Annotated in this window: 52 protein-coding genes and 1 pseudogene (1 of these 53 cut by a window edge); 41 read left to right on the forward strand and 12 right to left on the reverse strand. The window is 63.7% G+C overall.

Annotated elements, in window-relative coordinates:
• Positions 1-94 precede the first annotated feature (94 nt).
• Positions 95-640 carry a retropepsin-like aspartic peptidase RloA3 gene (gene rloA3, locus KG088_RS13775; RefSeq protein ID WP_213826259.1) on the forward strand — a complete coding sequence of 182 codons (546 nt, stop codon included), beginning with the start codon at positions 95-97 and terminating at the stop codon, positions 638-640.
• Positions 641-726: 86 nt separating this feature from the next.
• On the opposite strand, the gene KG088_RS13780 is transcribed toward rloA3, so the two are convergent.
• Positions 727-1,440: a 16S rRNA (uracil(1498)-N(3))-methyltransferase gene (locus KG088_RS13780; protein ID WP_213826261.1), complete on the reverse strand. Its 714-nt coding sequence runs from the start codon at positions 1,438-1,440 to the stop codon at positions 727-729.
• A gap of 100 nt (positions 1,441-1,540) precedes the next feature.
• On the opposite strand from KG088_RS13780, the gene phaR reads away from it, so the two are divergent.
• From phaR to coq7, 6 genes are all read left to right on the forward strand, one after another.
• Complete coding sequence (gene phaR, locus KG088_RS13785; protein WP_213826263.1) at positions 1,541-2,056, forward strand: polyhydroxyalkanoate synthesis repressor PhaR; 516 nt, start codon at positions 1,541-1,543, stop codon at positions 2,054-2,056.
• Between the two features lie 97 nt (positions 2,057-2,153).
• Positions 2,154-3,440, forward strand: a complete 1,287-nt coding sequence (purD, locus tag KG088_RS13790) for a phosphoribosylamine--glycine ligase (protein WP_213826265.1) — start codon at positions 2,154-2,156, stop codon at positions 3,438-3,440.
• Positions 3,441-3,450: 10 nt separating this feature from the next.
• Positions 3,451-3,891, forward strand: a complete 441-nt coding sequence (locus tag KG088_RS13795; protein WP_213826267.1) for an acyl-CoA thioesterase — start codon at positions 3,451-3,453, stop codon at positions 3,889-3,891.
• Positions 3,891-4,763: a phosphoribulokinase gene (locus tag KG088_RS13800; RefSeq protein WP_213826269.1), complete on the forward strand. Its 873-nt coding sequence runs from the start codon at positions 3,891-3,893 to the stop codon at positions 4,761-4,763. The genes KG088_RS13795 and KG088_RS13800 overlap by 1 nt, the downstream gene beginning before the upstream one ends.
• A 36-nt stretch (positions 4,764-4,799) precedes the next feature.
• A complete protein-coding gene (locus KG088_RS13805) occupies positions 4,800-5,141 on the forward strand; it encodes a histidine triad nucleotide-binding protein (RefSeq protein ID WP_213826271.1) in 342 nt (113 codons plus the stop codon).
• A gap of 20 nt (positions 5,142-5,161) precedes the next feature.
• Complete coding sequence (gene coq7, locus KG088_RS13810; RefSeq protein ID WP_213826273.1) at positions 5,162-5,809, forward strand: 2-polyprenyl-3-methyl-6-methoxy-1,4-benzoquinone monooxygenase; 648 nt, start codon at positions 5,162-5,164, stop codon at positions 5,807-5,809.
• A 25-nt stretch (positions 5,810-5,834) separates the two neighbouring features.
• On the opposite strand, the gene KG088_RS13815 is transcribed toward coq7, so the two are convergent.
• The 3 genes from KG088_RS13815 to KG088_RS13825 all read right to left on the reverse strand — a co-directional run bounded on the left by KG088_RS13815 (position 5,835) and on the right by KG088_RS13825 (position 8,050).
• The gene (locus KG088_RS13815; protein WP_213826275.1) at positions 5,835-6,272 is read right to left on the reverse strand and encodes an OsmC family protein; all 438 of its coding nucleotides are present in this window, start codon (positions 6,270-6,272) and stop codon (positions 5,835-5,837) included.
• Positions 6,273-6,341: 69 nt separating this feature from the next.
• Positions 6,342-7,013 carry an N-acetylmuramate alpha-1-phosphate uridylyltransferase MurU gene (murU, locus tag KG088_RS13820; RefSeq protein ID WP_213826276.1) on the reverse strand — a complete coding sequence of 224 codons (672 nt, stop codon included), beginning with the start codon at positions 7,011-7,013 and terminating at the stop codon, positions 6,342-6,344.
• Complete coding sequence (locus KG088_RS13825; protein ID WP_406565609.1) at positions 7,010-8,050, reverse strand: aminoglycoside phosphotransferase family protein; 1,041 nt, start codon at positions 8,048-8,050, stop codon at positions 7,010-7,012. The genes murU and KG088_RS13825 overlap by 4 nt, the downstream gene beginning before the upstream one ends.
• 165 nt (positions 8,051-8,215) lie before the next feature.
• Between KG088_RS13825 and KG088_RS13830 the strand changes: the two genes are divergently transcribed.
• The 8 genes from KG088_RS13830 to KG088_RS13865 all read left to right on the forward strand — a co-directional run bounded on the left by KG088_RS13830 (position 8,216) and on the right by KG088_RS13865 (position 16,155).
• Positions 8,216-10,660 carry an LPS-assembly protein LptD gene (locus tag KG088_RS13830; protein WP_213826280.1) on the forward strand — a complete coding sequence of 815 codons (2,445 nt, stop codon included), beginning with the start codon at positions 8,216-8,218 and terminating at the stop codon, positions 10,658-10,660.
• A gap of 76 nt (positions 10,661-10,736) precedes the next feature.
• Positions 10,737-11,414, forward strand: a complete 678-nt coding sequence (locus KG088_RS13835; protein ID WP_213826282.1) for a SurA N-terminal domain-containing protein — start codon at positions 10,737-10,739, stop codon at positions 11,412-11,414.
• Entirely contained in the window at positions 11,414-12,463 is a 1,050-nt protein-coding gene (pdxA, locus tag KG088_RS13840; RefSeq protein WP_213826283.1) for a 4-hydroxythreonine-4-phosphate dehydrogenase PdxA, read from the forward strand. The genes KG088_RS13835 and pdxA overlap by 1 nt, the downstream gene beginning before the upstream one ends.
• 97 nt (positions 12,464-12,560) lie before the next feature.
• Entirely contained in the window at positions 12,561-13,379 is an 819-nt protein-coding gene (gene rsmA, locus KG088_RS13845; RefSeq protein ID WP_213826285.1) for a 16S rRNA (adenine(1518)-N(6)/adenine(1519)-N(6))-dimethyltransferase RsmA, read from the forward strand.
• Positions 13,376-13,774, forward strand: a complete 399-nt coding sequence (gene apaG, locus KG088_RS13850; protein ID WP_213826287.1) for a Co2+/Mg2+ efflux protein ApaG — start codon at positions 13,376-13,378, stop codon at positions 13,772-13,774. The genes rsmA and apaG overlap by 4 nt, the downstream gene beginning before the upstream one ends.
• A 31-nt stretch (positions 13,775-13,805) precedes the next feature.
• Positions 13,806-14,636, forward strand: coding sequence for a symmetrical bis(5'-nucleosyl)-tetraphosphatase (locus KG088_RS13855; RefSeq protein ID WP_213826289.1), 831 nt, complete (start codon positions 13,806-13,808; stop codon positions 14,634-14,636).
• 34 nt (positions 14,637-14,670) lie between these two features.
• On the forward strand, positions 14,671-15,000 hold the full coding sequence (gene glpE, locus KG088_RS13860) for a thiosulfate sulfurtransferase GlpE (protein ID WP_213826291.1): 330 nt from the start codon (positions 14,671-14,673) through the stop codon (positions 14,998-15,000).
• A 3-nt stretch (positions 15,001-15,003) separates the two neighbouring features.
• Positions 15,004-16,155 carry a polynucleotide adenylyltransferase gene (locus KG088_RS13865; RefSeq protein WP_213826293.1) on the forward strand — a complete coding sequence of 384 codons (1,152 nt, stop codon included), beginning with the start codon at positions 15,004-15,006 and terminating at the stop codon, positions 16,153-16,155.
• A 3-nt stretch (positions 16,156-16,158) separates the two neighbouring features.
• Here KG088_RS13865 and folK read toward each other — a convergent pair whose 3' ends face one another.
• Together folK and folB are read right to left on the reverse strand one after the other, a co-directional pair.
• The gene (folK, locus tag KG088_RS13870; protein WP_213826295.1) at positions 16,159-16,677 is read right to left on the reverse strand and encodes a 2-amino-4-hydroxy-6-hydroxymethyldihydropteridine diphosphokinase; all 519 of its coding nucleotides are present in this window, start codon (positions 16,675-16,677) and stop codon (positions 16,159-16,161) included.
• On the reverse strand, positions 16,677-17,042 hold the full coding sequence (gene folB / locus KG088_RS13875; RefSeq protein ID WP_213826297.1) for a dihydroneopterin aldolase: 366 nt from the start codon (positions 17,040-17,042) through the stop codon (positions 16,677-16,679). Before folB ends, folK begins: the two co-directional genes overlap by 1 nt.
• Before the next feature lie 510 nt (positions 17,043-17,552).
• On the opposite strand from folB, the gene KG088_RS13880 reads away from it, so the two are divergent.
• Both KG088_RS13880 and plsY read left to right on the forward strand, forming a co-directional pair.
• Complete coding sequence (locus KG088_RS13880; RefSeq protein ID WP_213826299.1) at positions 17,553-17,987, forward strand: phasin family protein; 435 nt, start codon at positions 17,553-17,555, stop codon at positions 17,985-17,987.
• A gap of 233 nt (positions 17,988-18,220) precedes the next feature.
• Positions 18,221-18,820 carry a glycerol-3-phosphate 1-O-acyltransferase PlsY gene (gene plsY, locus KG088_RS13885; protein WP_250148267.1) on the forward strand — a complete coding sequence of 200 codons (600 nt, stop codon included), beginning with the start codon at positions 18,221-18,223 and terminating at the stop codon, positions 18,818-18,820.
• A 51-nt stretch (positions 18,821-18,871) separates the two neighbouring features.
• Here the strand turns inward: plsY and tsaD are convergent, their stop codons facing one another.
• The gene (gene tsaD, locus KG088_RS13890; protein WP_213826301.1) at positions 18,872-19,909 is read right to left on the reverse strand and encodes a tRNA (adenosine(37)-N6)-threonylcarbamoyltransferase complex transferase subunit TsaD; all 1,038 of its coding nucleotides are present in this window, start codon (positions 19,907-19,909) and stop codon (positions 18,872-18,874) included.
• A gap of 290 nt (positions 19,910-20,199) precedes the next feature.
• Here tsaD and rpsU point away from each other — a divergent pair, with 290 nt between their 5' ends.
• The 3 genes from rpsU (at position 20,200) to rpoD (ending at position 24,447) form a co-directional block, all read left to right on the forward strand.
• Complete coding sequence (gene rpsU, locus KG088_RS13895; protein WP_013333229.1) at positions 20,200-20,415, forward strand: 30S ribosomal protein S21; 216 nt, start codon at positions 20,200-20,202, stop codon at positions 20,413-20,415.
• 128 nt (positions 20,416-20,543) lie between these two features.
• Complete coding sequence (dnaG, locus tag KG088_RS13900) at positions 20,544-22,358, forward strand: DNA primase (RefSeq protein WP_213826303.1); 1,815 nt, start codon at positions 20,544-20,546, stop codon at positions 22,356-22,358.
• 256 nt (positions 22,359-22,614) lie between these two features.
• Entirely contained in the window at positions 22,615-24,447 is a 1,833-nt protein-coding gene (rpoD, locus tag KG088_RS13905; protein ID WP_213826306.1) for an RNA polymerase sigma factor RpoD, read from the forward strand.
• Positions 24,448-24,549: 102 nt separating this feature from the next.
• Here rpoD and KG088_RS13910 read toward each other — a convergent pair whose 3' ends face one another.
• Entirely contained in the window at positions 24,550-25,215 is a 666-nt protein-coding gene (locus KG088_RS13910) for a hypothetical protein (RefSeq protein WP_213826308.1), read from the reverse strand.
• 77 nt (positions 25,216-25,292) lie between these two features.
• On the reverse strand, positions 25,293-26,216 hold the full coding sequence (locus tag KG088_RS13915) for a LysR substrate-binding domain-containing protein (RefSeq protein ID WP_213826310.1): 924 nt from the start codon (positions 26,214-26,216) through the stop codon (positions 25,293-25,295).
• A gap of 180 nt (positions 26,217-26,396) precedes the next feature.
• On the opposite strand from KG088_RS13915, the gene KG088_RS13920 reads away from it, so the two are divergent.
• From KG088_RS13920 to mtgA, 4 genes are all read left to right on the forward strand, one after another.
• A complete protein-coding gene (locus KG088_RS13920; RefSeq protein ID WP_213826312.1) occupies positions 26,397-27,776 on the forward strand; it encodes an L-serine ammonia-lyase in 1,380 nt (459 codons plus the stop codon).
• Between the two features lie 108 nt (positions 27,777-27,884).
• Positions 27,885-28,994, forward strand: a complete 1,110-nt coding sequence (locus KG088_RS13925; RefSeq protein ID WP_213826314.1) for an S-(hydroxymethyl)glutathione dehydrogenase/class III alcohol dehydrogenase — start codon at positions 27,885-27,887, stop codon at positions 28,992-28,994.
• A gap of 169 nt (positions 28,995-29,163) precedes the next feature.
• A complete protein-coding gene (gene fghA, locus KG088_RS13930; protein WP_213826316.1) occupies positions 29,164-30,018 on the forward strand; it encodes an S-formylglutathione hydrolase in 855 nt (284 codons plus the stop codon).
• 280 nt (positions 30,019-30,298) lie between these two features.
• Positions 30,299-31,015, forward strand: coding sequence for a monofunctional biosynthetic peptidoglycan transglycosylase (mtgA, locus tag KG088_RS13935; RefSeq protein WP_213826318.1), 717 nt, complete (start codon positions 30,299-30,301; stop codon positions 31,013-31,015).
• A gap of 340 nt (positions 31,016-31,355) precedes the next feature.
• Here mtgA and KG088_RS13940 read toward each other — a convergent pair whose 3' ends face one another.
• Positions 31,356-31,841 carry an invasion associated locus B family protein gene (locus KG088_RS13940; RefSeq protein ID WP_250148268.1) on the reverse strand — a complete coding sequence of 162 codons (486 nt, stop codon included), beginning with the start codon at positions 31,839-31,841 and terminating at the stop codon, positions 31,356-31,358.
• Positions 31,842-32,058: 217 nt separating this feature from the next.
• A complete protein-coding gene (locus tag KG088_RS13945) occupies positions 32,059-32,946 on the reverse strand; it encodes a LysR family transcriptional regulator (protein ID WP_213826322.1) in 888 nt (295 codons plus the stop codon).
• 94 nt (positions 32,947-33,040) lie between these two features.
• On the opposite strand from KG088_RS13945, the gene KG088_RS13950 reads away from it, so the two are divergent.
• From KG088_RS13950 to etfB, 14 genes and pseudogenes are all read left to right on the forward strand, one after another.
• Positions 33,041-34,483 carry an aldehyde dehydrogenase family protein gene (locus KG088_RS13950; RefSeq protein ID WP_213826324.1) on the forward strand — a complete coding sequence of 481 codons (1,443 nt, stop codon included), beginning with the start codon at positions 33,041-33,043 and terminating at the stop codon, positions 34,481-34,483.
• Between the two features lie 22 nt (positions 34,484-34,505).
• Entirely contained in the window at positions 34,506-35,498 is a 993-nt protein-coding gene (locus tag KG088_RS13955) for a dipeptidase (RefSeq protein WP_213826326.1), read from the forward strand.
• Between the two features lie 42 nt (positions 35,499-35,540).
• Positions 35,541-37,129, forward strand: a pseudogene (locus KG088_RS13960) (BCCT family transporter).
• The gene (locus KG088_RS13965) at positions 37,122-38,645 is read left to right on the forward strand and encodes a hypothetical protein (RefSeq protein ID WP_250148270.1); all 1,524 of its coding nucleotides are present in this window, start codon (positions 37,122-37,124) and stop codon (positions 38,643-38,645) included. The pseudogene KG088_RS13960 and the gene KG088_RS13965 overlap by 8 nt, the downstream one beginning before the upstream one ends.
• Positions 38,578-38,874 (forward strand): hypothetical protein, encoded by a 297-nt coding sequence (locus KG088_RS19630; RefSeq protein WP_250148271.1) that lies wholly within the window; start codon positions 38,578-38,580, stop codon positions 38,872-38,874. Before KG088_RS13965 ends, KG088_RS19630 begins: the two co-directional genes overlap by 68 nt.
• 4 nt (positions 38,875-38,878) lie before the next feature.
• A complete protein-coding gene (locus KG088_RS13970; RefSeq protein WP_213826328.1) occupies positions 38,879-39,646 on the forward strand; it encodes an Ldh family oxidoreductase in 768 nt (255 codons plus the stop codon).
• A gap of 26 nt (positions 39,647-39,672) precedes the next feature.
• Positions 39,673-40,062, forward strand: coding sequence for a RidA family protein (locus KG088_RS13975; protein ID WP_213826330.1), 390 nt, complete (start codon positions 39,673-39,675; stop codon positions 40,060-40,062).
• 295 nt (positions 40,063-40,357) lie between these two features.
• The gene (gene gbdR / locus KG088_RS13980; protein ID WP_213826332.1) at positions 40,358-41,485 is read left to right on the forward strand and encodes a choline metabolism transcriptional regulator GbdR; all 1,128 of its coding nucleotides are present in this window, start codon (positions 40,358-40,360) and stop codon (positions 41,483-41,485) included.
• 242 nt (positions 41,486-41,727) lie between these two features.
• A complete protein-coding gene (locus KG088_RS13985) occupies positions 41,728-42,705 on the forward strand; it encodes a dipeptidase (RefSeq protein ID WP_213826334.1) in 978 nt (325 codons plus the stop codon).
• A 181-nt stretch (positions 42,706-42,886) separates the two neighbouring features.
• A complete protein-coding gene (locus KG088_RS13990) occupies positions 42,887-43,438 on the forward strand; it encodes a DUF5943 domain-containing protein (RefSeq protein ID WP_213826336.1) in 552 nt (183 codons plus the stop codon).
• Positions 43,439-43,451: 13 nt separating this feature from the next.
• Entirely contained in the window at positions 43,452-45,524 is a 2,073-nt protein-coding gene (dgcA, locus tag KG088_RS13995; RefSeq protein WP_213826338.1) for a dimethylglycine demethylation protein DgcA, read from the forward strand.
• 96 nt (positions 45,525-45,620) lie between these two features.
• Entirely contained in the window at positions 45,621-47,600 is a 1,980-nt protein-coding gene (locus KG088_RS14000; protein WP_213826339.1) for a (Fe-S)-binding protein, read from the forward strand.
• An 11-nt stretch (positions 47,601-47,611) separates the two neighbouring features.
• Entirely contained in the window at positions 47,612-48,925 is a 1,314-nt protein-coding gene (gene etfA, locus KG088_RS14005; protein ID WP_213826431.1) for an electron transfer flavoprotein subunit alpha, read from the forward strand.
• The gene (gene etfB, locus KG088_RS14010) at positions 48,915-49,721 is read left to right on the forward strand and encodes an electron transfer flavoprotein subunit beta (protein WP_213826341.1); all 807 of its coding nucleotides are present in this window, start codon (positions 48,915-48,917) and stop codon (positions 49,719-49,721) included. Before etfA ends, etfB begins: the two co-directional genes overlap by 11 nt.
• A gap of 68 nt (positions 49,722-49,789) precedes the next feature.
• Here the strand turns inward: etfB and KG088_RS14015 are convergent, their stop codons facing one another.
• Positions 49,790-51,370: a BCCT family transporter gene (locus KG088_RS14015; RefSeq protein WP_213826342.1), complete on the reverse strand. Its 1,581-nt coding sequence runs from the start codon at positions 51,368-51,370 to the stop codon at positions 49,790-49,792.
• Positions 51,371-51,634: 264 nt separating this feature from the next.
• Here KG088_RS14015 and fdhA point away from each other — a divergent pair, with 264 nt between their 5' ends.
• The 3 genes from fdhA to fdhF all read left to right on the forward strand — a co-directional run.
• Positions 51,635-52,828, forward strand: a complete 1,194-nt coding sequence (gene fdhA / locus KG088_RS14020) for a formaldehyde dehydrogenase, glutathione-independent (RefSeq protein WP_213826343.1) — start codon at positions 51,635-51,637, stop codon at positions 52,826-52,828.
• A 179-nt stretch (positions 52,829-53,007) separates the two neighbouring features.
• Positions 53,008-54,726 (forward strand): NADH-ubiquinone oxidoreductase-F iron-sulfur binding region domain-containing protein, encoded by a 1,719-nt coding sequence (locus KG088_RS14025; RefSeq protein WP_213826344.1) that lies wholly within the window; start codon positions 53,008-53,010, stop codon positions 54,724-54,726.
• 5 nt (positions 54,727-54,731) lie between these two features.
• Positions 54,732-57,052, forward strand: the 5' portion of a protein-coding gene (gene fdhF / locus KG088_RS14030) for a formate dehydrogenase subunit alpha (RefSeq protein WP_213826345.1). It continues 511 nt past the right edge of the window; the window shows 2,321 of its 2,832 coding nt (coding positions 1-2,321); it begins with the start codon at positions 54,732-54,734; its stop codon lies off the right edge, out of view.

Below are 57,052 nucleotides of genomic sequence, written 5' to 3' on the forward strand. Positions count from 1 at the left end.
GCTGACGGTGGCGGCGAAAACACCGCCGATGCCTTACCGGCTCCTGAAGCTGGCTGAGCCATATACGTAATCAGGAAAAGATTTGGAGAACGACATGACCGGTATACGACGCTTCATGACCGCCGCCCTGCTGCTGGTCGCTGCCTTTCCGGTCTCGGCCGAACAGGACGAAAACGTCTTCGGCTGGGTGGAGAAGGCGACCCTGGAACCCTGGGGCGTAGAAGTGAAGGCCAAGCTCGACAGTGGTGCCCTGACCTCATCACTGGATGCCCGCGACATCGAGCGCTACGAGAAGGAGGGTGAAGAGTGGGTGCGCTTTCGCTTGAAGCTCGAAGATACGGGAAGTGGCGAGGAGTTCACCGAGCGCATGGAGCTGCCGATCTATCGCAGCATCCGCCTGCGTGGCGCCGGTGGCACCGACCGGCGTCCGGTGGTGCTGATGAATGTCTGCCTGGGCGACACCGTCTACGAGGAGCAGTTCAGCCTGCGTGATCGCGAGGAAATGTTCTATCCGCTGCTGCTCGGACGCCGCTCCATCGGCCATCTCGGCATGCTGGATGTACGCGAGACGTTTCTCAACGAGCCCGTCTGCGACGACGATTCGCGTTTTGTGCCTCACGAGCCGTCGGAAGAGGACTGAGCGTTGTCTGTTCCTTCAGGCCAATTTCTCCAGGATCAGTGCTTTAGCGTTAGTCTCTTGAGCGTTAGTCTCTTGAGTCAGTGATTTCAGAAAATGCGCGCCAGTAACGCCGTCACGGCAGTTTCCACGCGCAGGATCCGCGGTCCCAGATGAATGCCTTCACAGCCCGCGGCCAGCAGCTTTTCTATCTCCCAGTCAATGAAGCCACCTTCCGGGCCGACCAGCAGCAGGGTCGGCGCCGTCAGGTCGCGTGGGCAGGCGTGGGGCATGCCGGGGTGCGCCACCAGGCCTCGATGCTTTTCCAGCAAGGCGGGCAGGATATCCTCGACGAAGGGACGAAAGCCCTTGGCCAGGCGGACGTCGGGCAGGTGAGTATCGCGTGCCTGTTCCAGGCCAAGCACCAGATGGTGTCGGATCTTGTCGGCGGTGAGCTCGGGCGACTGCCAGTAGCTCTTTTCAACGCGGCGGCAGTGCAGCAGGGTGATATGCTTCACGCCGAGTGCCGTGACGTGCTCAAGGCTGCGCGCCAGCATGCGCGGGCGTGGCAGGGCGAGGACCAGGTGCACGGGCAAGGCCGGCGGTGGTGCCTGGTCAAAGTCGTCGAGGGCAAAGCATGCCTCCCGGGCGTCCAGTGACAGCAGTTCGCCGTGGCCGATGCGCCCACCTTCGGTGCCTAGCACGAGCCGGTCGCCGCAGCGGGCGCGGTGTACCCGGCGGAGATGGTCGAGACGACGCGGGTCGCGTACCCGGGCGAAGCCCTCCGCGTCGAGGTCGTCTGGCGAAAGCAGGATCAGGTTCATTGTGCCTCGTGATGCCGGTTTGCCTTGCATGGTGCGTGTCGCAGTGCACAATACCCGTTAAGGGGGCAATCGCCCACTTGCCATAATAAGGAGCAGCGCCGTGCGCGTGATTCGCAAGTATGCCAACCGCAGGCTCTATGATACCGAACAGAGCCGCTACGTGACCCTGGAGGATCTGCGTGGCCTGATTCTCGAACAAGTCCCGTTTCGGGTCGAGGATGCCAAGAGCGGCGAGGATCTGACCCGCACCATCCTGCTGTCGATCATCATCGAGCAGGAGCAGGCCGACGGCGATTCCGAGGTGTTCTCCAACGACCTGTTGGCGCAGTTCATCCGTGTCTACGACATGGCGCAACCGTTGCCGCTGGCTCGCTACCTGGAGCAGGGCACACGGCTGATGATGGAGCAGCAGCAGCGCATGCAGGACCGGTGGCAGCAGGCGATGCGCCATTCGCCGATGGAATTGATGCGTGAGCTGGCGGAGGAGAACATGCGCTTCTGGCAGAACACCATCACCCAGGCCGGCAAGGATGAAGCCGACAAGAATGAAGCCGACAAGAATGAAGCCGGAGAGGAAGATGAGCAAAAAGAGGCGTCGGACGACAAGAAGCGCTAGTGGCGGAAGGGACACCCAAGACGGTACGCGCAAGGACGGTCGTGACGACTTTCTGACATAATGGCGCGATGTTACGAGAGGCCAAAGGGTTGAAGGGATGAAGGTGCTGATCATCGGCGGCGGTGGCCGCGAACACGCGTTGGCCTGGAAGGTCGCGCAGTCAATCGAGGTGGAGACTGTCTACGTGGCACCGGGCAATGCCGGTACCGCCGGCGAGCCGAACGTGGAAAACGTGGCGGTCGGTATCGACGACCTCGAGGGCCTGTTGGCGTTCGCCCACGATCGTGAGGTAGCGCTGACCATCGTCGGCCCCGAGGCACCGCTGGTCGAGGGTGTCGTCGATCGCTTCCGTGCCGCTGGACTCGCCATCTTCGGCCCGACGCAGGCGGCTGCACAACTCGAGGGTTCCAAGGCCTTCACCAAGGATTTTCTCGCCCGCCACGCCATCCCCAGCGCCGACTATCGTACCTTCACCGCCGTGGAGGCGGCCCTCGCCTACCTGGCCGAGCAGGGCGCTCCCATCGTCATAAAGGCCGACGGCCTGGCTGCCGGTAAGGGCGTGATTGTGGCCATGACCGACGAGGAGGCTACGGCGGCGGTTCGTGACATGCTCGAGGCCAATGCCTTCGGCAATGCCGGCGCGCGGGTGGTGATCGAGGACTTCCTCGAGGGCGAAGAGGCGAGCTTCATCGTCATGGTCGACGGCGAAAACGTCTTGCCGATGGTCACCAGTCAGGATCACAAGCGGGTCGGTGATGGCGATACCGGGCCCAACACAGGCGGCATGGGTGCCTACTCGCCGGCGCCGGTGGTGACCGATGAAGTCCATGCGCGCATCATGGAACGAGTCATTCTGCCTACCGTGCGGGGTATGGCCGAAGAGGGTCATCCCTACACCGGTTTTCTGTACGCCGGCCTGATGATCGACGCTGCCGGCAACCCCAGGGTGATCGAGTACAACTGCCGCTTTGGCGACCCCGAAACCCAGCCGATCATGCTGCGCCTTCACTCGGATCTCGCCGAACTGTGCCTGGCCGGCACACGGGGGGAACTCGCCGGCAAGGTGTGTGAGTGGGACCCGCGTGCTGCTGTGGGTGTAGTGATGGCGGCCGGGGGCTATCCCGGTCGCTATCGTAAGGCCGACGCCATCGAAGGGCTCGACGCCGCAGACGCGACTGGCTGCAAGGTCTTTCACGCCGGCACCGCCGGGCAAGCAGGGCGGGTCGTTACCGCCGGGGGTCGAGTGCTCTGTGTGACTGCCCTGGGTGAGACGGTCGGCGAGGCGCGTGATCTGGCCTACCGGGGAGTGGCGAAGATTCACTGGCCACAAGCCCTCTTTCGTCACGATATCGCTCACCGTGCCATCGCCCGCGAGCGGGGCTGAAGGAGCGAGCATGGAACGTGTCAGACTGCAATTCCCCGAGGCTGATCTGGTGCACCGCCATCCGCTGACGGTCCGCATTACCGACATGAACTACGGTCGTCATCTCGGGCATGATGCCCTGGTATCGTTGCTTCACGAGGCCCGTACTCATGCCCTGAGGTCGTTGGACCTCAGCGAGGCGGACCTGGGTGGCCATGCCAGCGTGGTGGCTGATCTGGCCGTGCAGTTCCAGGCCGAGGCTCGCTGGCCCGATGCGCTAGTGGTGGAAACCGCCCTTCCGGCGCCCCGCGGAAAGGCGATCGCTGCCTACCATCGTGTGCTGCGCGAGGATGACGGCCGCATCGTGGCCACGGCCCGGCTCAACCTCTTGCTGCTGGACTCCGTCAGCGGTCGTCCGGCAGTGGTGCCCGACGCCTTGAGCCAGGCGATCACTCGGGCGGGAGGCGTCTGATGTCGAGAGAATATCCGATCATTGCTGTAACCGGCTCGTCGGGTGCCGGCACCACGACGGTCAAGCGTACCTTCGAGCGGATGTTCGCCCGCGAGGACGTCCATGCCGCCTTCGTCGATGGCGATGCCTTCCATCGCTACAACCGAGAAGAGCTGGCGCGGATATTTCGCGAGGAGCCCGAGCGCAAGGATGAGCTATCGCACTTCGCCGTGGAGGCTAATCTGCTCGAGGAGTTAGAGGCGATGTTTCTCGAGTATGGCGAGCACGGCAGCGGCACCTATCGCCACTATATCCATGCCGAAGACAAGCAGATGATCGAGGCCGGCTACCGGGTGGGGACCTTCACCGAGTGGCAAGCGCTGCCGTACGGCACCGATCTGCTGTTCTACGAAGGGTTGCACGGTGGCCTGGTGACCGCTGAGCACGATATTGCCCGTCATGTGGACCTGCTGGTCGGCGTTGCGCCGACCATGAATCTGGAATGGATCCAGAAGATCGACCGCGACATCAAGATGCGGGGTTACTCCCAGGAGGCGGTGATCGATACAATCCTGGGGCGCATGGACGACTACGTGCACTACATCCAGCCTCAGTTCTCGCGTACCCACATCAACTTTCAAAGGGTGCCCACGGTCGATACATCCAACCCCTTCGAGGTCCAGGATATTCCTACCGATGCCGAGTCCTTCGTGGTGATTCGCTTTCGTGATCCTGCCACGGTGGACTTTCCCTACCTGCTGGCGATGATCCAGGATGCCTTCATGAGCCGGCCGCACACCTTGGTCGTACCGGGGTCGCGGCTGTCCCTGGCCATGGAATTGATTCTGGGCCCGCTGGTGCGTCATCTCTTGAGCCAGCGACGCTTTCGCTGACATGCCATTGCCTGGATATTCCGAGGAGACTCGACCATGGATTGCTTGTTCTGCAAGATCATCAACCGCGAGATACCCGCCGACATCGTCTTTGAAGACGACGAGGTGCTGGCGTTCAACGATATCAATTCGCAGGCGCCGACCCATCAGCTGATCGTGCCCAAACAGCATATCGCTACCCTCAACGACATCGAGGAAAACGATCTGGCGCTGGTCGGCCGGCTAACCGCTACCGCCGCCAAGCTGGCCAAGCAGCAGGGCTTTGCCGATGATGGCTATCGGGTGGTCATGAACTGCAACGATGACGGTGGTCAGACGGTCTATCATATCCACATGCATCTGATGGGCGGTCGGCGCTTCACCTGGCCGGCCGGATAACGGGCATTCGTGAGGTCTCTATGACGCGCAAGTTCTCCCGTGCCGACAGCCTGGTCCACCGGTTCGATGCCGCCCTGCGCACCCTGGTGCCCGGCGCAGCGCCAGCTTCACGTGCTTCGCCCGCCTCTCGTGAGGTTCGGGACAGCCCGATGGATGCCGAGGAACGTCGTCACGCGGCAGGTCTGGTGCGAATCCATCATGCCGGCGCACTGGGCGCCCAGGCGCTTTATCAGGGACAGGGACTCACCGCAGGGCTGTCAGAGCGGCGTGGGCGTGAGGAAGAGGCCGCCCGGGATGAGGCAGGCCAACATTTGGCCTGGTGTGATGCTCGCCTGGACGAACTGAATGACCGCACGAGCCGTCTGACCCCGTTTATCTACATCGCCTCCTTCGGCCTCGGCGCCGCGGCGGGTGTGGCAGGTCATCGCGTCAGTCTGGGTATGGCCGCGGCCACCGAGGAACAGCTGGGCAAACTGTTGGATCAACATCTGGAGAGGCTGCCGCGTGGCGATCAGCGTTCTCGCGCCGTGCTGTGCCAGATGCGAATCGATGAGGCACATCACGTCCAGTTGGCTCTGGAGGCCGGCGCCGTGCGCTTCCCGGGAGCGGTGAAGGCCGGCATGTCGCTGATGACCAACGCCATGGCCTGTAGCGTCTATCGGCTTTGAGCCGCGACTTCGCGCGTCCTGCGTCTTAGCCCTCGACGTTTCCTTGGCCCTCGTCGATAGAGAAGGAGTGGCTGATCTCGACCCCCCCCTTGCCGAGCATGATCGAGGCACTGCAGTACTTGTCGGCGGAGAGCTCCACTGCCCGCGCCACCTGCTTTTCCTTCAAGCCGTTGCCGCTGACGGTGAAATGCACGTGAATCCGCGTGAAGACGCTCGGTACGCTGTCGGCGCGTTCGGCCTCGACCTCGGCCACACAATCGCTGACCGGGGCGCGGGACTTCTCGAGAATTTCCAGAACATCGAATGACGTGCAGGCGCCGAGTCCCATCAGCAGCATTTCCATGGGCCGCGGGCCGGTATCACGGCCGCCATGATCGGGGGGGCCGTCGATCACCACGCTATGCCCGCTTCCGGATTCGGCGACGAACTGACGACCATCGGTCCATTTGACGCTGGCTTTCATGGGATCGGCTTCCTTCGGTTGAATTCGATGACGATAGGCCAGTCAGCATATCAGCTAGCGCGGCGGTGCTCAGCCCCGCAGGCGGCGGTCGAGGTCGTCGAGGCGCTCCGGGGTGCCCACATCGACCCAGTCGCCGCGGTAGTGGCGACCGGCGACGCGTCCCGCGGCCATTGCCTGGCGCAGCAGTGGTGCCAGCGCGAAGGCGCCCGGCGCTTGGTCGGCCACCAGCGTTGGGTCGATGACGCTGAGGCCGGCGAAGGTGAGCCGCGGCTCGCCCGTGGCGTGCACCCGGCCGCTGGCGTCGAGGCGAAAGTCGCCGGCCGGGTGATGGGGCGGATTGTCGACCAGCACCAGCTGGGCCAGGTCGTCCCCCAGGCCGATCGGGCCGTCAAGCGCGCTGAGCGCCATGTCACACCAGATGTCGCCGTTGACCAGCAGGAAAGGCGCCTCGCCGAGTAGCGGCAACGCGTTGAGGATGCCGCCGCCGGTTTCCAGCGGTATCGCCTCGTGGCTCCAGGCGATGGCGACCCCGAAATCGCTGCCATCGCCGAGGACGGTGATGATCTGCTCGGCGCGGTAGCTGACGTTGATCACTACCTCCGTGATACCGGCCGCGGCCAGGCGCTCCAGATGGTGGACGATCAACGGCTTGCCCGCCACCAGCAGCAGCGGTTTGGGGCAGCGGTCGGTGAGCGGGCGCATGCGCGTGCCGAGGCCTGCGGCCAGGATCATGGCCTTCATGAAGCTTCCCCCCGCGACTGGGCGGTCAGTCGCCTGGTCAGGACGGGGCGGAAATCGACGGCAAGCCAGTGGTGAAAGGCGTGGTGCTCGGGCAGGTCCGCCAGGCTGTCGTCGAGGTGGTCGAGAAAGTGCGGTAGACGCTCGAGATAACCCTCGCGCCTGTCACGTAGCGTAAGCCGGCAGAAGATACCCAGCACCTTCAGAGCGCGCTGGGCGGCCATGGCCTGCACCTGGTGATGGAAGGTCTCGGTCGTCACGCTGCCCGGCAGGCGCTGGTCGGCTACTGCTCGCTGGCGAAAGGATTCGACCCAGCCGGCGTAGCGGCTGGGGGCGAAACGGCAATAGCGTCCCCGTAGTAATGAGATCAGGTCGTAGCTGACAGGCCCGGCCACAGCGTCCTGAAAATCGATCAGGGTGAGCCGCTCGTCGTCCACCATCAGGTTCATGGCGTCGTAATCACGGTGGACGGTGACCACCGGTTGCGCGAGTGCCGAGGCGATCAACGCCTCGCGCAACGCACTCCAGCCCGGCGGCGTGTCGAGGCCCAGCCAGGCGCCGAGACACCATTGCGGAAAAAGGTCGAGCTCGCGGCCGAGCAACGCCTCGTCATAGCGCGGCAGCGCTTCGGCGGTGGCGCGGTTCTGCAGGGCATGAAGCAGCTCGATGGCGCGCTCGTGCCAGCCCAGGGTGACCGGATGCGCCGCCTCGCGCAGGCAGTGCTGAAGCGGTGTGTCACCCAGATCATCGAGCTCGAGGAAGCCGGCTTCCAGGTCCACGGCATGCAGGCTAGGTACCGGCAAGCCGGCGGCCTGCCAGTGCCTGGCGATCGCCACGAACGGGCGGCTATCCTCATGCTCGGGTGGCGCGTCCATGAGCATGCGCGTTTGGCCATCGGGCAATGTCAGGCGGAAATAGCGGCGAAAGCTGGCGTCGCCGGCGGCCAGCTCAAGCGCAATGGCTCCAGGGGCGAGCCCGTGACGTTTGGCGGCCCAGTCACGCAGTTGCTTCAGGCGCAAGGGGGCAGTGGCGTCTTGCATCGTCATCAGGCTCCAGGGTCGTGACGCAGGGGCGGTTGACGGTTCCGTGGCGTCCCCGCATGCTGATTTCCCGATCTCGCCGGCGGTGACAGGGCCGATGCCAGCGGGACAGGTCGGGCGCGGCCTGTATAATACCGATTCATCTCGCCAAGGACATCGTGAAACATGGGCAAGCGACTCTCGTGGACGGCCTTGGCAGGCCTCGCCACTTCCGGACTGGTGAGCCTGCCGCTGTCGGCAGCGCCACCCGAGCCGTTGCCGGCCGATCAGCTCGATTGGCAACCGTGGGGAGGCGACCGTCCCGAGGGCGCGCTTTGCCGTGGCCGCTATGTGACACCGGGGTATCGCCTGCCGGCCCCGGCGGACGAAAGGGTCGCCAGCGAGGCCGACAGCGCCGATTACGGCGAGGATGGCGAAACCCTGCTGGCCGGCGAGGTGGTACTGCGTCGCGGTGACGCCCAGCTCGAGGCGCCGCGGATCCGCGTGCCCGGGACCCGCGAGACGGTCTTCGCCGAGGGTCCCCTGGCACTGCGCGACCGCGGCATTCTGGTGCGCGGGCAGTCCGCCGAGCTGTCCCTGAACAGCGATGCCGCGAGTATCGACAGCGCCCACTATGTTGCCCACGAGCAGCGCCTGCGTGGCGACGCCCAGCGCCTGGCGCGGCTCGAGGATGGCCGCTATCGCCTCACCGAGGCGAGCTTCACCACCTGCGATCCTGGCAATAACACCTGGCGTCTGGTGGGCAACGATATCCTGCTCGATCGTGAGACGGGGGTCGGCACCGCCAGGCATGCCCGGCTTGAGGTGGCCAAGGTGCCGGTATTCTACTGGCCCTGGTTGCGCTTTCCCATTGACGAACGTCGCCAGAGCGGGTTTCTCTGGCCGGTGTTGGGCATCTCGCTTGACTCTGTGGATTATACACAGCCGTTCTACTGGAACATTGCCCCGAATCGGGACGCCACCATCACCCCACGCTGGATATCGGAACGCGGTCTGCTATTGGGCGGTGAATATCGTTACCTGTACGAGGAAGATGCCGGTCAGATTGAGGGGGCCTATCTCGCCAGTGACGACGGCGGCCCTGACGATAACCGCTACGATGAGCCGCAGCGGTTCGAGGGCGAGGACCGTTGGTATGTGGATTACCGCCATGCCGGGCGTTTCGATGCCCGTACCCGATACCGGTTGCGTTACGGGGCGGCCAGCGACGGGCGCTATTTCGACGACTTCGGCACCACTTTCGGCGAGCAAGAGACCTCCAATCTGCCGCGACTGGCCCAGATCGACCATCGCGGCGATGTCTGGCAGCTTCAGGCGCGGGCTCAGGGCTTCCAGCGTCTCGAGGATCCGCTGCTGGATCGCGAGAAACCCTTCTATCGCCTGCCCAGCCTGACGGCTAACGCCCGTTGGTCCCAGGACAGTGGCTTCTACCAGCAGTGGCGTTCCAACCTGACGTATTTCTGGCGTGATGTAGATGAAGCAGCGTTACCCAATAACGAGCGTTTCGATCGCGAGTCCGCCGTGGGCACTCGGCTGCATCTCTCGCCGGCCACGGGCTGGCGTTTCGATGAGACCTGGGGCCATCTGGAACCGCGGGTCGAGTGGCTGGCGACCGCCTACGACCTGGATTACGGCAATCGCGATACCGACCGCGATACTACCCTGAATCGCAGCGTGCCGGTGAGCTCCATCGATGCCGGCCTGGCCTTCGAGCGCGAACTCGATCTTGGGGAGCGGAGCTATCGCCAGACGCTGGAACCCCGCGTGAACTATGCCTACGTGCCGGCGCGCGACCAGAGCGAGTTCCCCGTTTTCGATACCGCCGAACAGCCCTTTTCCTGGAACCAGCTGTGGTCGCCGTATCGCTTTTCGGGGTCGGATCGTGTGGGCGATCTCAACCGGTTATCCCTGGGGGTCGATTCGCGCCTTCTGGAAGACGCCAGTGGACGCCAGCGCCTCGCCCTGGGTATCGGGCAGGCAATCTACTTCGAGGATCGCAATATCGACATGGCGGGCGACCCCGACACCTTGCCGCCCGAGAATCGCGATGAGGACTTCTACCGCGCCACCCGCGACCGATCACCGATCGTGACACGCCTTGACTGGCAGGTGACCGATCACTGGCGTTCGCGCTGGCAGTGGCTCTATGACGATGACCGTGAGCGGACCGAGAGCACGTCACTGGCCGTGCAGTATCGCGCCGATGCCGGCCACGTACTGAACTTAGGCTACCGCTGGCAACTCGAAGGCTTCGACCCCGGCCTGCAAGATGAGGACGTGCTCACCTATAACCGCGAAGAGTACGACCTGTCGTTCGCCTGGAAGGCCAGCCGGCAGGTAGACCTGATCGGTCGCGTGCTCTACGACAACACCAACGACCGCGCCCTGGAGCAGTTGGCGGGTGTTCAGTGGAACGACTGCTGCTATGGTCTGCAGGTGGTGTGGCGCGAATGGGTCGATGACCGTGATACCGCGAATACCATCGAGGACGATTTTGTCGACCGTGGTGTCTTCCTGCGCTTCGTGTTCAAGGGCCTGGGCGGGGTCGGCGGCGAAGCCGACAGTTACTTCGAGCAGGCCATTCCTGGCTATCGCGCCACGGCCTTGTGACGTGAGACGACGGTGGCCGATTCAATGACAGATCGATGCAATTGACTAGCACGATTCAATGAGAGGAACCAACGCTATGCATAGTCGACGTACCCTGCGCAGTCGACGCGTCGCGACACTGGGCGCCAGCCTGGCCTTGGTGTTGTGCCTGACCGCCTTGCCGCTTGCCAGCCTGGCACAAAGCAACTTCGAGTCGCTGGAACGCCAGTCACTGGATCGCATCGTGGCGGTGGTCAACGACGGTGCCATCATGGCGAGTGATCTCGAGGAGCGCGTCGCTCAGACGCGCAGCCAACTGGAGGCTCGCGACGAATCGTTGCCACCGGAGCGTGTGCTTCGCGAACAGATGCTCGATCGCATGATCGTCGAGGAGATCCAGTTACAGATGGCGCGTGAATCCGGGTTGTCGGTGGACGATACCGATCTCAACCGCCAGATGAGAAGCATTGCCGAGGGCAATGGCATGAGCCTCGAGCAATTTGCCGATGCCGTGGAAGCCGACGGCCTGACCTTCGCCGACGTGCGCGAGCAGATCCGCCGCGAGATGTTGTTGAGCCAGGTCCAGAGGCGTGAGATCGGCGGCCGGGTCAATATCTCCGATAGTGAAGTGGAGCGGTTCATGGAGGAACAGGGCGCCACCCGGGAGCAGGCGCGTCAGGCCCTGTTCCAGCGTCAGGCCAACGAAGAACTGGATGTCTGGATGCAGGAAATCCGCTCCCGCGCCTTCATTGACAATCGGCTCGCCGAACGCTGATGGCGGACATCGACGCCCCGGTTCTCGCGCTTACCACCGGCGAGCCGGCGGGCATCGGGCCCGAGTTGGCCGTGATGCTGGCCGCTGGCACTTTGCTGCCCGTGCGGGTGGTGGCCGTCGGCGACCCGGATTTGCTGGCCGAGCGCGCCGCCATGCTGGGTCGCAAGCTCGAGCTTGTCGCGCTTGCGCCCGGTGATCCGGTCCCGGCCCCTTGCCAAGGTGTGCTGCCCGTCTGGCCGGTGGCGCTGCGGGCGCCTTCGCACCCCGGGCTGCTGGATGTTGCCAATGCCGGCTATGTGCTCGAGACTCTCGATGTGGCGGTCACCGCCTGCGGTAATGGCCACGCCGTGGGCATGGTCACCGCCCCGCTGCACAAGGGGGTGATTCTGGATGCCGGGCATGTCGGCTTCAGCGGCCATACCGAGTACCTGCGTGACCGCTGTAGCGTCGACGAGGTGGTGATGCTGCTGGCAACCGATAGCGCCCTGCATGCCCGTGAGCCGGGATGGACAAGCGGCGGTGCGCTGCGCGTGGCGCTTGCCACCACGCATCTTGCGCTACGCGAGGTAAGCGATGCCATCACTGGGCCGCGCCTCGAGCGCATCCTGCGCATCCTGCATGCCGACCTGACGCGTTGGTTTGGCCTGAATAAGCCGCGTATTGCTGTCTGCGGCCTCAATCCCCATGCCGGCGAGGGCGGTCACCTGGGGCGCGAGGAGTTGGACGTTATCATTCCCGTACTGGAGGCCTTGCGGGGCGAGGGCATGGCGCTCGACGGGCCGCTGCCCGCCGATACGCTGTTCACCCCGCGCTACCTCGACGGCGTCGACGCGGTCTTGGCCATGTACCATGACCAGGGGCTGCCGGTGCTCAAGTATGCCGGCTTTGGTCGCGCGGCCAATATCACGCTGGGCCTGCCGCTGGTGCGGACCTCGGTCGACCACGGCACCGCGCTGGACCTGGCCGGACAAGGCCTGGCCGATTCCGGCAGTCTGGAGGTGGCGGTTCGTCTCGCCGCCGACATGGCGCGTCGTGGCGGCCTGCTCTGAACGGCCCGGACGCCAGCCTCGCCCCTCACACTCCAGCCCACCCATCGATTGCACGATCACCGTATACTTGTTCACCGTAAATTAAGGATCAGCCTGCATGGCCTCTCGCCCCCCGGTTCATCGGGCCCGTAAACGCTTCGGCCAGAATTTTCTGCGCGACCCGGGCGTCATCGCACATATCGTGCGTGCCATTGGCCCGCGCGAGGGCGACCGGCTGGTCGAGATCGGCCCCGGCCAGGGGGCGTTGACCGAGCCGCTGGTCGATGCCGCGGGCGGACGGCTGGAGGTGATCGAGCTTGACCGCGATCTGATTCCTGGCTTGCGCGTGCAGTTCTTCGCTTATCCGGACGTCGTGATCCATGAGGGCGACGCCCTCAAGGTCGATTTCCAGTTACTGCGTGGCGAGGGGCCGGAGCTTCGGGTGGTTGGCAACCTCCCCTACAACATCTCCACGCCGCTGCTCGTGCATCTGCTGGAGGCGGGTGACGCCGTCGCCGATATGCACTTCATGCTGCAAAAGGAACTCGTCGACCGGCTCGCCGCGTCGCCGGGCGGCACCGACTGGGGCCGGCTTTCGGTCTTGGCGCAGTATCACTGCAGGGTGGAGTCCTTGTTCAACGTGCCGCCAGCTGCCTTCGTACCGCGTCCCAAGGTCGACTCCGCCATCGTGCGCCTGACGCCGCACGATGTCCTTCCGCACCCGGCGCACGACGAGGGGCTACTCTTTGATATGGTGCGTCAGGCCTTCGGACAGCGACGCAAGACGCTGCGCAACAATCTCAAGGGTCGCATCGACGCTGCGGCGCTCGAGGCGCTCGGCATCGCGCCGGGGCGCCGTCCCCAGACACTCACGGTCGAGGAGTTTGTGCGCATCGCCAATCATCTGGTGGAAACCGCCACAGGAGAAACGTCATGACGCCGACGCCTTCCGAGCAGCTTGACCACGCCGTCCGTGTCGACGTCGAGCCATCGTATCGCACTGACGAGTCCGCCCCCGATGATCAGCGCTACGTGTTCAGCTACACGGTCACGGTCCACAATCATTCCAGGCATAGCGTCCAGCTGCTCGCCCGCTACTGGAAGATCACCCAAGGTAGCGGAAAGGTGCAGGAAGTGCGCGGCAAGGGCGTGGTTGGCCAGCAGCCGATGATCGGCCCGGGCCAGACCTTTCGTTATACCAGCCGGGCGATTCTTGATGGCCCGGTGGGTGTGATGGAGGGTGCCTATACCTGCGTGGAAACCGCCAGCCAGCGCCCCTTCGACGTGGCCATTGCGCCTTTCCGGCTGGCCGGCCCCAATCAGGTGCACTGACCCTATATCGTCGACCGACACGAGGATGCTCATGCCGACCTATGCCATTGGCGACCTCCACGGATGCCATGCCGAATTCGTCGAGCTTCTCGACTATCTCGACTTCGATCCGCGTCGCGACCGCTTGTGGTTGGCCGGTGATCTCGTCAACCGTGGCCCTGAGTCGCTGGCTTGCCTGCGCGAGGTCATGGCGCTGGGGGACGCTGCTGTTACGGTGCTCGGCAATCACGACATGCATCTGCTGGCCGTCGCCCGTGGGGGTGGCTCGTTGCGTCGCAAGGATACGCTTGAGGCTATCCTGGCGGCACGCGATCGCGAAGCATTGCTTGATTGGTTGCAGACGCGACCCTTCATGGTCCAGGACGACGCCCCGAGCGAACACCGGACCGTCATGACGCATGCGGGACTGCCGCCTTGCTGGTCGCTTCACGCCGCCGCCGAGCGTGCCGATGAGTTGCAGACCCAGCTGAGCGGTGAGCGCGCCGGCGAATTCCTCGAAGGGATGTACGGAAATGAGCCGGCCTGCTGGCGCGACGATCTCGAGGGGATCGACCGGCTGAGACACCTCGTCAATGTCTTTACTCGCATGCGCTTCATCGATGCCCAGGGATGCCTGGAGTTCGACGCCAAGGAAGGACTGGACAGCGCACCGGCGGGCTTTGCGCCATGGTTTCAGTACCCTCGTGGCGACGACCCCTGGCTGCTGTTTGGCCACTGGGCGGCCTTGCAGGGTGAGACACCCGAGCGCCGGGTGCGCGTCGAGGCGCTGGATACCGGCTGTGTCTGGGGCGGCACGCTCACCGCCATGAACCTCGCCAGCGGGGAGCGCCTCAACGTCCCCAGCCGGCAGCGCCGCAACTGACGTTTGACCACGCCTCGACGAGGAGTATCGCACCATGACCCGGCCAGCCTTTCAGCATCTCGACATTCCCACCCTGGGCGACTGGCTCGGTGGCGGCCAGCCACTCACCCTGGTGGATATCCGCGATCCCGTCAGCTTTGCACAAGGACACATTCCCGGCAGCCGGCATCTGGATAACGACACTGTGTCGGCCTTGCTGGCGCAGGCCCCACGAGAGCAGCCACTGGTAGTGGTCTGCTACCACGGCCATTCCAGCCAGCAGGCTGCTGCCTGGCTGGCGGGGCAAGGCTTCGCCGAGGTGTACAGCCTGGATGGTGGCTTTACCGACTGGGCATACCGGCATCCCGAACGCGTGGAGTCCTGAGCCATGAGCACGGTCGAGGATCCGCACTTGCAGGGGCTTGAGGTCTACCGGGTTGGTGGAGCGGTGCGCGATGCTCGTCTCGGCTGGCCGGTCAAGGACACCGACTGGGTCGTGGTAGGGGCCACGCCCGACACCATGCGGCGTCGCGGCTTCAAGCCGGTGGGGCGCGATTTTCCGGTATTCCTGCACCCCGTGAACCACGAGGAATTCGCCCTGGCGCGCACCGAGCGCAAGTCGGGCCACGGCTATACCGGCTTCGAGGTTCACGCCAGCCCCGAGGTGACCCTGGAGGACGATCTCGCGCGTCGCGATTTGACTATCAACGCCATGGCCGAGACGCCCGATGGCAAACTGGTCGACCCCTACGGTGGCCAGGCGGATCTTCAGGCCCGGTTGCTGCGCCATGTCTCCCCGGCCTTCGTCGAGGATCCGCTGCGGGTGCTGCGCACCGCACGCCTCCTGGCCCGCTATGCCGGTCTGGGGTTCGTGGTGGCAGACGAGACCCGGGCGCTGATGGAGAGGCTGGCACGCAGCGGAGAGCTCTCCCACCTGGTCGCCGAGCGGGTATGGACGGAAACTGAAAAGGCGCTCGGCGAACCCTGGCCGGAGGTCTACTTCCAGACCCTTGCCGATTGCGGTGCCCTGGCGGTGCTGCTGCCTGAGCTTGCCGGCGACGGCGCCGCCCTGGACGAGGCACTGGGACGGCTGCACCAGTTGCCGGAAGACACTGACGCCGAACCTGTCGAGTGCTGGCGATGGGCGAGACTGGTGGAGCATCTCGACGAGTCGGCCCGCCAGAGATTGGCCGAACGCCTGCGGCTGCCCAAGGCCCATACGAGCCTAGCGCGCCAGGCCGCGATAACGCGCACGCTGTGCCAGGAAATCACCGCCGGCCATCCGCTCGATGGACGGCGGGTGATGGGCTGGCTGGATGCCATCGATGCCTGGCGACGCAGCGAGCGGGTATCACCTCTGATCAGCCTGGTGAGCCTGGATGACGCCGAACTCGCCCATGACCTGTCGCTTGCCTGGCGACTGGCCGCCCAGATTCTGCCCAAGGCACTGGTGGCGGAGGGGTACAAGGGGCGGGCGTTGGGCAAGGAGCTTGCCGCTCGGCGCCGGGACGCCATCGACGGGGCACTTGGTAACGGGTAAAGGTCAGTCCGCGCACGAGATGAGACGCCCGTTCCAGACAAAATCGACCGGCCACAGTCGCTGATCCTGTGCGGCAAAGGCGGCCCAGTGGGCACGGTAGGGCTTGCCGGTGAGCGGGTGGTAGTCATCTGGCAGCAACTCGGCCAATGGCTGCAGCACGAAAGCATGATGGAGAATTTCATCGCGGGGCAGCTCGACGCCATCATGCCTGCCGGTCAAGGTGCCGATGGTCAGGATGTCGATATCCAAGGTGCGGGGACTGTACTTGGGCCCGTTCTTGACGCGTCCATTGGCGGCCTCCAAGCGTTTGCACCAGGCTTGCAACTCGCCCACCGACCAGCGGCTCTCGAAGGCGACCACCAGATTGTAGAAATTACGTCCGTCTTCGAAGCCTACCGGTTCGCTCTCGAAAACCCTTGAGACACCGAGTGTGCCGAAGGTTTCCGCCAAGGCGTCCAGGCAGGCCCGCACATGGTGCTCCCTTTCGATGTTGCTGCCGATACTTACGCTGACACAGGCCATCAATCATTCTCCGGCCGGTGGCCTCGCTGGATGCTCACGCCCACGGCCGCCGCTGCTGGCACTGCGCCGGGCTTGCGTATGGTCAGGCGTAGCCAGGCAATACCAAACGCCTTGCGAAGACTATCGGCAAGGCGTTCGGCGAAGGTTTCCACCAGCGCGACGTCGTGCTTGGCGGCGAAATCGGCGATGTGTGCACTGATCGCTGCATAGTCGAGCGTCAGGGCGATGTCATCACTCGCGGCGGCCGGGCGGATATCCGTGGCGAGTTCCAGGTCGAGAAGCAGCCGCTGGGTGATGGTGCGTTCCCACTCATATACCCCGATCACGGTATCGACGCCAAGTGACTCTATCAGCACAAGATCCATGGGGTTGGGTCCCGTAGCGACGGCAATAAAAATATACTGACGGCGATTGTACGTTACCCGGCGGCCGGGTGACAGCCGGGGTGTCATGGCACAGTCGCTGAGATGTTCAGCGTTTTCTGCTTAACAATCCGGCGAGAGGCAGCATACGCAACATGCACGCATGCTGTGCACGAATCAGCGCGGGCGTGTCGTGCCCAGTGCCCACCTCGATGAGGTACGCTTTTAGTATTAATAAGCTTCCGCAGAATTTTTAATATTATGAAATAATTGATTTTATATCTTCGTTAAAGTGTTTTTTGCCATTCTGGTCCGTCGTGATTTTAATATAAACTACGAGGCATGTATCTGATATCGGCTCGATCCATAATGTCGTTTATTTAATGTATCCATGAGTTTTCCTGAGGGCTGAAAAAAAGTGGTAATACGCGTCTGATAGATAATGAGAAGCCTGCTACAGTGCAGGTGTTCGAAGAGGTTCTTGTGACGTTGGCTTCACAGTGGAGGTGTTGTATGAGCAAAAAAACCATGGAAAAGGTTGTCGGGGAGATTGAAAGCGCTATCGTCGAGCCGATGCGCGCTTATGGGTCGCTCACAACAGAGTACTTCGCCAGACTCCTCGACTCGCAGTTCGATGCCGCGCGTACCGTCACCAAGATAAGTTTGGGCCAGTCCCGGCGGTGGGCGGGCATGAAAGACCCCATCAGCCCCCTGACGTTGTGTGAAGATCAGCAGCGGGCCATTCAAGCCATCAGTGAGTGCTTGCAGGATGACGCCGAGACGCTTGTCGACCTGAATCAGGAATACCTGGGCAAATTTTATAAGCTCAATGAAGAAAGCATGCAGAACGGACAGAAGCTGGCCCGGGATAATACGCAGCTGATAACTGAAAATCTCAAGGATAGCCAGCACTTCTTCGATGATACGCTGCCTGCGGGTGAGCCCTAATTCTCGGGCAATCCCACGACGACAAAACGTTAACCACTGCGAGTGGAGTAAGCCGATACCTCTGTGCCCTGACTTCTTCCTGTCAGTAGCGTACCCCTATGTGACGGCTGCACATGATCAGGAGTGGGCGCGAGCAACGAGACGAAAGGGTGGCCACAGAGGATACCTTCTCCCAAAACTGGCAGAATCGTACTCTCTGACAACTGGTCACGATGGCGTGTGGGAGAAGGGCCATGGAAGCGCGACTCGACATGATGCTGTTGCTGATGGCGGTCGGATATTTAAGCGGTACCTGGCTCGGTGCACTGAGCGTATGTCGCTTGGCCGGTGAGGATGATCCGCGATTGATGGGTTCCGGCAACCCGGGATTTTCCAATGTGTTGCGCCTTTATGGTCGGCGTCTTGCCCTGGCCACCTTGGTCGTGGATGTGGTCAAGGGTATGCCGGTGCTCTGGTTGGCGATGGCACTCGGCTTGCCGCCTTGGGCGCAGGGATTGGTCGGCCTGGGAGTGCTGTTGGGGCATAGCTATCCAGCCTGGCACCGTTTTCAGGGAGGAAAGGGTGTGGCCAGTGCGTTCGGCGTGATGTTGATGCTCACCCCGGGGGTGGCGCTCGTCTGTGCGGCGATCTGGGTGCTGCTGGCCTGGCGAGTCAACACGGCCGCCATCGCGTCACTGACCAGTGCAACGGCGGCACCGCTGGCGAGTGTCTGGTTGGCGCCGGAATACACTGGGGTAATAATCGCCTTCACGTCGCTGGTTCTGTTGCGCCATTTGCTCAATATCCATCGCCTGAGGCATGGCGATGAGCCGGGGCTGGGTCGCCATCGATAGTCGTGGCTGCATGGACTAGATGAATGCAGACCACTCGGCGAGGGTGACTTGTCAGGTATCGGTTGGGGGCGCAAGCGATGCCAGGGGCCAGCGCGGAACAGCCTTCATGATGCCGATCTCGTCATGTTCGCCGGCGAGCAGGCGCTGGGTTCCTGCATAGGCGATCATGGCGCCGTTGTCGGTGCAGAAACGCCCGCGCGGATAATAGGCGCGGGCGCTGCGCTTGTCAGTCTCGTGGGCGAGTCGCTCACGCAGCCGCGCGTTGGCGCTGACCCCACCGGCGACGACCAGACGCTTGAGCCCGGTCTGGTCGAGCGCGCGGCGGCACTTGATCACCAGGGTGTCCGCCACGGCCTCCTCGAAGGCGCGAGCGACATCGGCGCGGGCCTGCTCGTCCAACTCGCCGGCCGCCTCGAACTGGCGGATGGCGGTCAGGGTGTGGGTCTTGAGGCCCGAGAAGCTGAAATCGAGTCCGGGTCGGTCGGTCATCGGTCGCGGAAAGCGCAGGCGCTTCGGGTCGCCTTGCTCGGCGAGTCGTGCGACCAGGGGGCCGCCCGGGTAGTCGAGGCCAAGCATCTTGGCGACCTTGTCGAAGGCCTCGCCGGCGGCATCGTCGACCGATTCGCCCAGCAACCGGTAGCGGCCGATGCCTTGCACGTCAACCAGTTGGGTGTGGCCACCCGAGACCAGCAGTGCCACGAAGGGAAAGTCAGGCGGTTCGTCCTCCAGCATTGGCGCCAGTAGATGGCCTTCCATGTGATGCACGCCGAGCACGGATATGCCCAGCGCTCTGGCCATGCCGTGGGCCGTGCTGGCGCCGACCATGAGCGCGCCCACCAGGCCGGGGCCGGCGGTATAGGCGATGGCGTCGAGGTCGGTGCGCGCCAGACCTGCCTCGGCGAGCACTTGCTGAATCAGCGGCAGCAAGCGACGAGTGTGGTCGCGTGAAGCCAGTTCGGGCACCACACCTCCATAGTCGGCGTGCATGGCGACCTGGCTATAGAGGGCATCGGCCACCAGACCGCGTTCGCTGTCGAAGAGGGCGACGCCGGTCTCGTCGCAGGAGGTTTCGATGCCCAGTACGCGCATGATGAGTGGCTCGTCGGTGCTTGAAAGGTCTCTAGTCTACGTGTTTCGCGCGTCCGGCGGCAGGGTTTGCATCCACTAGCTCGGTAATTCGGTTTGCAAAGCGCCGTGGTCGGGTCTAAACTACTCTGCGCTGCAAGACTGGGTCGTGCGCTCAGGAGTGTATCCTCGCTAGCTTACGCATCGTCTCGGTTCGCCTGGCGACTCGAGAAATTTATGCGCGCTGGTGATCAAGCTCCGACAAGGCGTGCGTACAAACCGAACTCAAGTTTCCTAAGGTAGGTGAGTGCTTAATGCCTTCTGTTAAAGTACGTGATAATGAGCCGTTTGACGTCGCGCTGCGTCGCTTCAAGCGTTCCTGCGAAAAGGCCGGGGTGCTTTCCGAAGTCCGCCGTCGTGAGCAGTACGAGAAGCCGACTGCGGAGCGCAAGCGCAAGGCGGCAGCCGCCGTCAAGCGTCACGCCAAGAAGCTCCAGCGTGAGCGCAAGCGTTTCGAACGGCTCTATTGATCCGTACTGGGGTCGGCTTTCGCGACTGGTGTGAGCCGATTCAAGAGGGATGCCAAGCGGCCACCAATCGGTGGTCGCTTGTTTTTGCGTCTCGGTGCATTCGCTAATCACTGCGAAGGGTCGCCTGTATGGCCGGACAGATCCCGCAACGCTTTATCGATGACCTGCTGGGCCGCGTCGACGTGGTCGAGGTGGTCGGCGAGCGCGTGACGCTCAAGAAGACCGGACGCAACCACTCCGGGCTCTGCCCGTTCCATCAAGAGAAGTCGCCTTCATTCACCGTTAGTGCTGACAAGCAGTTCTATCACTGCTTCGGCTGTGGTGCCCACGGCAATGCCCTGAGATTTCTGATGGAATACGACAGCTTGGGCTTTCCCGAAGCGGTGGAACGACTGGCCGGCCGGCTGGGCATGGAGGTGCCCCGTGAGGGGGCCGACGATCCGCATGCTCAGGCTCGGGAGCGCAAACGCAAGGAAGGGGTCAACCTGCTGGAGCTGTCGGCATCATTCTTCCGCGAGCGGATGAAGATGCACGAGGCGGTTGGCGCCCGGGATTACCTGTCGGGCCGCGGCCTTTCTGCCGAGATCGTCGGCGATTTCGGCATCGGCTACGCTCCTGACGACTGGGAGGGGCTCAAGCGTCACCTGACCGAGCGTGGAATCAGCGAAGCCGTGCAGATCGAGTACGGGCTGCTGGTGCATCGCGAGGACACGGGGCGCACCTATGATCGTTTCCGCGATCGGGTGATGTTCCCGATTCGTGACATCAAGGGACGTACTATCGCCTTCGGTGGTCGAGTGCTGGGCGATGCCAAGCCCAAATACCTGAATTCTCCCGAGACGCCGGTCTTCCACAAGGGGCGCGAGCTCTACGGCCTCTACGAGGCACGCCAGGCAAGCAACCGTCTCGAAAGGCTGGTGATCGTCGAAGGTTATATGGACGTGGTGGCGCTGGCGCAGTTCGGTATCCGCAACGTGGTCGCCACACTCGGCACCTCGACCAGCGAAGATCACCTCAGTCGCCTGTTCAGGCTAGTCGGCGAGGTGGTGTTCTGCTTCGATGGCGACCGTGCCGGTCGTCAGGCGGCCACTCGAGCGCTGGAAACCGTGCTGCCGCTGATGATCGATGGCCGACAGGCGCGTTTCCTGTTTCTGCCCGAGGGCGAGGACCCGGATACGCTGGTGCGTCGTGAAGGCACGGCGGCCTTCGAGGATCGCATCACTTGCGCAAGTCCACTGTCGGAATTTCTCTTCGATCAGGCGGCGAATGGTCGCGATTTGTCGCGAGTCGAGGAGTGCGAGCGTTACGCTAGCCAGGTGCTGGCGGCGCTCGGCAAGCTGCCCGACGGCATGTTGAAGTCGCTGATGCTGGGTGAGCTTTCCCGACGCACCGGCGTCGACCAGTCGCGCTTCGAGCTTCTGATGGTTCGAAATGGACCGGCGGCCGGCGAGTCAGGGGACGCGCCACCGCCAGTAGAAGGAGGGCCACCGCCTCGGGGCGAGGCGCGCACGGTGCGTAGCGAGTCGTTTAGCCTGGTGGCGCGTGCCTTGCAGTTGCTGGTTCACGAGCCGGGGCTAGTCGAGCGCCTGCCCGACGATGACGACTGGTGTCCCGCGGATGACGAAGACGGCAGGCTCTGTCGAGAGGTGATAAAGCTCTTGCGGGCGGGCCGTTATCGCAGCGCGCAGGTACTGTTGGCGCATTTTCATGGCACTTCCGAAGGGGAGCGCCTTGCGGTGCTGGCGCGCCGGGAACTGCTGATACCCAAGGCGGCACGTGGTGCTGAATTGGATGGCTTGATCGAGCACTTTCAGCGTTATCAGCGGCGCCGTTCGCCTCGCGAAGAGTTCGATGCGCTGCTGGGCAAGGAAAAGACGGGAGAACGGCTGACCCGTGAGGAAAAGCAGCGTTTGATGACGTTGCTAAGCGAACTACGAGAGTGATGGAGGCGTCAAAGAGGTGACCGAAAATTGGCGAGGGGGTTGAAAAATCTCCTACCATCACCATTTAGAAGACATTGTTACTACCGGCGCAATCGTTACTAACGGCGCAACCAATCAACTTAACACACCTGAATGTCCGCGCAAACGGATCAAACTGGCAGCATGTGGCTTATTGCCGCTATACTGATCGGCTTATCGAGTTTCAACGCCTCAGTACTTCAGGTGCTTCATTCTTCTTCGTCGAGATAGGGTTTCTATGGCTGGAAATGCGCAGCAACAGTCACGTCTGAAGGAGTTGATCGCGCGCGGCAAGGAACAGGGCTACCTGACCTATGCCGAGGTCAACGACCACCTTCCCGAGGATATCGCCGATCCCGATCAGGTGGAAGATATCATTGGCATGATCAATGACATGGGTATCAGCGTCGTCGAGGTGGCTCCCGACGAAGACACGCTTATGATGTCCGATCACTCCACGGACGAGTCTGCTGCCGAGGAGGCCGTGGCGGCCCTGGCGGCGGTGGAAAGCGACGCGGGCCGCACTACCGATCCAGTGCGCATGTACATGCGTGAAATGGGTACGGTTGAACTGCTCACCCGTGAAGGCGAAATCGAGATCGCCAAGCGAATCGAGGAGGGGACCCGTGAGGTCATGTCGGCACTGGCCTATCTGCCCGGTGCGGTTGAATCGATCCTCGATGCCTACGACAAAACCCAGGATGAAGAAGTCCCGGGTCGGCTGTCTGACCTATTTTCCGGCTTCATCGACCCCGATGAGGGCATTCCCGGTGTCGCCGAGGCCGAAGTGCCTGAGCCCGAGCCGGTAAGCGAACCCGACGACGAAGATGAGGACGCCGAAGCCGAGGAGACCGTTGGCGGCCCGGACCCCGAGGAAGCCAAGGCTCGCTTCGAGCAGATCCGCCAGCAGAACGAGGCGGTTCAGTTGGCCATCGAGGCGCACGGGCGAGGCGCCAAGGAGGCCAAGGCCCAGCAGGCGCGTCTCGCCGAGCTATTCTCGCCGATCAAACTGGTGCCCAAGCACTTCGAGCGTCTGGTCAATCAGGTTCGCATCAGCGTCGAGCAGGTGCGCGCCCAGGAAAAGGCCATCATGCAGTTGTGCGTCAAGAAGGCGCGGGTGCCTCGCAAGACCTTCATCAAGGCCTTTCCGGGCAACGAGTCGCGTCAGGACTGGCTGGATGACTTCCAGAAGGCGAGCCCCCGTTACGCCGATCGTCTTGAACCGCTGCGGGGTGATATCACGCGTGCCCAGCGTAAGATCGCCTTCGAGGAGGTGGTCGTTCAGCTGCCGGTGACCGAGATCAAGGAGATCAATCGTCGCCTCTCCATCGGTGAGGCCAAGGCGCGCCGGGCCAAGAAGGAGATGGTCGAGGCCAACCTGCGCCTGGTGATCTCGATTGCCAAGAAATATACCAATCGCGGCCTGCAGTTCCTGGACCTGATCCAGGAGGGCAATATCGGTTTGATGAAGGCGGTCGATAAGTTCGAATACCGCCGCGGCTACAAGTTCTCGACCTACGCCACCTGGTGGATTCGCCAGGCAATCACTCGCTCGATTGCCGACCAGGCGCGCACCATTCGTATCCCGGTGCACATGATCGAGACGATCAACAAGCTGAATCGCGTGTCACGCCAGATGCTACAGGAAATGGGCCGTGAGCCGACGCCGGAAGAGCTGGGTGAGCGCCTCGAGATGCCCGAGGACAAGGTGCGCAAGGTGCTCAAGATCGCCAAGGAGCCGATCTCCATGGAGACGCCCATCGGTGACGACGACGACTCGCACCTGGGCGATTTCATCGAGGATGGCACCATCCTGTTGCCGATTGACCTGGCTACCGGCGAGGGCCTGATCGAGGCGACCCGCAATGTTCTCGGTGGCCTGACGGCACGCGAGGCCAAGGTGCTGCGCATGCGCTTCGGCATTGACATGAATACCGACCACACCTTGGAGGAGGTCGGCAAGCAGTTCGACGTCACCCGCGAACGAATCCGTCAGATCGAGGCCAAGGCGCTACGCAAGTTGCGCCATCCCAGCCGCTCGGAGCCGCTGCGCTCCTTCCTGGACGAATAGGGTTCACGACCAGCGCACAAGTTTACGCTCGACCGAAACAGACAACGCCCGCAGCCTCAGCTGCGGGCGTTGTCGTTCTGGGGTGATGGTATGCTCAGACATTCAGTCCTTACGGGCGGCGAGCCGGGCACGATGCCAGCGCCTGGCCAGCAGGGCAAGCTCGACGATGGCGATCAGAATCAGGGTGTAGCCGAAGAGCTCGACGACCTCTTCGGCGGCATCCTTGAAGGTGCGCTCGTAACGCTCGCCGAGGATCGCCATCCATACCTCGCTGCGCCCGTAGAGGCGCGAGAACACATAGGTCGTCAGGAAGCCGGCAGCGAACAGCCCGAACGAGAAGCTGTTGGCATAGCGCGCGAACTCGTCGACGAAATTGTGTCGGCGACGAATCACCAGAAACAGGCAAGGCAGCACGACCAGGCCGACCAGCAACTGCCAGGCACCGTCGAAGACATAGGTGTCGAGATGGGCGTCCTGCTCGCGGATCAGCGAGCTGAAGACGAAGGCGAACAATAACAGGGTGACGGTAGGCAGGGCCTTGAAAACCTGGCGGGTGTAGAGCAGCAGCGCCGATGCGGTCAGCAGCACCACCGACTGCGTCAGTTCGGTAAAGCCTCGCTCGGAAAAGCGTACCTCTGGCTGCTGCAGTGCTTCATGGTAGACGCCCTGCATGACGCCGGCGATCAGCAGAATATACAACAGGGCGCGCAGGCAAGTGGCGCCGAAGCCGATGGGCCAGGACTGGCCGGAAGAGAAGCGATCAGGCATCGATGAGGTCCCTGTATTCAATGACATGCAGTCGTGATGCATTGTAGCGTCATCAATCCGTGCTGCCCATTCCTCGGTCAACTCGCAGCCGAGCGTCGCGCCTCATCCACAATCCAGTCATGCACGGCCAATACCCGGCGATCGTCCAGGGCGCCGGTGGCGTGTACGAGGCCGTAACGCATGCCGGTGGTCACCCGCTGCGGAAAGGGGGCGATGAGCGCGCCGCTGCCCAGCTCGCCACTGATCAGCCTCTGGCGAGCGATCGCTACGCCCATGCCGGCGGTCGCCGCCTCCATGATCAGCTGATGGCGATTGAAGGTGTAACCGCGCCGCACATTGACGTGCGCCGCGTCGATGGCCTCTAGGTAGTGCTCCCATTCGGCGTAATCGTGGCTGCCACGCCAGGCGGTTACGTCATGCAGGAGCGGGTACCAGGCGAGATCCTCGGCCCGACGGAGTGATGGACGGCCGCGCAGCAGTCCCGGCGAACACACGGGAAAGATCCGCTCCTCCATCAGCGGCGTGATCGATAGCCCCGGGAGCTGGCCGTCATTGAGGTCGATGGCCAGATCGAAGTCGCCGTCGCGCAGCGAGATGTTGCTATCCTCGGCGATGACCTGAAGCTCGATATCGGGAAAGCGCGTCTGCAGCCGCGGCAGGCGTGGCATCAGCCAGCGGTTGAGAAAGGAGGGTATCGAGCGCAGCCGAATGATGCCGCTCATGACCCCCGAGCGCAGCCGTTTCACTTCGAGGCCCACTGCCCGGTAGGCCTGATCCACTACGGCGGCGAGCCGCTTGCCTTCCTCGGTGAGCTCCAGCTGTCGCGGCCGTCGGCGAAACAGCTTGAAGCCGAGCCGCTCTTCCAGCTGCTTGATCTGCTGACTCACCGCTCCCGTCGTGACATGCAACTCCTCGGCGGCCCGAGTGAAGGAGAGGTGAGTAGCACTGACCGCGAATACCTTCAGCCAGGCGTGAGTTTGGGCGTTGAGATGACGGCTCATGATTGAGTTCTGCTAAACTGAAGACAAGATATTATCCATTGCCCGCGTCGTCGGGTGCTACGAACATAGCATGATGGCTGTCACCGGGCAGCCAGTCATGCACGATGCTTTAGCCATACTGATGTGTCGTGATCGAAATGGGTAGATGGCGATACGCGTGATCGCCCGGGAGCCAGCAAGATGTCCATCAGTGTGTTTGATCTGTTCAAGATCGGTGTGGGTCCTTCGAGCTCGCATACCGTAGGCCCCATGCGTGCCGCCTACGAATTTGTCGACGAACTGTGTGAGCGCGATCTCCTGGCCCAGGTGTCACGCCTTCAGGTTGAGTTGTTTGGTTCGCTGTCGGCCACCGGCATCGGTCATGGCACCGACCATGCGGTGATCATGGGATTGATGGGCGAGCGGCCGGACCGCATTGACCCGGCGGTCATCGCACCCGCCATCGAGGCCCTGCGCGCTTCCGATTCGCTGCTGCTCAATGGTGACCAAGCGATCCCCTTCCTCTGGGCGCGTGACATGCAGTTGCACGAGGAGAGCCTACCGCATCATCCCAACGCCATGCGCCTGATCGCCCATGGGGACACCGATGAGCTCTACCGAAACACCTATTACTCGGTGGGCGGCGGCTTCGTGATCAACGAGGCCCAGGCCGAAGGGGGTGAGCTCGACACCAATACCACCGAGCTGCCCTACGATTTCCAGACCGGCAACGACCTGATGCGTATGTGCCGGGAGAGTGGACTGCGTATCAGCGAGCTGATGCTGGAGAACGAGAAGACGTGGCGCAGTGAAGCCGAGATCCGACAGGGCCTGCTGGCGATCTGGGCGGCCATGCAGGACTGCGTCAAGAAGGGCATGGAGGCCGAGGGCGTGCTGCCTGGCGGGCTCAACGTCCGCCGCCGTGCCAAGTCCCTGTACCAGCGCATGCTGGCCAGCAAGGACGACCACTCGCTGATCGCCTCGACGATGTCGGCCATGGACTGGGTCAACCTCTATGCCCTGGCGGTCAACGAGGAGAACGCCGCCGGCGGGCGCATGGTCACCGCCCCCACCAACGGCGCGGCGGGCATCATCCCCGCGGTGCTGCACTACTACATGCAGTTCCGCCAGGGCGCCAGCGATCGCGACGTGGTGGACTACCTGCTTACCGCCGGTGCCGTGGGCATCCTGTGCAAGAAGAACGCCTCCATCTCCGGCGCCGAGGTGGGCTGCCAGGGTGAGGTCGGCTCGGCCTGCGCCATGGCCGCCGCCGGCCTCGCCGAGCTGATGGGCGGCAGTGTCGGCCAGGTGGAAAACGCCGCCGAGATCGGACTGGAGCACAACCTGGGGCTGACTTGCGACCCGGTGGGCGGGCTGGTGCAGGTGCCCTGCATCGAGCGCAACGCCATCGCCTCGGTGAAGGCGATCAACGCCGCGCAGATGGCGCTGCGCGGCGACGGCGAGCACTTCATCTCGCTGGACAAGGTGATCCGCACCATGCGCGATACCGGGGCCGACATGCAGGAGAAGTACAAGGAAACCTCCCGCGGGGGCCTGGCGGTCAACACCATCGAGTGTTGAGCGCGTGACGCCGGGGGATGAGCATCCTCGTTGTCAGCTGATATGCTATGGGCAACGATTCGAATACCCCGTTAGTCAGGCTGCCGAACCCAATACGAGGAGACGTTCATGAAGTCACGCGCCGCCGTTGCCCTGGAAGCCGGCAAGCCTTTGGAATTGGTCGAGATCGATGTCGAGGGTCCCAAGACTGGGGAGGTGCTGGTGCGCATGGCCGCCACCAGCGTCTGCCATACCGACGCCTATACGCTTTCGGGTGCCGACCCCGAAGGCAACTTCCCGGCGGTGCTGGGCCACGAGGGCGCAGGCGTCGTGCAGGAAGTGGGCGAGGGGGTCACCAGTGTGAATCCCGGCGATCACGTGATTCCGCTCTATACCGCCGAATGCGGCCAGTGCAAGTTCTGCCTTTCGGGCAAGACCAACCTGTGCGGTGCGGTGCGCGCCACCCAAGGCAAGGGCGTGATGCCGGATGGTACCTCGCGCTTCTCGCTCGAGGGCAAGATGCTGCACCACTATATGGGCACCTCCACCTTCAGCGAATATACCGTGCTGCCCGAGGTCTCCTTGGCCGTGGTCTCCAAGGAGGCGCCCATGGACAAGATCTGCCTGCTGGGCTGTGGCGTGACCACCGGGATCGGGGCGGTGATGAACACCGCCAAGGTCGAACCAGGCGCGACCGTCGCCGTCTTTGGCCTCGGCGCTATCGGCCTGGCGGTGATCCAGGGCGCAGTGATGGCCAAGGCGAGCCGCATCATTGCCATCGACGTCAACCCGGAGAAATTCACGCTGGCCGAACAGTTCGGCGCCACCGATTTCGTCAATCCTAAGGACTACAGCGACCCCATTCAGCAGGTGATCGTCGATCTCACCGATGGTGGCGTCGACTACTCCTTCGAGTGCATCGGTAATGTCAACGTCATGCGCTCGGCCCTTGAGTGTTGTCACAAGGGCTGGGGCGAGTCGATCATCATTGGCGTGGCCGGGGCCGGCGAGGAGATCGCCACACGGCCCTTCCAACTGGTCACCGGGCGTGTCTGGAAGGGCTCTGCCTTCGGCGGGGTGAAGGGCCGTACCGAGTTGCCGGGCTACGTGGAGCGCTACATGAACGGCGAGATCAACATCGACGACTTCATCACCCATGACATGCCCTTCGACCAGATCAACGAGGCCTTCGAGTTGCTGCACCGGGGCGAGAGCATCCGCACCGTCCTCCACTATTAATTAATACGCGCTCGAAGCCGCGCGAAAGATGATACGCGCCGCTTTTTTCTCACGCCCGAAACTGCGTGACGCGCGAAGGGGTCAACATTTGAGCGCCCGGCGATGATTTGCTGGTGTATCCGTGTAAAAAAGTGCGGCCGGGGCTCTCCGGCTTTCAGGAGAAACATTGATGACCATGACCGAACACCTCGAGCTGGTGTCGGAGAACCGCAGCTTCGGTGGCTGGCACCGGCGCTATCGGCACCGCTCCCGGGCGCTTGACTGCGAGATGATCTTCTCCATTTACCTGCCTCCGCAGGCCGAGGGCGAACGCGTGCCATTGCTGTGGTGGCTTTCCGGGCTGACCTGCACCGACGAGAACTTCATGCAGAAGGCGGGAGCGCATCGTGTCGCGGCCGAGCTCGGTATCGCTATTGTCTGTCCGGACACCAGCCCACGGGGCACTGACCTGCCGGGCGAGCACGACGACTACGACTTCGGCAGCGGTGCTGGCTTCTACGTCAATGCCACCCGGGCGCCCTGGAAGAAGCACTACCGCATGTATGACTACGTGGCCGAGGAACTGCCCTCGGTGGTGCGCCAGCACTTTCCCGTCAATGGCCGGGAATCCATCAGCGGTCACTCCATGGGCGGCCATGGGGCATTGGTCATGGCCTTGCGGCGTCCCGGGCATTATCGCTCAGTATCGGCGTTCTCGCCGGTCGTCAATCCGTCCGAAAGCCCTTGGGGACAGAAGGCGTTCTCGGCCTATCTTGGCGAGGATCGGGGCAGTTGGACCCAGTACGACACTTGTGAACTGGTGGCCAGAGGCGCCTCGAGTCAGGCGCTTTTCATCGACCAGGGCGATGCCGACAATTTCCTGAATGAACAGCTCATGCCCGAGCGACTCGAAGCAGTATGCGCCAAGCACGATCATCCCCTGACCTTGCGTCGTCAGCCGGGCTACGATCACAGCTATTTCTTCATCGCCACCTTCATCGAAGAACACCTCCGCTACCATGCCAAGCGGCTGCAAAAGCGCTGATGCATCTGCCCGCCGGGATCATCTCCCGGTGGGTTCCAAGGCAACCTCTTTCTCATCCCTATCTCTTTTCCTCCCTCCTGGGTCTTTCTCTTGTCGGGCCAGTCTCCACCGGCCCCCCAGACTCCGGGCTTCCTGCTGCTCGACAACTTTAACCCTGCTCTCATCACCACGTTGAGGGCCTGTGCCGTGTTCGGGACGAGGCCTTGTTATACTGTCGACGACATTTCTCGAGCCAGGGTCTGGCTCGTTTCGCACCGTTCCCTTTTACAAAGGACCTTGCATGTCGTTGCTCCGACTCCGCCCTTCGCTGCGCGGATTCCTGCGTGCCCTTGCCCTGGTGGCAATCGGTTTCGTGGCGCTCTCGCTCCTCCTGGTACTGTTGTTCCGGGTGGTACCGGTGTTCGGCTCGATGGTCATGGTCGAGCGCAAGGTAGCCTCTTGGGTAGCTCGAGAACCGCTGGCTATCGAACACCAATGGCGCGACTGGGAGGCGCTCTCGGACCATGCCAAGCTCGCCGTGATCGCCGCTGAGGACCAGCGCTTTCCCGATCATCATGGCTTCGACGTTGCGGCGATTCGCCAGGCCCTGGAAGCCAGCCGCAATGGCAGGCGTTTGCGTGGCGCCAGCACCATCAGCCAGCAGACCGCCAAGAACCTCTTCCTATGGACTGGGCGTCACTGGGTGAGAAAGGGGATAGAGGCTTGGTTCACCCTGCTGATTGAGGCGCTATGGCCGAAGCAGCGCATCCTCGAGGTCTATCTCAACATCGTCGAATGGGATAACGGCGTTTTCGGCCTTGAGGCCGCCTCCCAGCACTATTTTGGCGTCTCGGCGAGCCAGCTCAGCGCTGCCCAGGCCAGCCGCCTGGCTGCCATTCTGCCTAACCCCAGGGATTGGGATGCCGCCCGGCCCAGTGCCCATGTCGAACAGCGTAGCGCCTGGATTCGCCAGCAGATGAACAACCTCGGTGGAGCGGGTTATCTGGAGAATTTCTGAGGTTTCCAGCTCGGCGACGGTTACGATGTTTTTGACATTTCATCCGTCGTATCCGGGCGTCGGCAGGGAGGCGCTATGCTGTCGACAAGTCACCCAAGCCGGAGCTACCCGATCACCTCCCGTGATCTGCACAACGATGCCATCGTCATCGATGGCCCGATCATCACCAAGTGGTCCCGCGACCTCCTCGTAGACATGCGTCGCGGCGGCCAACGTCACCTGGCGCGTGGCTTTGCGCGTTCGTTAAGCGCTTTTTTCCAAGGTCTCGGAGCAACGACTGCAAGAAAGCCCCGGTCTGACACCGAGGCTTTCGCGTCTTTCACTGGTGAGGGTTAAATTATCAGGGGGCGATGCGGGTGTCGGCGTCGGTAAAGCCGATCAGCGAGATATCCAGGTCCATGCGGTCTCCGCGTGGCCCGATCAGGCTCAGGGTCGCCGTACTGCCGCTGCGAAGTTGCTGCAGCAGCGAGGGTTCGACTGGGAGGTCGGCGCGGCACCCTTGTTCCTGGCAGACCTGATAAGGGAACTGGACCGGCTCACCGCCATCGACACTCAGCTGCAAGCCAGGGGCCAGACGCACGCCCAGCGGCACGAAGAAGGTCATCGCCGGGCCATCGATCTGGGGTGGATAGTCGAGGATCACCTGCATCAAGGGTTGGTCACCGCCGGGTTGGGTGATCAATTGCGCCATCGCACAGGGGGTCGGGCCCTCGGCATTTTGCTGGCATCGGACCTCCCAGTCCTGGAAAGACTCTGTCGTGATATCGGCGTCGGGGGCCGTCCCTGGCGATTGCTGGCTGAAAGCGTTGGGAGACAACACCAACATCGATAATAGTCCCATCATGTATAGACCTTGAGTAAGACGGTGCGGCATTGGCGCAACCTCCCTTGGTTTGGTTGGTAGTGAACGATAGTGCCTACCATGCCCGCTAGTTCGCTCGAGGTCGAGTCCCCTTGGGTCACGAGAGCGGGGCACCATTGCGAGGGCAGTCAACGTACAAGTCATCTCGCAGGATGAGGTGTCGCGCACCGTTTCTTCACGATCATGCAACGGACCCGCCCAAATGTGCCATCACATGGCGGCGCATGGCGGCCGCCGCCGGTGAGAGGCTGACGCCTGTTCGGCACAACAGGCCGATCCGGCGCACCAGAAGGGGCTCGGCCAGAGGCACGAAACACAACCGCTCATGTTCCTCCTGGAACGCGAGGCGGGGCAAAGTGGTGATGCCGATACCAGCCTCGAGCATCGCGGTCAGCGAGATCATGTTGGAGATGAACAGCGAACTGTGCTCCAGCAGTTCAGCGGCCGGTGAGCCGACGAGCAGACGCGAGGTGCCGTTGCGGATCAGGGAATATCCCGCCAGCTCACGCCAGTGCAGTCGATCAAGTCCGGCCAGCGGATGATCATCCCGACACACCACGCCGATTTCATCATGCAGCAGCGGGGTGGACGACAGCGCCTCCTGGGGCTGCCAGAGGCTGGTAATCCCCAGTTCCACCTCTCCCGTCAACACCATCTGGGCCACTAGCTCGGAGTGACCGTCCTGCAGGCTGATCTCGATCCCCGGGTAATCGACCACGAAGCTTGCCAGAATGGCAGGCATCAGTCGGCTGGCCACCGAGGGTACCGTGGCGATATCAACTCGGCCTGCCTGGTGGCAGGTCATGGCCAGGGCATCGCGGCTTACCCGGTCGTGGTGGGCCACCAGTTCATGAAAGCGCGGCAGGCACCATTGCCCGAATGGCGTCAGCGCTGCCTTGCCATTGCCCTTCTCGAAGAGTGGCTGTCCGAGGCGTTCCTCGAGGTCGCGGACCGCCATGGAAATCGCCGGCTGGCTGCGATGTAGGTGCCTGGCGGCGGCATGGAAGCCACCCTGGTCGAGAATCGCCAGCATGCAGCGGAGCTGCTGCAGCTTCAACTCGGGTTGCACGGTAAGATATCCTGATCATTTTATCGAATTTATTGATTATCCTTATCTTCGTGGCTTTCCTAGGATGATGTCAACGCAATCCAGGAGAGATTCCATGTCGCATACCTATCCCCTCTTTATCGATGGCCAATGGCAAGATGGCGAGTCTACCATCGCCAACCACAGCCCCTCGGACACCGGCGACCTGATTGGTCACTACGCCCAGGCCGGCGTCGCCCAGGTGAGTGAGGCGATCGCCGCGGCGCGGCGTGGTCAGCGTGAGTGGGCGAAGACCGGCCTGGAGCAGCGCTACGGCGTGCTGATGACCATCGGCGACGAACTTGCCGCGCGCAAGGATGAGTTGGGGCGGCTGCTGTCGCGCGAGGAGGGCAAGCCGTTGGCCGAGGGCGTGGGGGAGGTCTATCGCTCCGCGCAGTTCTTCCACTACTACGCCGCCGAGGTGTTGCGCCAGATCGATGAGCGCGTGGATTCCGTGCGCCCCGGTGTCGAGGTCGAGACGCGTCGCGATCCGGTCGGCGTGGTAGGCGTCATCAGTCCCTGGAACTTCCCCATGGCCACCGCCGTGTGGAAGATCGCGCCGGCACTGGCCTTCGGTAATGCAGTGATCTTCAAGCCGGCCAACCTTGTGCCGGCCAGCGCCTGGGCATTGACCGAGATCATCAGCCGCCAGGCACTGCCCGCGGGTACCTTCAACCTCGTAATGGGGCCCGGCGGCAGTGTCGGTGATGCCCTGATCTCCAGCCCCGATATCCAAGCCCTGAGTTTCACCGGCTCATTGGACGTGGGACGGCGCGTGGCGGCCGCCACCACCGGCAACCTGGTCAAGTGCCAGTTGGAGATGGGTTCCAAGAACGCGCTGATCGTGGCCGATGATGCCGACCTCGATCTGGCCGTGGAAGCGGCTTTTGCCGGTGCCTACTCAGGTACCGGACAGAAGTGCACGGCGTCCTCGCGGTTGATCGTCACCGCGGCGGTACACGATGCCTTCGTCGATAAGCTCGTCGCCCGGCTGGGGCGGGCGACGGTGGGGCATGCATTGGCCGAGGGGGTGCAGATAGGTCCGGTCGCGGATGCCCGCCAGTTGGCGTCCAACCTGGCCTGGATCGAGCGGGCCAAGGAGCAGGGTGCCCGGCTGGTCTTCGGTGGCGAGCCTCTCGAGCGAGACACCCAGGGCTATTACATGGCGCCGACGCTGTTTACCGAGACCACCAACGACATGGCGATCAACCGCGAGGAAGTGTTCGGCCCGATTGCTTGCGTCATCAAGGTCGCGAATGCCGAAGAGGCCATCGAGACCCTGAACGACACCAATTTTGGCCTTACTGCCGGCATCATCACAGGCTCCCTGAAACTCGCCAGCGAGTTCAAGGCTCGTGCCGAGACAGGCTGCGTCATGATCAACCTGGCCACCGCCGGTACCGATTACCACGTGCCGTTCGGGGGTCGCAAGGACTCGAGTTTCGGCCCCCGCGAGCAGGGCCGGTACGCCCGGGAATTCTACACTGTGGTCAAGACCTGTTATGTCAAGGCCGGCTGAGCCTAGGCCTGAGGAGCGCTCCGTGTCCAAGAAAATGCTGACTATCGACGGCCTGCAATACTCGAACTGGTCCCGCGACATCTTCCAGCAGATGCGCGAGGGGGGCGTGGACGCCGTGCATGCCACCCTGGTCTATCACGAGACGACCCGCGAGACGCTCTCCAGGCTCGGCGAGTGGAACCGCCGCTTCGAGCAGCATCATGATCTGATCATGCCGGTGCGGGAGCCGGGTGATATTGAGCGGGCGCGTGCCGCCGGCAAGGTGGGCATCTTCCTTGGGGCCCAGAACTGCTCGCCGATCGAGGACGACATCGACATGGTGGCGGTGATGCGCCGCCTGGGCCTGCTGATCATGCAATTGACCTACAACAACCAGAGCCTGCTGGCCTGTGGCTGTTACGAGAGCGAGGATAGCGGCATCACCCGTTTCGGCCGCCAGGTGATCCGCGAGATGAACCGCGTCGGCATGATCATCGACATGTCACACAGCGCCGAGCGTTCCACCCTGGAAGCCATCGAACTCTCCGAGCGTCCGGTGATCATCTCTCATGCCAATCCCGAGTTCTTCCACCCGGCCAAGCGCAACAAGTCCAACCGCGTGCTCGCCGCGATCGCCGAGTGCGACGGCCTGCTGGGTTTCTCGGCCTATCCCTTCCACCTCAAGGATGGACCGGACTGCACCCTGAAATCCTACTGCGACATGATCGCCCGCACCGTGGACCTCATGGGGATCGAGCATGTGGGCATCGGGACCGACCTCTGCCAGGACCAGCCCGTCTCGGTACTCGAGTGGATGCGCAACGGCCGCTGGTCCAAGGAGATGGACTACGGCGAGGGCAGCGCCAGTAATGCCGGCTGGCCGCGTCCGCTGGCCTGGCTGCGCGACAGCCGCGACTTTCCCAACCTGATCGAAGGGCTGCGTCAGCGAGGTTTCGCCGACGATGAGGTCGAGCGGATCATGGGTCGTAACTGGGTGGCATTGCTCCAGCGCGCCGCTACCCCTGCCGCGGCTTGACCTTCCCGACCTGACGGTTCATCCCATAACAAGGAAAACATCATGAGTACGCCTGACAACCATTCATCGGAAAGGCCGACCTCCGGCCACGCAAATCGCTTCGGCGATCCCATTGTCCTGGGCTCAGTATCGGCTTCGTCGTGCTCTTCGTCGTGCTGTCGATCATCGACGTGGAGGGCGTGGCCGCTGCCATCGGTAGTGGCTTCGCCTGGACCGCCGCCATACTCGGCTCCTACTTTCAGCTGCTGTTGCTGTTGACCTTCTTCATTGCCATGGGGCTCGCAATCTCGCCGGCGGCCAGTGCCAAGGTCGGCGGTCTCGATACGCCCGAGCTGAGTACCTTCAAGTGGCTATCGATCATCCTTTGTACCCTGCTGGCCGGTGGTGGCGTCTTCTTCGCTGCCGGCGAGCCGGTCTATCACTTCGTCGTCACGCCACCGGCCTTCGACACCGAGGCGGGTACTGTGGAAGCGGTGGCGGGTGCACTGGCGCAGTCGTTCATGCACTGGGGGTTTTTGGCCTGGGCGGTGCTGGGCTCGCTGACCGCCGTGGTGCTGGCCCATTGGCATTACGACAAGGGCATGCCGCTGCAGCCTCGCACACTGCTTTATCCGGTGTTCGGCGAACGCTTGTTGCGAGGTTGGATCGGTGGCGTGGTCGATGCCTGCTGCGTCATCGCCGTGGTGGCGGGTACCGTTGGGCCGATCGGCTTTCTGGCCACACAGGTCAGCTTTGGTATGCACGAGCTACTTGGCATTGCCGAGGGTTACGTCACCCAGTTGGTGATCCTGGTGGTGCTCGGTGCGGTCTATGTCACCTCGGCTGCCACCGGCATCCACCGGGGCATCCAGCTGCTCAGCCGGTTCAATGTCTTCCTGGCACTGGCCATTGCCGCCATCATCTTCCTGTTTGGTCCCACGCTGTTCCTGACCAACGCCTACCTGCAGGGCTTCGGCGAGTACGTGAGCTCTTTCCTGACGATGGCCACCATGACCTCGGAAACCGCCCCCGCCTGGTGGATGCAGTGGTGGACGGTATTCTTCTTCGCCTGGTTCATCGGCTATGGGCCGCTGATGGCGATTTTCGTGGCGCGTATCTCGCGCGGCCGCACCATTCGCCAGATGATCCTCGCCGTGGCGGTCATGGCGCCCATCGCGACGACGGTCTGGTTCACCTTGCTGGGGGGCTCGGGAATTCACTTCCAGATGGCCGGAGCCATCGACCTGACCGAGGCGCTCAACAACTTCCAGATTGACGTGGCGACGCTCACGGTGGCCCAGGCACTACCGGGCGGCACGCTGATGGCCCTGGCCATCCTGCTGCTGACCACCATTTTCGTCGCCACCACCGGTGATTCGATGAGCTACGCCATCGCCGTGGTCTGCACCGGGCACGACGAGCCACACACCGGCGTGCGTATCTTCTGGGGGGTGGCCATGTCGTTGATGGCCGCCATCCTGCTCTATATGGGCTCGGGGCAGATTGGTGTGTTGCAGCAGTTCATCGTCATTACCGCAATTCCTGTCTCGCTGGTACTGCTGCCATCGCTGTGGACCGGTCCCCAGGCGGCGTATGCCATGGCCCGTCAGCAGGGGCTCACCACTCGTTCCAAGGTGATCGTCAATGACTGATACTGAAAGCCTTGCGGCGGCGCCATTGGGTCTGCGTCCCGCCGATGAGGTAATGCAACTTGAGCGGCTCGGCAGTCTGCATGCCACCCGTCTGAGCTTCGTGCGAAGCCTGGTCCGCCAGATGGCCCGCCAGCGGTGGCAGATCAGCCGCGAGCGCTTCGATCTGGATGCCAACGGCAACGGGACGGCCATCTATCGCCTGCAGACGCCCCATGGTCGCTACCATGGCGTGATGTTCGCCCAACCGCTGGATGATGCACGCCGCTCCGACCGCGTCATCGCCGAGGCCTGGGATGTGACCTTCGGAATGGTAGAGGGCGACGTCGACGACAGCCTATTGGCGCAGATGGCGGCCAATGTGCCGCTGCAGGAAGCGGGACGCCAGCATCCCAGAGTGCTGGTCCTGTCGCGGGCCAACAAGAGCCTGCGTAACTTCGCCCATTTCGTCGAGGCCCTGTCGCGAGGCGAGCAGCCCGATCCCGCCTGGCTGACCCGGGTCGGCTATCTCTATCGGACCACGGCGGTCTACGGGAACGGCAAGTTCGGCATCGCGGATTTCGCCCGCCTGCTGGACAACCCCGATTTCCGGGGGCCCTTCTCGGCGCAGATGGCGGGTGTCTACCTGCTACGGCATTTTTCCATCGAGCAGGTGGAGCACCTGGCGGCCTGTCGTTCGCCCTCGACCGCTTGCCCGCTTGCCACCGAGCTGCGCCGCTATCTGGGCATCGGCAACTCTACGGGACTGGGCATGGCACCCTTCCTGATCAATCATCCCCAGCTGATCGCTCAGTGGATCGCCCAGAGAGAGACGGCACTGACGCTGGCCCTGCGCCAGGTGCCCGAGGAGGCCGATCGTGTCCGTCTGATCGCGTTGACGCGACGCGCCCTAACGCACTTTGAAGAGACGGTCACCGAGGACGCCGAGCAGTCCGAGCGCAATGCCGCCACGGTGGCCGCACTGCCCGATGTGTTGACCTGGCTTTCCTCCGTGCCGCTGGAGCCCGACCTCTGGCACCAGCTGGTCGAGTGGAGTGCCCGGGCCCTGCCGCTGGAAGCCCAGGAGTTGATCAATACGCTGTTGATCGAGCTCTATCCGGATCAGGTGGATGCCCTGGAAGATCGGATGGAGGTCGAGGAGAACCTCGACCTCGAGCCTGACATGCCGTTGATCAGGCTCCGCCAGCTGATCGAGACCCACTATGGCTGGGCCCTGGCGCATGACTACGCGAGCCGCGAGGGTTCCTACTGGTTCTGGTATCGCTCCGCCGAGAAGGAGGAGCCGCGGCTCGGGGTTCGCCACGAAGAACCCGGTGCCGAGAAGGAGATGCCCCTGGCGATCGGTCCGCGGGTCGCGCGCACCCACCAGCAAGTCTGCGCCTTTCTCGAGGCCCACCCGCGGGCCACGGTGGTCGACTTCCTGCTCGAGCATCCTCGCCACAAGCGAAGTCGTGCGACGCATCCAGACGCTGGTCAAGGCGCCCTATGGCGATATCCACGCCAACCTCTGGCATCGTGACATGAAGCCGATGCACCTGCTGCGCACCAAGCTCTCCTTCTTCGGGGCGAGCCGTTTCGATCCCAAGTCGGATCGCTGGGTACGGATCACCCTCTTTCAGGGGGCGCCGCTGGTCGAGGAACTCAACGCCGAGCCGGAGGATCTCGCCGCTTTCGACGACTGGAGCTTTCCCCTCGAGCCCGCCCAGGAGGGGAGTCAACGCCATTCCACGGGTGCTCGGGAGGGGTAATCGAATGAAGGTTTCCTACAACGAACTTCAGGGTCTGTGCCGCAAGGCGTTCAGCGGGATCGGCTTCGAGGAGGGCGATGCAGCCGATGCGGCCGACATGGTCGCCTGGATGCAGTGTCATGGCCTGCACGGCGTCGAGCAGCTCAACCGGGGTCTGGACTATCTGCTCGCCGAAGATCCCGAGGCGCTGACACGGGTCATCTATCAGGACGGCGACCTGGCGGTACTCGACGGCCAGGGCCTCAGCGTGCTGCGCAGCATTAGCCTGGCCACCGAGCTCGGTTTCGCCAAGGCACGGGCCCGCGGTCTCTCGGTGGTCAAGATTCGCCGTTGCCACAATCGCCAGCTGATCATGGGCTACCTCTCGCGGCTGGCGGGGCGTGGCATGAACATCACTGCCTTCTGGCGCAATGCCCAGGTACCCCTCACCGAACAGGTGGTGGGATTTCGTGCCGGGCACACCACGCCTGAGGTGCGCGTCTACTCGGTTCGCGATGTACCCGAGGAGAACGAGCCCAACGATGGCATCACCCTGGTGATGGCCAACCACGTGGAACTGCTGCCGTCGCTGGACCCCGATCACGACCTCGACCTGCTGGCCCATCATCCCGAGTCGGAACTCCTGGCCTGCCGAGAGCTGGCCCTCAAGGAGGGCATCGTGGTTGATGATGCCATCTGGGCGCGCCTCAAGACGCTGGCCCATCGCATCCTGGTGGAATCCAGTGACGCTTCAAGAGGCGGCGCCGGTGCCGGCGTCAATGACAACGATTGATCCTTCCAACTACACGAGACGTCTCCATGATCCATCCAGTTGCTACCGACCTCTATGCCGCCAAGGCCACGCTGGAGTGGGCTGTGATAGGTAACGGCATCCTCTTCACCGCCCAGATCCCCATCGGTGCCGATGGCGCGGTCGTCGAGGGGGGTATCGAGGCCCAGGCTCGCCAGACCCTCGATAACCTGCGCCATACCCTGGCCTGTGCCGGGGGTGGCATGGCAAGCCTGACCCAGGTGCTGATCTACGTAACCCGCCGCGAGGACCTGGCCGTCGTCAATCGCCTCTATACCGAGTACGTCAGCGCGCCTTATCCCAATCGTGCCGCGATCATCGTATCCGGCTTCGCCAGGGAGGAGATGCTGGTGGAGATGGTGGCCTATGCAGCAATGGAGGCAGACCCAGAACCCTAGTGAGACCATAGTGGTTGCTCGGCCACTCCCCGTGCTCCCCGGGCACGCTGCGTGATCGAGAAGTCGATGCGTCGATCATCGCAGCAGTCGGCATCATCAGGGAGTAGTCCGAATTATTCTTAGTGCTCATGGGAATGGGCGATGGCTGCGGTTTCCGGCTAAACTCGGGGAGTGGGAGGGAGGCGAAGACCTCCCCTCGTGACTCGGCCAAGAACAGCTTTGCTGCTTATAATGACAATAATGTTGGCCTCCGTGATACCGACCTCGAGAGACCTCGGGGTCTTGGGGGAGAGCGATGAAATTAGATTCCCATGCCACCACTCCCGAGAGGACTCGGACCCTCGGGTTCCTCCTGCTCGACAATTTCACCCTCATTTCCCTGGCCACGGCCATCGAGCCGCTGCGCATGGCCAACCAGCTGGCCGGGCGTGAACTCTACCGCTGGTATACCCTGAGCATCGATGGCCTGCCGGTCAAGGCCAGCGACGGCCTGCAGGTCGCTCCCGATGTTGCCGTCTCGGTGCCATTGAGTCTCGACATGGTCATCGTCTGCGGTGGGGTCGGTCCGAGCCGCAGCGTGCAGCGCGAGCACATCGCCTGGCTGCAGTCCCAGGCCCGCCTCTCGCGACACCTGGGGGCCATCTGTACCGGCAGCTGGGCGCTGGCCAAGGCGGGCCTGCTGGATGGCTACGAGGCGAGCGTCCACTGGGAGTGTCTGGCGGCCATGCAGGAAGCCTACCCGCGGGTGATTCTGACGCCCCGGCTGTTCTCCATCGACCGCGACCGCGCCTCCTCCTCCGGTGGCACCGCACCGCTAGACATGATGCTCACCCTGATCGGCCGCCACCATGGGCGCGGGCTTGCCGCCGGCATCTCGGAGATGTTCATCTGCGATCGGGTGCGCGGCGAGAACGACCATCAGCGAGTGCCGCTCAAGCATGTCCTGGGCACCACCCAGCCCAAGCTGCTGGAGATCGTCGCCCTGATGGAGGCCAATCTCGAGGAGCCCATCGGTCTCGACGAACTGGCCGACTATGTCGACCTGTCGCGTCGTCAGCTCGAGCGGTTGTTCCAGAAGTACCTGAACTGCGCGCCGTCGCGCTACTACCTCAAGCTGCGTTTGACCCGCGCCCGTCAGCTGCTCAAGCAGACCTCCTTCTCCATCATCGATGTGGCCTCTGCCTGCGGCTTCGTCTCCACGCCGCATTTTTCCAAGTGCTACCGCGAGTTCTTCGGCATGCCGCCCCGTGACGAACGCGGCACTCTGGATCTCTCGCCGATCCCTGCCACCCAGGATGCGGCTGCTCTGTTGAAGTCTGCCGCCTTCGAGCCGCTCGCGCAGGGGCCTGTTTCCAGTGCCAAGGCCGCCCTCGACCAGGCGCGGGGCGAACCCACCTACGCCAGCGTGCGGATCAAGCGGTGAGGAGAACATGAACCGGGTGTCGGGTGCTGCTCCCCCCGACCTCGCACGGCAAGCTTCGAATGGCTGGAGCCTTCAGCCACCGAACGCCTGTCGGCGTATCTGTATGTAGCGGTTTCCGGGCTCGCCGGGTTCGCGAACCGCTATGACGTTTTTGGAATTCTCGCCGTCGCTTCCAAGCGTCGTAAGGGGGGTGGCCGGGGATATGCTGCCGGCAAGTCCACGACAACCCCGGAGCCTCCCCCATGACCCCACGTGAGCTGCATGACGATGCCATCGTCATCGATGGCCTGATCATCGCCAAATGGAACCGTGAGCTGCTTGAGGACATGCAGCGCGGCGGCCTCACGGCGGCCAACTGCACCGTCTCGGTGTGGGAGGGCTTCCAGGCCACCGTCGACAACATCGTCAAGTCCAGCGCACTGATGGCCGAATGCAACGACCTGGTACGCCCCGTCCGTACCACCGCCGACATCAGCCGCGCCAAGGAAGAGGGCAAGACCGGCATCATCTTCGGCTTCCAGAATGCCCACGCCTTCGAGGACCAGATCGGCTACGTGGAGATCTTCAAGCAGCTCGGCGTAGGCATCGTGCAGCTCTGCTACAACACCCAGAATCTGGTGGGGACCGGCTGCTACGAGCGGGACGGCGGGCTCTCCGGCTTCGGGCGCGAGATCGTCGCCGAGATGAACCGGGTAGGCATCATGTGCGATCTCTCCCATGTCGGCTCCCGGACCTCCGAGGAGGTGATTCTCGCTTCCACAAAACCCGTCTGCTACTCCCACTGCCTGCCCTCGGGTCTCAAGGAGCATCCACGCAACAAGTCCGACGAGGAGCTCAGGTTCATCGCCGACCACGGCGGCTTCGTCGGTGTGACCATGTTCACTCCCTTCCTGCGTGCCGGTACCGACGCCACCATCGACGACTACGTCGAGGCCATCGGTTACGTGATGAATATCGTCGGCGAGGACGCCATCGGTATCGGTACCGATTTCACCCAGGGTCATGGCCAGGATTTCTTCGAGTGGCTGACCCACGACAAGGGCTATGCACGCCGTCTTACCGACTTCGGCAAGATCATCAATCCCGAGGGTATCCGTACGGTCGGCGAGTTCCCCAATCTCACCGAGGCGCTGCTCAGGCACGGCTTCAGCGAGCCCCAGGTGAGGAAGATCATGGGCGAGAACTGGGTACGGATTTTAAAAGAGGTGTGGAGTTCTTAACCGAACATGGGGCCTATTGCGCTTGCGGTTACTGCGTCGCGAGGTCGTTCGAAATGCTCATGGACACCAGTCCACTCCGCTTTCTCTCTTCTTCGCGCCTTGTTCCCGCTGCACTCATGACGGCCCGGACTCATTCGCGAATTACACGCCCCAAGAACAACGATTTCAGAGGAATTCGACCGTGACCAAGATGGCTCCCGAACTGCCCATCGAAGTGGATAGCGAAACCGGCATCTGGACCACCGATGCCCTGCCCATGCTCTACGTGCCGCGACACTTCTTCATCAACAACCACATGGCGGTGGAGGAGGCACTGGGCGCCGAGAAGTACGCCGAGATTCTCTACCATGCCGGCTACAAGAGCGCCTGGCACTGGTGCGAGAAGGAGGCCGAACTCCACGGCCTCGAGGGGGTCGCCGTGTTCGAGCACTACATGTTGCGGCTCTCCCAGCGCGGCTGGGGCAGGTTCATCACCGAGGCGATCGACCTGGAGGAAGGCACCGCCCGGGTGCGCCTGGAGCACAGCGCCTTCGTCTACCAGTTGGGCAAGGTGGATCGCAAGATCGAGTACATGTTCACCGGCTGGTTCTCCGGTGCCATGGACCAGATCCTGGCGACCCGTGGCAGTAACCTGCGCACTGTCGCCGAGCAGACCCAGAGTGGTGCCGAGGCGGGGTGTGAGGTCGGGTATTTCGAGGTCAAGCCGCGGTTCGACACGCGACAGCAGGGTTGAGGGGACAGTTACCATGGCATTCGATGCAATCTTCCAGCCGATCCAGATCGGCAAGCTCACCATCCGTAATCGGGTGGTCAGTACCGCCCATGCCGAAGTGCATGCCACCGATGGCGGCATGACCACCGACCGCTACGTCAAGTACTACGAGGAGAAGGCCAAGGGTGGCTGTGGCCTGTGCATTTGCGGCGGCTCATCGGTGGTGTCCATCGACAGCCCCCATGGCTGGTGGAGCTCGGTAAACCTCTCCACCGACCGCATCATCCCGCACTTCCAGAATCTCGCCGATGCCGTGCACCGGCATGGCGGCAGGATCATGATCCAGATCACCCACATGGGCCGTCGTTCGCGCTGGGATGGCTTCGACTGGCCGAGCCTGGTGTCGCCGTCGGGCATCCGCGAGCCGGTTCACCGCTCCACCTGCAAGACCATCGAGGAGGAGGAGATCTGGCGCATCATCGGCGATTACGCCCAGGCGGCGCGACGGGCCAAGGAGGGGGGGCTCGATGGTGTCGAGCTCTCCGCCGTGCACCAGCACCTGATCGATCAGTTCTGGAGCCCGCGGGTCAACAAGCGCGAGGACCAGTGGGGCGGCAGCTTCGAGGGTCGCATGAAGTTCGGCATGGAAGTGCTCAAGGCGGTGCGCGCCGAGGTGGGCGACGATTTCGTGGTTGGCATGCGCATCTGCGGGGACGAGTTTCACCCCGATGGCCTCAGCCACGAGGACATGAAGCAGATCGCTGCCTATTACGATGCCACCGGCCAGGTGGATTTCTTCGGTGTGATCGGCTCTGGCTGCGACACCCACAACACCCTGGCCAACGTGATCCCCAACATGGCCTATCCGCCGGAGCCCTTCCTGCACCTGGCAGCGGGCATCAAGGAGGTGGTCAAGGTACCGGTGATCCATGCCCAGAACATCAAGGATCCCAACCAGGCAAACCGGATCCTGGAGGGGGGCTATGTGGATCTGGTGGGCATGACGCGTGCCCACATCGCCGACCCGCACCTCATTGCCAAGATCAAGATGGGACAGATCGATCAGATCAAGCAGTGTGTCGGCGCCAACTACTGCATCGACCGCCAGTATCAGGGCCTCGATGTGCTCTGCATCCAGAATGCCGCGACGTCACGGGAGTACATGGGACTGCCGCACATCATCGAGAAGAGCGAAGGGCCCAAGCGCAAGGTCGTGGTGGTCGGCGGTGGCCCCGGTGGCATGGAAGCGGCCCGGGTGGCGGCCGAGCGTGGCCACGAGGTGACCCTGTTCGAGGCGGCGGAGCAGCTTGGTGGCCAGATCACCATCGCGGCACGGGCACCCCAGCGCGACCAGATCGCCGGCATCACTCGCTGGTTCCAGCTGGAGCTCGCGCGTCTCAAGGTCGACCTGCGCCTGGGTACCCGCGCCGACGAGGCAACCATCAAGGACCTGAGGCCGGACATCGTGGTGCTGGCCACGGGCGGCCAGCCCTTCATGACCCAGCATCCCGAGTGGGGCTACTCGGAAAACCCCGAGGAGAGCCTGGTGGTAAGCACCTGGGACATCCTCTCGGGCAGCGTGGCGCCGGGCAGCAATGTGCTGATCTATGACGCCATCTGCGAGTTCTCCGGTCTCTCGACGGCGGATTATCTCGCCGAGAAGGGCGCCAGGGTCGAGATCGTAACCGACGACATCAAGCCTGGCGCCGCCGTGGGGGGCACCACCTTCCCCACCTTCTATCGCAGCCTCTACGACAAGGAGGTGATCATGACCTCCGACCTGATGCTGCACAGGGTCTACCGAGAGGGTTCAGGCCTGGTGGCGGTGCTCGAGAATGAGTACACCGGTACCCAGGAGGAGCGGGTGGTGGACCAGGTGGTGGTGGAAAATGGTGTCAGGCCCGACGAGGCGCTCTACTATGCCCTCAAGGAGCAGTCACGCAACCGCGGCCAGATCGACCTCGAGGCGCTCTATGCGATCGAGCCGCAGCCCTGCCTGAGCAAGGCAGGAGATGGCTTCCTGCTGTTCCGGCTGGGTGACTGCAATGCGCCCCGCAACACCCATGCGGCGATCTACGATGCCTTGCGGCTCTGCAAGGATTTCTAACCCCTAGCCGTAAGCTGTAAGCCGGAAGCTGTAAGCGGGGGAGGTAACTTACCGCTTACAGCGTAAGGCTTACGGCTCCTCATCGAGGAGAGCACCATGCTCGAGACCCTGCTGCCGATTCTGATCTTCGCCGCCCTCGCGCTGGCGGTGGTCGGCGCCGTGCGCCGTATCCGCCTTTGGCGCCAGGGACGGCCCTCCCGGGTCGACCTGCTCAAGGGCCTGGCGGCCATGCCGCGCCGCTATCTGGTGGACCTGCACCATGTCGTTGGTCGCGACAAGGTGATGTCCAACACCCATGTGGCCACGGCCGGGGGCTTCGTGGCGGCCGCGATCCTTATGATACTGGTGCACGGCCTGGGCCTTGCCAATCCATTCCTGGGCGGCCTGCTGCTCGCGGCAAGTGCGGTGATGTTCGCCGGCAGCCTCTTCGTTGCCCGGCGCCGCCTCAACCCGCCGGCCCGACTCTCCAAGGGGCCCTGGATGCGCCTGCCGAAAAGCCTTATGGCCTTCTCGCTGGGCGTCTTCCTGATCACCCTGCCCACCCTTGGTATTCTGCCGACGGATGCCGGCCACTGGCTGCTGGCGCTGGTGCTGGCCGCGGTGGTGGCCTGGGGCCTGGGCGAGATGGTCGTCGGGATGACCTGGGGCGGGCCCATGAAGCACGCCTTCGCCGGCGCCCTGCACCTGGCCTTCCATCGCCGTCCGGAGCGCTTCTCCACCAAGGCGGGAGGGGAGGGACGCTCCACCGGGCTCAAGGCGCTGAACTTGGACGACCCCGAGGCCCCCTTGGGCGTGGATACGCCCAGCGACTTCACCTGGAACCAACTGCTCGGCTTCGATGCCTGCGTGCAGTGCGGACGCTGCGAGGCGGTATGCCCGGCCTTCGCCGCCGGCCAGCCGCTCAACCCCAAGAAGCTGATTCAGGACATGGTCGTTGGCATGGCCGGGGGCAGCGATGCCGCCTATGCCGGCAGCCCCTATCCGGGCAAGCCGGTGGGTGAGCACGCCGGCGACCCGCACGGACCGATCGTGGCCAGGGAAGGGACGGCGCTGGTCGATGCCGAAACGCTGTGGTCCTGCACTACCTGCCGCGCCTGTGTCGAGGAGTGCCCGATGATGATCGAGCACGTGGATGCCATCGTCGACATGCGCCGCTTTTTGACCCTTGAACACGGCAATACGCCCAACAAGGGCGCCGAGGTGCTCGACAACCTGATCGCCACCGACAATCCCGGCGGCTTCGATCCCGGCTCGCGGCTGCACTGGGCGGCGGACCTCAACCTGCCGCTGATGGCGGACGTCAAGCAGGCCGACGTGCTGCTGTGGCTGGGTGATGGTGCCTTCGACATGCGCAACCAGCGCACCCTGCGCGCACTGGTGAAGGTACTGCGCGCCGCCGGCGTCGACTTCGCGGTACTCGGCAACGAGGAACGCGACAGCGGCGATGTGGCACGACGGCTGGGCGACGAGGCGACCTTCCAGTCGCTGGCCCGGCGCAATATCGCCACCCTGGCCAAGTATCACTTCCTGCGTATCGTCACCTGTGATCCTCACAGCTTCCATGTGCTGGGCAACGAGTATCCAGAGCTTGGTGGTCACTACCCCGTATCTCATCACTCCACCTATATCGCCGAGCTGCATGCCGCCGGCAGGCTCACCTTCGCGTCCTGGAAGGGCGGCAAGGTCACCTACCATGATCCCTGCTACCTCGGTCGCTACAACGGCGAATACGAGGCCCCGCGCAATGTGCTCAAGGCGCTGGGCATCGATGTGGCCGAGATGGGGCGCTCGGGATTTCGTTCCCGCTGCTGCGGGGGTGGCGGCGGCGCGCCGATCACCGACATCCCCGGCAAGCAACGGATTCCCGACATGCGCATGAACGATGTCAGGGAAACCGGCGCTGAGCTGGTGGCGGTGGGCTGCCCGCAGTGTACCGCCATGCTGGAAGGCGTCGTGGATACCCCAGCCGAGGTGCGCGATATCGCCGAACTGGCGGCAGATGCCTTGGTGCTCGAGAGTGATCCGGGCGGGGGCAAGCGTCGCAATCAACCGGCTTTCGAGGAGGTGACGTCATGACCGGTGACGTGATGACCGAAATACCGCGTCGCGATCCGCGCAGGGAGTGGATCGCCCGTAACCGCCTGCACCCCGACCACGACCGGGTGCTGGCCGAGCTGGGACAGGGATCCGCCGCTGCTATCGAGTGGATGGGCCCCCATGGCGTGATGCGCAAGAATCCCCATGCCGCCGGTTTTATCGGCCCCAACGGGCTCAGGCGCATCGACCGCAGCGGCCTACAGCAAGGAGGCGCCCCAAGCGCTGCCGCGAGAGGGCGCCAGGAGAGTCGCCGACGCGTCGAGATCGCTTCGCCGGCTTTCCTCATCGCAGTGGTTCCGGAAATGAGTGGCGGGCGACTCTCGCATCATGACCGTGACCTGCTGGGTCTGGCTCGGCAGCTGGCCGATGCCGATCCTGAGCGGCCCGGTGCCGTGTTGGCCGTGTTCTTCGGCAGCTACAAGGGCGAGGGGGAGGGCGAGCCGAAGGAGCGGGCACTGGGCGAGGCGGGTATTGACCGCCTCCTTCACCTGACAAGTGACGAATACGACGGCTTCGCACCGCAAGCGCGGATCGCGGCGCTCGCGGCGGCTGAACGTGAATTATCTCCACGCCACTGGCTGCTGCCCGACTCACCCCTGGGGGGCGCCGATCTCGGTCGGCGCCTGGCCGTGCGCCTGGACGAAAGGGCCGCTACCGGCGTATGGCAGGTCGAGGCCGATGAGACCTGCATGCTGGGCTGGCGCTGTACCGCACGCGGCGCTGCCGGCAGCCTGGATATCCAGCGGCCGCTGCCGCGCGTGGCGCTGGTGCTGGCAGAGTGCGCCGAGCCGGTCAGCGAGACCCTGCATGCGGCAGAGGAGCTCGCCCTGAACATCGAGCTACCTGCGAACCTGGCGCGTATCGAGGATCTCGGCCAGGTCGCCGTGGATCCCGGAAGTGTCTCCCTGGGAGAGGCCGAGTTCATTCTCTCCGCCGGTAACGGCGTCAGCGACTGGGATGGCTTCCATCACGCCGCCAGGTGCCTGAGGGCCACGGAAGGTGCCTCTCGAGTAGCGGTAGACAATGGTTTCATGCCGCGCGATCGCCAGGTGGGCGCCACCGGCACCTGGGTTACCGCTCGGGTCTATGTGGCGGTGGGCATCAGCGGTGCCATACAGCATCTCCAGGGCATCCAGAGCTGCGAGAAGGTAGTTGCCATCAACAGCGATCCTGGCTGTGACATGGTCAAGCGGGCAGACCTGGCGGTGATAGCCGATGCGAGCGAGGTACTGGCCGCCTTGGTCGACCTGGTGGAGAGCCGTCGATCGCAGGCAAACAGAGGAGAATCTCGCGATGCAGCCTGATTCACGACCCTTCGAGGTGGCGGTGCTGCTCTCGGTCGGCCGCCATCCTCTGACCGGCCGAGCTCGGCGAGCCGACCACGATGCCCGTGGCCTCGAGCTGGCACTCGGCCTGAGCAGGAACCTCGACCGGCTCCAGGTGCGTGTGCTGCATGCCGGTCACCACGATGCCGACAATGATGCCGCCCTGCGGGGGTATCTGGGCATGGGCCTTGAAGCGTTGACCCTCGTGGAACAGCCGGCGGGAGCCGATGTGATTCCCGCCCTGGCCGATGTGCTGGCCATGGCCCCACCGCAGCTGGTGGTGACCGGCAGTCGTGCCGAGTGCGGTGAAGGCTCGGGCTTGGTGCCCTATGCGCTGGCCGAGCGTCTGGGCTGGCCGCTGGTCAATGGCGTGGTCGAGGTGGAGTCCATCGACAAGGGTGTGGCGACGCTGCTGCAGGCGCTGCCCCGGGGCCAGCGTCGCCGCCTGACGGTGCGCCTGCCGGCTATCCTCAGCGTGGACGCAGCAGCCCCTGCCGCTCGTCAGAGCGCCTTCGGCCCGGCGCAGCGAGGAGCGCTGGATTCCCTCCAGGAAGTCGCCATCATCGACGAGGAGCTGACCGAGTGGACGTTCTCGCCGGCCCGCAGGCGCCCCAAGCGTCTGAAGATCATCAAGGCGACATCGGCACGGGAACGCTTCAAGGCGGCTGCCGCCAAGGCGGAGGGAGGCGGTGGCCAGGTGCTGAGCAACGTCACTCCCGAGCAGGGTGCCGAGGCGGTCTACAAGCTCCTCGAGGAGGAGGGCGTGCTGCGCTGACTCCGAGCTCACTGCCCAAACAGGAACCCCGGCCATTGGCCGGGGTTCCTGTTTTGCGGGAAAGCGCCTTATGCTGCGTTCGTTGCCTTGATGCTCATCTCGCGATGCTCCTCCACCAACCCTTTCACCAGGCTATAGGCCATCACCAGAAGGATCAGGGTGAAGGGCAGGCCGGTGGCCACGGCACCCGCCTGGAGGGCTCCCAGGGCCGTGCTGCCGCCACCATAGAGCAGGATGCCGGCGATTACCCCCTCGAGGCAGGCCCAGAAGACCCGCTGACCACGCGGCGCATCGTTCTTGCCGCCGGCGGTGATGTTGTCGATCACCAGCGAACCGGAGTCCGAGGAGGTGATGAAGAAGATCAGTACCAGAAGGATCGCCAGGCTCGAGGTCAGGGTGGCGAACGGCAGCTGTTCGAGCATCTGAAACATCGCCAGCGATACGTCGCTGATGCCATTGGCCAGTTCCCCGACGCCAGTGACGGACTGCTGCAGGGCGGTGCCGCCGAAGGCGCTCATCCAGGCGATGGTGACCAGGGTTGGTACCACCAGCACGGCGAGCAGGAACTCGCGTACGGTACGCCCGCGGGAGACCCGGGCGATGAACATGCCGACGAAGGGCGACCAGGAGATCCACCAGGCCCAGTAGAACACCGTCCAGCCGTGGTACCAGGTGGTGTCCTCGCGGCCGATCCAGTTGGAGAGCGGCACGATATGGCTGGCGTAGGCCAGGGTGGTGGTCCAGAGACCGTTGAGGAACAGCAGGGTGGAACCGGTAACGACCACGAAGGCGAGCAGGGCGATGGCGAACACCATGTTGATGTTGGAGAAGAGCTTCACTCCCCCCTCGATACCCCGCCAGACGGAGAAGAGGGCAGCCACGGTGACAAGGATGATGATGGCGATCTGGGTGCCGATAGTGTTAGGGACATCGAACAGGTAGTTGAGGCCCCCGGCCGCTTGGGACGCCCCGAAGCCCAGCGAGGTGGCCAGCCCGAAGATGGTCGCCAGTACCGCGACGATGTCGACGACATGGCCGGGCCATCCGCGCGCATGTCTGCCCAGGATGGGCGTGAAGGCCGAACGCAGGCTCAGAGGCAGGCCGCGATTGTAGGCGAAGAACGCAAGCGACAGTCCCACCAGGGCGTAGATGGCCCAGGGATGCAGGCCCCAGTGGAACATAGTCGCCGCCATGGCCGCTCTGGCACCCTCGGGGGTGTGGGCCGATACATCGAGGGGCGTGCCGTACCAGTCGGTGTAGTAGGCCACCGGTTCCGCCACGCTCCAGAACATCAGGCCGATGCCCATGCCTGCGGCGAACAGCATGGCGAACCAGGAGGCGGTGGAGTGCTCGGGTCGAGCCTGATCACCACCCAGGCGGATCTTCCCCAGCGGCAGCATGATCAGCACCAGGCAGAGCAGCACGAAGAGGTTGCCGGCGATCATGAACAGCCAGTCGAAATGCTCGATGGACCAGCCACGCGCTGCCGTCAGGTGGGAATTGGCAGCATCGGGATAGACCAGGGCGTAGAGAACGAAGGCCAGGATGGCCACCGTGGAGATGGGGAAGACGGGATTGTGGAAATCCATCCCCAGCATCTTGGTATTGTCCTGCCCGGCGGTCAGGAGGGGGGCATCATCTCGTTTCATCGGAGGTTCTCGACTCTTGTTATCGGAGGTTTGGCGGTTGTTGTGTTGAGGGTCTCGCGCTGCCGTGACACCGGCGAGCGAGAACATTCTTTGCCTGGCCGGGAAAGGGCAGTGTCTTGAAAACGACCTTCGGCTATCCGTCGCGTCGGGAATGTCTCGGACAGATACGTGAGTGCCTCTGTGGGGCAAGTCCGACGCCATGGAGGGAATAGGCTTGAGCAGCGGAATCAACCGCCACAAACACAACAACGAGAGGAGCCTGCCATGAGCCAAGCCAACCGTGGGGTCGTCTACATGGGCCCCGGCAAGGTCGAGGTTCAGTCGATCCCCTTCCCCGAACTGGCACTGGGCAAGCGCAAGTGCGAGCACGGCGTGATACTGAAAGTCTTAACCACCAACATCTGCGGCAGCGACCAGCACATGGTGCGCGGGCGCACTACCGCACCGTCCGGCCTGGTGCTGGGCCATGAGATCACCGGTGAAGTGATCGAGTGCGGTCGCGATGTGGAGTACCTCAAGGTCGGCGATATCGTTTCGGTGCCGTTCAATATTGCCTGCGGACGCTGTCGCAACTGCAAGGAGGGCAAGACCGGGATCTGCCTCAATGTTAATTCGTCGCGCCCCGGGGCGGCCTACGGCTACGTGGACATGGGCGGCTGGGTCGGCGGTCAGACCGAGTACGTCATGGCGCCCTACGCCGACTTCAACCTGCTCAAGTTCCCAGACCGGGAGCAGGCCATGGAGAAGATCCAGGACTTGACCCTGCTCTCGGACATCTTCCCCACCGGCTTTCACGGCTGCGTGACCGCCGGGGTGGGGCCCGGCAGCACCGTCTATATCGCCGGCGCCGGCCCGGTGGGCCTGGCCGCGGCAGTCTCGGCACAGCTGCTCGGTGCGGCCTGCGTGATCGTCGGCGACATGATTCCTGAGCGCCTGGAGCAGGCCAGAAGCTTCGGCTGCGAGTCCCTGGATCTGCGCCAGGACACGCCCATGGCCGACATGCTCGAGCCGATACTGGGAGCACGCGAAGTGGACGCCGCAGTGGATGCCGTGGGTTTCGAAGCGCGCTGTCATGGGCACGACCACTCCCACGAGCAACCCGCGGCAGTGCTCAATGCCTGCATGGATGTCACCCGGGCCGGTGGACAGATCGGCATCCCCGGCCTCTATGTCACCGAGGATCCGGGCGCCGAGAGCAGCGAGGCGAGGCACGGCAATCTCTCCATGCGCCTGGGATTGGGCTGGGCCAAATCCCACTCCTTCCACACGGGGCAGTGCCCGGTGATGAAATACCACCGCCAGTTGATGCAGGCTATCCTGTTTGGAAAGACCAGGATCGCCGACGCGGTCAATGTCGAGGTGATCTCCCTGGATGAGGCGCCCCGAGGCTACGCCGCCTTCGATGGGGGAGCCGCCAAGAAGTTTGTCATCGACCCCCACGGTAGTATCGCTGCCTGATCCCGCGGGGCCGGGGCTTGATCCTCCCTAGCCAACCGGCCCCGATTTCCGGCAGTTTTTCCCGGAACGACATCTGCCTCTACGGGGCTGCCTGAAAGGCCTGTCGCGCATTGCCCGTGCTCAGGCCCGGTGCCAAGATCATGGAAGTGCAGCACCCACCGATAACAACGAGCCCGCTCATGACCGTCGAGATCCTGACCCCCAAGCGCCGCTTTCGCGACAGGCCCCGTGGCCGCGACCTTCCCCCCATCGCCCTGGCCAAGCTTCGGCAATTGCTCGGCGATGAGCGCAAGGACCCCGACCTGCGCCGTCGTGACCTGCTTCTCGAGCACCTGCACGTCATCCAGGACGCTCATGGCTTTCTGTCGCTGGTGAACCTGCGGGCACTCGCCACCTACATGAACCTGCCGATGGCCGCGGTCTACGAGACCGCGACCTTCTATGCGCACTTCGATGTGATTCACGATGACCAGAGCCCGCCACCGGCGACGACGATCCGGGTCTGTGACTCTCTTTCCTGCCAGCTCGCCGGTGCCGGGGCGCTGAAGGCCGAACTGGAGTCCGGCATGGACCCCGGTCAGGTGAGGGTGCTGCGCGCGCCCTGCATGGGTCGCTGCGACAGTGCGCCGGTGGTCGAGGTGGGTCACCACCATGTGCTGTTTGCCAACCGCGAGGGCATCGAGGCGGTGGTCGATACCGGGCACTTTCATCCCGAGGCCATCCTCTGGCAGCGGCTGGAGGCGTACCGGAACGCCGGTGGCTACCGGCTGCTCGCCGATTGCCGTACCGGCAGGGTGACGGTGGAGGCGCTGATGCAGGTGCTCGAGGCCGCCAACCTGCGCGGCCTGGGTGGGGCCGGATTTCCCACCTTCAAGAAGTGGACCTTCGTGCGCCAGGAGCCGGGTCCGCGCTACTGCGCGATCAATGCCGATGAGGGCGAGCCCGGCACCTTCAAGGATCGCTACTACCTGGAGCGCTCTCCCCACCGCTTCCTCGAGGGGTCGCTGATCAGTGCCTGGGCCGTGGAGGCCGAGGCGCTCTATATCTACCTGCGTGACGAGTATCCCGGCCTGCATCGGGTGCTTCGCGAGGCCATCGACGAGCTCGAGGCGGAGGGGCTGGTCGCCGCGGACTTCATCGTGCTGCGCCGTGGCGCCGGGGCCTATATCTGCGGCGAGGAGTCGGCGATGATCGAGTCCCTGGAGGGCAAGCCCGGCAAGCCGCGCAACCGTCCCCCCTTCGTCGCCCAGCGCGGCCTCTTCGACCGTCCCACCCTGGTCAACAATGTCGAGACCGTCTACTGGATTCCCGAGATCTGGGAAAAGGGCGCCGCGTGGTTCGCCGGGCAGGGCCGCCATGGCCGCAAGGGCCTCAGGAGCTTCTCGGTCTCGGGTCGCGTGAAGCGCCCCGGCGTGCACCTGGCACCGGCGGGCATCACCCTCGCGGAGCTCATCGACGAGTACTGCGGCGGCATGGCCGAGGGACACCGGCTGGCCGGCTACCTGCCCGGCGGCGCCTCCGGCGGCATCCTTCCTGCCAGCAAAGCCGACATTCCCCTGGATTTCGACACCCTCCAGGCGCACGGCGGCTTCATCGGTTCGGCGGCCGTGATCGTGCTCTCGGACCAGGACGACCTCCAGGCCGTGGCCACTAACCTGCTGGCCTTCTTCGCCGACGAGTCCTGTGGCCAGTGCACCCCCTGCCGGGTCGGCACCGAGAAGATGCTGACGCTGCTCGAGCGCGACGAGTGGCACGTCGAAGAGCTCAAACGCTTGTCGCAGGTGATGATGGATGCCTCGATCTGCGGCCTCGGCCAGGCGGCGCCCAATCCGGTTCTCGGACTGCTCAAGGACTTCCGCGGCGAGCTCGCCGAACAGAACGTGATCATCAAGGGGTAAGCGTCATGACACAGGATACCTTCACCCTGGCGCTGGATGGCGTCGAGGTCACTGCCCGCCCCGGCGAGACCCTCTGGCAGGTCGCCAGGCGGGCCGGCGAGACCATCCCCCATCTCTGCTTCAAGGACGCCCCCGACTATCGCGCCGACGGCAACTGCCGTGTCTGCATGGTCGAGATCGAGGGAGAGCGGGTGCTGGCGGCGAGCTGCTTGCGGGAAGCCCGGCCCGGCATGGTGGTGAAAAGCGCCACCTCCGAGCGCGCCCGGGCGTCCCGCCAAGGGGTGATGGAGCTGCTCATCGCCGATCAGCCCGAGCGCGATGCCGGTCCCGACCGCTCCAGCCACTTCTGGGCCATGGCCGACCAATTGGCCATCGATGTAGCAGGGGTCCGTGAGTGGCTGCCCGCGCGGGAGGCGCGCGACGCGCCCACCGTGCACCATGTGGCCCGGCGCGAGGGCTCGCTGATGCACGACGGCTCCCACTCTGCCATGAGCGTCAATCTCGATGCCTGTATCGAGTGCAACCTCTGCGTGCGCGCTTGCCGCGAGGTGCAGGGCAACGACGTCATCGGCCTGGCCCATCGCGGTGCGGCAGCCAAGGTCGTCTTCGATTTCGATGATCCCATGGGGGCGAGCACCTGCGTGGCCTGCGGCGAGTGCGTGCAGGCCTGCCCCACCGGAGCCCTGATGCCGGCGACGCTGGTCGATGCCCAGGGGCGGGGGGATTCCGCGGTGGCCGAAACCAGCGTTGATTCTATCTGCCCCTACTGCGGGGTGGGCTGCCAGCTCACCTACCACGTCAAGGATGAGAGCATCCTCTTCGTCGAGGGGCGCAATGGCCCCTCGAACCAGAATCGTCTCTGCGTCAAGGGGCGTTTCGGATTCGACTACCCCAAGCATCCCTCGCGCCTGACCAGGCCGCTGATCCGCAAGGCGGGGGTGCCCAAGGGGCTCGACCCGGCCTTCGATCCGGCGCGGCCGCTCACCCACTTCCGCGAGGCGAGCTGGGACGAGGCGCTGGGCGTTGCCGCCCAGGGCCTGATCGACCTCAAGACCACCAACGGCCCCGATGCCCTGGCCGGCTTCGGCAGTGCCAAGTGCTCCAACGAGGAAGCCTGGCTGTTCCAGAAGCTAGTGCGTACCGGCTTCGGCTCCAACCATGTCGATCACTGCACCCGGCTCTGCCACGCCAGCTCCGTGGCCGCACTCATGGAGTGCATCGGCTCGGGGGCGGTCACCGCCTCCTTCATGCAGGCGCTGCAGTCCGAGGTGGTGATCCTCACCGGCTGCAACCCGGCCGTGAACCATCCCGTGGCGGCCACCTACTTCAAGCAGGCCGCCAGGCAGGGGACCAAGCTGATCATCATCGACCCCCGCGGCCAGGGCTTGAGCGCCTACGCCCACATGAGCGTGCGCTTCTCCCCAGGGGCCGACGTGTCACTCTTCAATGCCATGCTCAACGTGATCGTCAGCGAAGGCCTCTATGACGAGGCCTACATCGACGCCCACACCGAGGGTTTCGCGGCCCTCGCGGCCCACGTGGCCGACATGACCCCGGAAGCCATGGCGCCGACCTGCGGGGTCGAGCCGCAGACCATCCGCGACGTGGCCAGGCTCTATGCCACCGCCGACAAGGCGATGATCTTCTGGGGGATGGGCATCTCCCAGCACACCCACGGCACCGACAACGCCCGCTGCCTGATCTCGCTGGCGCTGGCCTGCGGCCAGACCGGCCGCCCCGGCACCGGGCTGCATCCGCTGCGTGGCCAGAACAACGTCCAGGGCGCCTCCGACGCGGGCCTGATTCCCATGGTGCTGCCCGACTACCAGCCGGTGGGCGATGCGCAGATCCGCGCCTCCTTCGAGGAGCTCTGGAACACCCCGCTGGAGGCCAGGCCCGGGCTCACCGTGGTGGAGATCATGGATGCGATCCACGCGGGCCAGATCAAGGGGATGTACATCCAGGGCGAGAACCCGGCGATGTCGGACCCGGACCTCGACCATGCCAGGGCCGCGCTTGCCACCCTGGAGCATCTGGTGGTCCAGGATCTCTTCGTCACCGAGACCGCCCAGTATGCCGACGTCATCCTGCCGGCCTCCGCCTGGTCGGAGAAGGAGGGCACCGTCACCAATACCAACCGACAGGTGCAGCTGGGCCGTGCCGCCGTCCCCCTGCCCGGGCATGCCAAGCCCGACTGGTGGATCATCCAGGAGATCGCCCGGCGCTTCGGGCTCGACTGGGACTACAGCCACCCCCGCGAGGTGTTCGCCGAGATGAAGCAGGGCATGCCATCGCTGGACAATATCACCTGGGAACGCCTGGAGCG

This window comes from Halomonas jincaotanensis, assembly GCF_018448785.1.
Classification (GTDB): Bacteria; Pseudomonadota; Gammaproteobacteria; order Pseudomonadales; family Halomonadaceae; genus Halomonas; species Halomonas jincaotanensis.

Excerpts from the sequence above, each read along its gene's own strand:
- folB (WP_213826297.1), bottom strand. The coding sequence starts at position 17,042 with ATGGATCTTGTGCTGATAGAGTCACTTGGCGTCGATACCGTGATCGGG.
- KG088_RS13795 (WP_213826267.1), top strand. The coding sequence starts at position 3,451 with ATGGAACGTGTCAGACTGCAATTCCCCGAGGCTGATCTGGTGCACCGC.
- rsmA (WP_213826285.1), top strand. The coding sequence starts at position 12,561 with ATGGCCTCTCGCCCCCCGGTTCATCGGGCCCGTAAACGCTTCGGCCAG.
- murU (WP_213826276.1), bottom strand. The coding sequence starts at position 7,013 with ATGAAGGCCATGATCCTGGCCGCAGGCCTCGGCACGCGCATGCGCCCG.
- KG088_RS13800 (WP_213826269.1), top strand. The coding sequence starts at position 3,891 with ATGTCGAGAGAATATCCGATCATTGCTGTAACCGGCTCGTCGGGTGCC.
- KG088_RS13965 (WP_250148270.1), top strand. The coding sequence starts at position 37,122 with ATGACTGATACTGAAAGCCTTGCGGCGGCGCCATTGGGTCTGCGTCCC.
- fghA (WP_213826316.1), top strand. The coding sequence starts at position 29,164 with ATGACCATGACCGAACACCTCGAGCTGGTGTCGGAGAACCGCAGCTTC.
- KG088_RS14025 (WP_213826344.1), top strand. The coding sequence starts at position 53,008 with ATGACCGTCGAGATCCTGACCCCCAAGCGCCGCTTTCGCGACAGGCCC.
- KG088_RS14000 (WP_213826339.1), top strand. The coding sequence starts at position 45,621 with ATGCTCGAGACCCTGCTGCCGATTCTGATCTTCGCCGCCCTCGCGCTG.
- pdxA (WP_213826283.1), top strand. The coding sequence starts at position 11,414 with ATGGCGGACATCGACGCCCCGGTTCTCGCGCTTACCACCGGCGAGCCG.
- mtgA (WP_213826318.1), top strand. The coding sequence starts at position 30,299 with ATGTCGTTGCTCCGACTCCGCCCTTCGCTGCGCGGATTCCTGCGTGCC.
- KG088_RS13815 (WP_213826275.1), bottom strand. The coding sequence starts at position 6,272 with ATGAAAGCCAGCGTCAAATGGACCGATGGTCGTCAGTTCGTCGCCGAA.
- rpoD (WP_213826306.1), top strand. The coding sequence starts at position 22,615 with ATGGCTGGAAATGCGCAGCAACAGTCACGTCTGAAGGAGTTGATCGCG.
- KG088_RS13985 (WP_213826334.1), top strand. The coding sequence starts at position 41,728 with ATGACCCCACGTGAGCTGCATGACGATGCCATCGTCATCGATGGCCTG.
- gbdR (WP_213826332.1), top strand. The coding sequence starts at position 40,358 with ATGAAATTAGATTCCCATGCCACCACTCCCGAGAGGACTCGGACCCTC.
- coq7 (WP_213826273.1), top strand. The coding sequence starts at position 5,162 with ATGACGCGCAAGTTCTCCCGTGCCGACAGCCTGGTCCACCGGTTCGAT.
- etfB (WP_213826341.1), top strand. The coding sequence starts at position 48,915 with ATGCAGCCTGATTCACGACCCTTCGAGGTGGCGGTGCTGCTCTCGGTC.
- plsY (WP_250148267.1), top strand. The coding sequence starts at position 18,221 with ATGGAAGCGCGACTCGACATGATGCTGTTGCTGATGGCGGTCGGATAT.
- KG088_RS13910 (WP_213826308.1), bottom strand. The coding sequence starts at position 25,215 with ATGCCTGATCGCTTCTCTTCCGGCCAGTCCTGGCCCATCGGCTTCGGC.
- etfA (WP_213826431.1), top strand. The coding sequence starts at position 47,612 with ATGACCGAAATACCGCGTCGCGATCCGCGCAGGGAGTGGATCGCCCGT.
- KG088_RS13925 (WP_213826314.1), top strand. The coding sequence starts at position 27,885 with ATGAAGTCACGCGCCGCCGTTGCCCTGGAAGCCGGCAAGCCTTTGGAA.
- apaG (WP_213826287.1), top strand. The coding sequence starts at position 13,376 with ATGACGCCGACGCCTTCCGAGCAGCTTGACCACGCCGTCCGTGTCGAC.
- KG088_RS13915 (WP_213826310.1), bottom strand. The coding sequence starts at position 26,216 with ATGAGCCGTCATCTCAACGCCCAAACTCACGCCTGGCTGAAGGTATTC.
- KG088_RS13855 (WP_213826289.1), top strand. The coding sequence starts at position 13,806 with ATGCCGACCTATGCCATTGGCGACCTCCACGGATGCCATGCCGAATTC.
- dnaG (WP_213826303.1), top strand. The coding sequence starts at position 20,544 with ATGGCCGGACAGATCCCGCAACGCTTTATCGATGACCTGCTGGGCCGC.
- KG088_RS13975 (WP_213826330.1), top strand. The coding sequence starts at position 39,673 with ATGATCCATCCAGTTGCTACCGACCTCTATGCCGCCAAGGCCACGCTG.
- KG088_RS13835 (WP_213826282.1), top strand. The coding sequence starts at position 10,737 with ATGCATAGTCGACGTACCCTGCGCAGTCGACGCGTCGCGACACTGGGC.
- rpsU (WP_013333229.1), top strand. The coding sequence starts at position 20,200 with ATGCCTTCTGTTAAAGTACGTGATAATGAGCCGTTTGACGTCGCGCTG.
- KG088_RS14015 (WP_213826342.1), bottom strand. The coding sequence starts at position 51,370 with ATGAAACGAGATGATGCCCCCCTCCTGACCGCCGGGCAGGACAATACC.
- rloA3 (WP_213826259.1), top strand. The coding sequence starts at position 95 with ATGACCGGTATACGACGCTTCATGACCGCCGCCCTGCTGCTGGTCGCT.
- KG088_RS13865 (WP_213826293.1), top strand. The coding sequence starts at position 15,004 with ATGAGCACGGTCGAGGATCCGCACTTGCAGGGGCTTGAGGTCTACCGG.
- folK (WP_213826295.1), bottom strand. The coding sequence starts at position 16,677 with ATGGCCTGTGTCAGCGTAAGTATCGGCAGCAACATCGAAAGGGAGCAC.
- glpE (WP_213826291.1), top strand. The coding sequence starts at position 14,671 with ATGACCCGGCCAGCCTTTCAGCATCTCGACATTCCCACCCTGGGCGAC.
- KG088_RS13805 (WP_213826271.1), top strand. The coding sequence starts at position 4,800 with ATGGATTGCTTGTTCTGCAAGATCATCAACCGCGAGATACCCGCCGAC.
- purD (WP_213826265.1), top strand. The coding sequence starts at position 2,154 with ATGAAGGTGCTGATCATCGGCGGCGGTGGCCGCGAACACGCGTTGGCC.
- KG088_RS13920 (WP_213826312.1), top strand. The coding sequence starts at position 26,397 with ATGTCCATCAGTGTGTTTGATCTGTTCAAGATCGGTGTGGGTCCTTCG.
- KG088_RS13880 (WP_213826299.1), top strand. The coding sequence starts at position 17,553 with ATGAGCAAAAAAACCATGGAAAAGGTTGTCGGGGAGATTGAAAGCGCT.
- KG088_RS13970 (WP_213826328.1), top strand. The coding sequence starts at position 38,879 with ATGAAGGTTTCCTACAACGAACTTCAGGGTCTGTGCCGCAAGGCGTTC.
- dgcA (WP_213826338.1), top strand. The coding sequence starts at position 43,452 with ATGGCATTCGATGCAATCTTCCAGCCGATCCAGATCGGCAAGCTCACC.
- tsaD (WP_213826301.1), bottom strand. The coding sequence starts at position 19,909 with ATGCGCGTACTGGGCATCGAAACCTCCTGCGACGAGACCGGCGTCGCC.
- KG088_RS13830 (WP_213826280.1), top strand. The coding sequence starts at position 8,216 with ATGGGCAAGCGACTCTCGTGGACGGCCTTGGCAGGCCTCGCCACTTCC.
- KG088_RS13780 (WP_213826261.1), bottom strand. The coding sequence starts at position 1,440 with ATGAACCTGATCCTGCTTTCGCCAGACGACCTCGACGCGGAGGGCTTC.
- KG088_RS13825 (WP_406565609.1), bottom strand. The coding sequence starts at position 8,050 with ATGCAAGACGCCACTGCCCCCTTGCGCCTGAAGCAACTGCGTGACTGG.
- KG088_RS13940 (WP_250148268.1), bottom strand. The coding sequence starts at position 31,841 with ATGTTGGTGTTGTCTCCCAACGCTTTCAGCCAGCAATCGCCAGGGACG.
- fdhA (WP_213826343.1), top strand. The coding sequence starts at position 51,635 with ATGAGCCAAGCCAACCGTGGGGTCGTCTACATGGGCCCCGGCAAGGTC.
- KG088_RS13950 (WP_213826324.1), top strand. The coding sequence starts at position 33,041 with ATGTCGCATACCTATCCCCTCTTTATCGATGGCCAATGGCAAGATGGC.